The organism is Paraburkholderia sp. (genome assembly GCF_050742655.1).
Classification (GTDB): domain Bacteria; phylum Pseudomonadota; class Gammaproteobacteria; order Burkholderiales; family Burkholderiaceae; genus Paraburkholderia.
Genome location: NZ_JBOIGG010000003.1, coordinates 113,565 through 170,987 on the forward strand (window position 1 = coordinate 113,565; position 57,423 = coordinate 170,987).

Here is a 57,423-nt window from a genome sequence, read left to right on the forward strand (position 1 = left end):
ACTGCTCCCGCCCTGCAGGAACGTCACGGCATAGTCGTCCGGAAGATCGAGCAGCGCGCGCAGGTTCCGCTCCGCTTCGGCGAGCAGCGCGCGAAACCAGTCGGAGCGGTGGCTCATGCCGAGCACCGAGAGCCCCGTTTCGGGCAGTGCGACGATCGCATCGCGGGTTTGCCGCAGGACCGGTTCAGGCAATGCGCCCGGACCGCCGGAAAAATTGAGTGCGTTGGACATCGTCGCGCGTTGTGAGGGATGTCGAAAGAAATGCGTTAGCTATACGCAAGGTCGCCGTTCGTTCGTGCCCGGTGGCAAGGACCGTGCAGTCAGACTAGCAGCGTGTGCCGCGACGCAAAGAATCGATGAGAGCACGGAAGCGGCGTCAATTCGACGAAACAGCGCGGGTTCGGGAGATGCGCGTACGAATCTGCCGCTGCGTAGCCGGTGAGGCTTGCGGATTGCACGCGAGAGGCTTTCAACGGTCTTGTGCCGACGGGGCAGACTGTCTTTACCCGCAGGAAATGGCTGGGGACGTCCAGAGCACGATCATGCTCGTGCGAGCCGGTGTCGACCGCGCGGAAACGGGCCGGCGTGGTCGACGTGGTCAACGCGGTCAACAATTTCGCCCGCGCGTTGACGCCCGCGCAGTTCCTCAGCGTCGGGCACTTCTACGCAGATTCAGGCGATACAGCCGACGACGCAGTACGCGGACCAATCGTTCGCGCCCGCGCGCCACGCGTCGGCTGAAACTTCGGAGATTGTTACGCAGCGGCCGCCGTAAGTTGTACCGGCAGAAAATTCTGCAAGTACTCCTCGAATTCCGCCTTGACCTCCGGATGGCGCAACGCGAATTCTACGGTCGCTTTCAGATAGCCGAGCTTGCTGCCGCAGTCGAAGCGCGTGCCGAAATAGCGGTACGCCAGCACCTGTTCCTCGGCCAGCAGCGACTGCAGCGCGTCGGTGAGCTGCAGTTCGCCACCCGCACCCGGCTTCAACGCGCGGATGTGCTTGAAGATCGTCGGCATCAGCACGTAACGGCCCACCACGCCGAGATTCGACGGCGCCTTTTCAGGGGCCGGCTTTTCGACGATGCCCGACAGCTTGATCACGTCTTCTTCCCACTCGCGTCCATCGACGACACCGTATGAACGGCTGTCTTCGCGTGCGATCGTTTCGACGCCCACCACCGAGCTGTGATAGTGGTTGAACACGTCGACCAGCTGCTTCATCACCGGTTGCGTGCTGTGCAGCAGATCGTCCGCGAGGATCACCGCGAACGGGCTCTCGCCGACCAGTTTTTCGGCGCACAGCACCGCATGGCCAAGGCCGAGTGCGGTCGCCTGGCGCACATAGAAGCAGTCGACGTTTGCGGGCTTGATGCCGCGAACGAGTTCGAGCAACTGCTCCTTGCCGCGTGCCTCGAGTTCGGCTTCGATTTCGTACGACTTGTCGAAGTGATCTTCGATCGCGCGCTTGCTGCGCCCGGTCACGAAGATCATTTCGGTAATGCCCGCCTCGATCGCTTCTTCGACCGCATACTGGATCAGCGGCTTGTCGACGATGGGCAGCATCTCCTTCGGACTGGCCTTGGTGGCCGGCAGGAAGCGTGTTCCGAGGCCCGCCACGGGAAACACGGCTTTGGTGACTTTCAGCATGGTCTGCATTCCCACATCGGTTAATCAATCTTCTTGCGCCCGCCGTGGCGGGGGCACGCGTGCTGGAAACCGCTTCAAAAAGACTAGCGGAAAATTATTCGTTTTTCCGCCTGGAGTTCATCGGATCGTCTTGAATCGGACCATTCGATCCGCTGTTGTCGCATGATGAAATGAAGCCGGAAACAATTACGCGACCCGCCGGCAGCGAGATTAACGGATCGCGCAAATATTACGCATTAAATCCGCTGCGATATTCAAAGCAGTTATTCGTTCTCGTCGAACGGCGGCAGTTTGCCCGGGGTCATCCGGAAACGTCCGATCGGCTCGTTTCGGAGCGCTTCGCGGTAGGCGGACACCGCCACCAGAACCAGCAGGACAGCGATGCCTGCGAGCAGATGCATGTTCATGGCTTTACTCCTGTCAAAGGAACCCGAGACTCAAATTATCACGACAAAATCGACAAATAATTGTGTCGACCGCAGTTAGCTACTGCTGGGTAACGGAATTTACTAACTGTTTCACGGAATTCATTCAACTTTCATTTCCATCATTTCCTTCCGGAATGAATTTTTATTCATTTTTACGGTTTGCCGATGCTCTACGATGGCCATGTGAGCCGGCGCCCGCGGCATTGACCGCGCGCCGTACATAAGTAAATTCCGCAGCACGATTACGGAGCGCGCATGAGCCGCATGAGCAATACCGCCTTCGAGGCAACCGCTACTCCATTGACCTTCCAGACCCGCCCGCACGGCGAAGTCCGCGTGGACGCCGTGGGCAAGGACCACGTGATCGACACGATGCGCGGCTTCGCGGCGTTGCTGGTCGCGTACTTCCATTGCCGGCAGGTCGAATGGGTCGGCATGCAGAGCTTTCACGCAGCGATGGGCCACTCGCTCGATTTCAACGCAATCGTCGCGTACCTCACGTTTCCGATTGCATGGGGATCGGCGGGCGTGCCGGTCTTCTTCGTGATCAGCGGCTACTGCATCCATCGCGGCGCCGCACTGCGCATCGCGCAGAACCCCGGCTATCGGCTCAACGCGACGAATTTCTGGGCGCGCCGTTTCGCGCGCATCTACCCCGTGTTGCTGGCCGCACTGGTGCTGACGTTTGCGCTCGACTGGTTCAGCCTGCAACTGCCGCCCGTCAGCCACAAGGTGCGCGAGATCGGCGTGCAGGCGTTCCTCGTCAATCTCTTTTCGCTGCAAGGCGTGGCCGGCAAGACCTACGGATCGAACGGCGCACTGTGGACACTGTCGCTCGAAGTGCAGTTCTACGCGATCTATCCGCTGCTGTTCGCGCTGCGCCGACGCATCGGCATCGGTCCGGTGCTCGCGGCAGTCGCGCTCGTGAACGTCGTGTCCGCGTTCGTGCTCGAGCGTCATGACCTTCAGTTCTTCACGTCGTACTGGCTGTCGTGGACGCTCGGTGCATGGATCGCCGATGTAAAGGCGCACGCCGCGCCCACGAAGCAAACGCCCTCCGTGCTGCTCTACGTCGCGGCGGCGGTCTTTACGGCACTCGGCTGTATCGCGTTCCATTTCGGGCAGTACGGCGCTTTCCAGTTGTGGGCGTTGGGCTTCGCGTGCTATCTGTACCGCGCGCTCGACACGGTCCGCACGGCCGGCGGTATCGCGATGCGTGCGCTGTCGCGCGTCGGCGATTTCAGCTTTTCGCTGTACGTCGTGCATCTGCCAATCTTCGTGCTGCTGTCGTCGCTGCTGTTCCGTTCGTCACTGCAGATGACGATCTGGCCGACGTTCGGCTACATGCTGGTCGCGCTGGTCGTCGCGTATGCGTTCCATCGGCTGGTCGAACTGCCCGCGATGAAATGGTCCGCGAGTCTCAAGCCGCGCAATCGCAGCGCAGCTGCGTCCGGGAGTGCTGCCGCGCAGGTCTGATCGCCTGACCTCTCTGGCGCGGTCAGCGGTCCACGACGTTCTGCAGAATCCTCTCTACCGAAGCGACGTACGCGGCCGGCCCGAAGCGCTGCCGCGCATCGCGCTCGCCGTTCGCGACGAGCCGCTCGCACAGGCTTGCGTCGGCACGCAGTTCGGCGAGCATGTCGGCGAGGCCGTGTGCATCGCCCGGCGTGCACAGCATTCCGTTCACTCCATCCTCGACGATCTCGATCACACCGCCCGCACGTGCCGCGACAACCGGCCGGCGCGCCAGCATGCCTTCGACGATCACCCGGCCGAACGGCTCCGGCGTAATCGACGTGTGCACGACGATATCGACCGCGCGCATGCAGGCCGCGATGTCGTTCTGGAAGCCGAGAAAATGCACACGGTCGCCGATCCCGTGATTGACGACGAATGCGTGTAGCGAGGCTTCATACTCGTCCTCGCCGAACAGCGGCGCGCCTACCAGCACCGCATGCATGTGCGGATTGAGCACCACCGCTTCGAGCAGCACGTGCTGGCCTTTCCAGTGCGCGAGACGGCTGAACGAACCGACGAGGAAGCCTTCCTGCGGCAGATTCAGCAACGCGCGCAGCGTCGTTTGCGGCACGTCGGCAAGCGCATCGAACGGCGCTGCATCGATGCCGTTGAACACGACGTCGACGCGCCGGCTATCGAACTTCGTCAACTCGACGAACGCGCGCTTCGACGCGCCGGAATTCGCGATCACATGCGCGAGCCCGAGCTTCGCGCACCACTTGATGATTGCAAGCTGGCGCGAACCGAAATGCTCGGCGCTGACGATGTCGCGCAGATGCCAGACAGCGGGCTTACGCACGAGCCGCCCGACGAGTGCGCCGATCACCATCGCGCGCTGGGTGTTCGCGTAGATCACATCGGCGTTTCGTGCGCGGCGCATCACGTTGCGTACCAGTCCAACGAGATCCTTTGCAGCCCGCCATTTCGGCACACTGCCGCCCTGCTTGCGGACATGGCGTAGCGCGCCCGAATCGAACACGTTAACCGCGACGCCGGCCTGATCGAGCGCGGTGCGGAACGGACCATCGTCGAACAGCACGACTTCGACGCGCTCGCGCAGCGCCTTCACGATTTCGAGCAACGACAGTTCTGCACCGCCGAGCACGCCGCTTTGATCGACGGCCAGCACACGCGGTGCATTTTCCGAAGAAACTTTCGCAGGCACGTCACGCGGCGCAACGAATGCAGGCAACGTCGCACCTTGCAACGCAGGCACCGCGGCACGCACGTGCGCGAAAAAGCGCTCGCGGAAAAGCGGGGCGGAAAAACGTTCGGCGTTGCGCCGGCAGTCAGCAGCAACGAAGCGATGCGCACCGCTCGCGAACGCGTCGACGGCGCCGACGATCGACTCGATGCTCTGCTCGTCGAAGAAAAGACCGGTAGGTTGCGGCTGTGACGGGTCGCGCACGGTTTCGAGCGCCCCGCCCTTGCCGTAGGCGATCACCGGCGTGCCGCAGGCCTGCGCTTCGACCACCGAAATGCCGAAGTCCTCTTCGGCAGCGAAAACGAACGCCTTTGCGCGACGCATCCGGTCGTGCAGCACCGCGAACGGCTGGTAACCCATGATCTCGACGTTCGGGCCGGCCTTTGCGCGGATCTTCTGCATGTCGGGGCCGTCGCCGATCACGACGAGCTTGCGCTCCGGCATCTTCGCGAAAGCCTCGACGATCAGGTCGATCTTCTTGTACGGCACCATCCGCGATGCGGTCAGATAGAAATCGTCTTTCTGCTCGTTCAGCGTGAACGCATCGACGTCGACCGGCGGAAAGATCACGTCCGCTTCGCGCTGATACACCTTCTTGATGCGGCGCGCGATGAACGCCGAATTGGCGACGAACGAATCGACCGAATTCGACGTGCGGATATCCCAGTTGCGGATGTAATGCAGGATCAGGCGTGCGAGCGCCGACTTCGGACCGCTCGTCAGCTTCGACTGCTGCAGGTACTGATGCTGCAGATCCCACGCATAGCGGATCGGCGAATGCACATAGCTGATGTGCACCTGGTCGGGCCCGGTCAGCACGCCCTTCGCCACCGCATGACTGCTCGAGATCACGACGTCGTACGCGGACACGTCGAGCTGTTCGATTGCGAGCGGCATCAGCGGTAGCCATGCGCGGTAGCGCGTGCGCGCAAACGGCAGCTTCTGGATGAACGACGTCGTTACCGGTTTGCCGCGCACGAACGTGCGGTCGTCGAGAAAATCGACGAGGCTGAACAGGTCCGCGTCCGGAAAGCACGCGACGATCTGCTCGAGCACGCGCTCCGCACCCGCATAGGTGACGAGCCAGTCGTGCACGATCGCGACCCGGACGTTGCCGCGCGCGCCGCGTCGCGGCCTCGTTGTGCTTGCAGGCGTGACGGTCGGCGCGGTCGGTGCAGATACCGGATCGGCGAGCGCGCTGCGCGTGACAGGACGCAGTGCCGCCTGTTCGACGAGATCGTGGTTCATGCGCTTTTCCTCGGGTTCAATCGCACCAGCAGCGAGCGGGCGAGATCGCGTAGCGCCGGCGTCATCGTGATCGACCAGATGACGTTGGCGCCGACCACGAGCGCAACCGCAACGACGACGGCCGCGAGGCCGGACAGGAACGTGGAGAGCCACAGCGTGCCGAGCAGAAACACCAGATGCGCGAGCATGTCGAGCACGATCGGCCGTGCGCGGATCGCGGACAGCCACAGCAGCACGGCGTAATCGAACAGCGCGCGCGTAGCCACGACGATCGCCGCGCCGGTCAGTCCGAAGTGAGAGATGCCGAACCACAAGGCGCCGGCGAAAAACGGCAGCTCGAACAGACCGACCCGTGCAGTAGCGGCCGGCGTCACCTGCGACTGCACGAGAATGCGAGTCACGTTCGCCTGGCCGACGAGCCACACACCGACGATCAGGATGCGTCCCACTGGCCCCGCCGCGGTCGCGATCTCGTTGCCGACCCACAGATGCAGAAACGGTTCGAGCACGATGATCGCGACGAGCGCGACGGGCGTGAACACGCCGTTCAGGAATTCGAGCGACTGCCGTGTGATCACGTCCGCATGATCTCGGCCCACTGCGGACAGACGTGGAAACAGCGTGCGTGCAAGCGCGGTCGGCACGATGTTCAGACGCGTGACGAGGTTCTGCGGCACCGTGTAGTACGTGACGAAGCGCGCGCCGAGCGACGTGCCGAGCATCACGCGGTCGAGCGATTCGGCAATCATGTTCGTCACGCTCGTGATCAGCATCCAGCCGCCGAAGCTGAACAGCCCCTTCGCGACGCCGAGCTGCGGCGGCTCGATGCGGCGGATGCCGAGCACCTTCAGCGCGGAGCGGCCGAGTAACACCGCCGCGAGCAGCCGCGCGACGACCGCGGCCGCGAGCACGTATTGCAGCGTCGGCGCGAAATACCACGCGGCGCCGAGCGGCAGCAACTGGAACAGGAACGTGCCGATGGTCTGGTTCGTGTTGTAGACGCCGAAGCGTTCCGCGCCGTTGATCGCGCCGGCGAATACCCACGACACGTTGGCAATCGGCATCGCCACCGCGAGCCACGGCAGCGCCATGTAGACCTCGTGCTGCAGCTCGGGCGACACCTTCGTGAAATACGCGGTGTACAGGAACGCACCGAAGTAGATCATCAGGCCGCCCGCGATGCCGGTGGCGAGATTGAGCCACGTCGCGCTCCAGAACACGCGCGAACTCGCACTGGTGTCGTCGCTCGCGCGCGCCTTCGAGATGTGGTTTTGCGCGGCCATGCTCATGCCGAGATCGAGGATGCCGAAGTAGCCGATCAAGGTCCACACGAGGCTGATTACGCCATACCGCTCGACGCCGAGCAGCTTGATGTAGGCCGGCACCGTGACGAGCGACACGAACGTGGGTAGCACCAGTCCGAAGAAATTGATCGCTACGTTCTTGAGGATGCCTTTTTCCATCGATTCCCTTCCGGTTCGTTCATGCGCCGTGCGTAGCTACAGCTGCCGCATCGAGTAGAGCACGTAAAAAAGCGCTTTGGTGCGGTGCGGAAAACGAAAAAAAATCCCGCCGCGCGCGCGTTCAGGCCGGTTTCCAGCGATACATCATCACTTTGCCGCGCGCGTCTTCCTCGACGAAGATCAGGTACTCGCCGTCGCTGCGGCGGAACGCGCTGATGCCGTTCGGCACGTCGACCCAGCCGGACGCGCGACCCACTTCCGGTCCCGGCCGGATCACGCCGATTTCCTTGCCCGAATCGCGGTCGTACACATGCACCGCGCCGACCGCCTCGACCGTGAACACGTACTGCCCTTCGACGGTGATCCCGATCGTCGTCACGACAGGCTTCGCTTTCGTGTCCCACGGCAGCGTCACCGTATAGCGCGGCACCGGCTTGCCGGTCGACCAGTGGTCGTAGCGCACCAGCTGGCGGCCCACTTCCTTCCAGAAGCCCGGTTCGAACAGCAGATCGGCGGTATAGCCGGTCACGTACAGCGAATCGGTGGCCGGGTCGTAGACCGCGCGGCGCAGCAGGGTGAACGGCTGCGGCACCGGGTACGCGGTCACGTCCGCGTACGAGTAGATCGGGTTGCCGTGCGCATCCAGCCCGCCGAAGCGAAACCGGAACACGCCCTTCGAATCGCGTGCACGCCAGATGTCGCCGTTCGTATCGATCCACCAGCCCCAGCCGCCGACGAGCTTCATGCTCGTCGTGTTCTGCGTAAATTCGTTGGCGTCGAAACGACCGTCGCCGTTCGCGTCGCGCCAGATCCAGTCGCCGCCCGCAGGCGCGTTCGGAATGTTCGCGACGCCGCGTGGACGTCCCGCGATGAAGCCCGACGGAATCGCCGTCTCGCCTTCGCGCGCGGGATCGAAGCGATAGATCTTCAACTGGTCCGCGTACATGTCGGTCAGAAACAGGAACGTCCGTCCCTTCAACTTGCGGGCAACCGGCAGACCAGGCCACTGGCCGGTGTGGAACACCGGGTCCTGCGGATAGCGGAAGCGGTTCGACAGAAAACCCGCATAGCGCCAGTCCTGCCCCGCCGGCTTCGACAGATCGAGTTCGAAGCGTTTGTTGCCCGTATAGACGCTGTCCGGTCGCGACGGATCGATCCACGCGCCATCGACGAACAGCAGCCCTTCCACCTGCCACAGCCGCTTGCCGTCGGGCGCGTAACTTTCGAGCGTCGCACCGAGGCCCGCGCCGATCGGCGCAAAACGCGGCCCGATGCCGTTGGTCGACACGTACACATTGCCGCTCGCATCGACGCCGACACCGGTCAATCCGTTGAAGCGCTGCGGTCCCGGCTTGCCCGCGACGCCCGCGAAAATGCCGCCGCGTTCGCCGAGCGTGCCGGACAACGCATAGCGCCCGTTCGTCTTGCTGAAGAACAACACCTGCTGACGCGGCCCGTTGTCCGCGATCAGCACACGACCGCGTCCGTCGACGGCGATATCCACTGCAACCGTATCGGCGGGTAGCGGCAGCGTGTCGTCGAGACGCTTGCCGCTCGCACTGAAATGTGCGACATGCGGTACGGCATTGCTCGTCTTGCTCGACGTCAGGTCCGGGATCGGGTTCGACCCATCGCCGAGCGTGTCCGTCAACGCCCACACCGAACCATCCGGTGCAAGCGCGAGACGGCCCGGCTGCGGGACCGCCCACTCCGTTTTCTTCAGCATCGATTCGGCGTCGTACACCTCGATGCGATCGCGCGACGTGTTCGCCGCGTACAGCGTGGTGTCGCTTGCTGCAAGGCCGCCGATGTCGCCGGACGTCACCGTGCGTTTGCCGTTCGTATCGCTCGCCGCAGCAGGTGTTGGCGTCGGTACGTCGTTCACCGTCAGGAAGCTCGCCGCGAGTTTCGCGCGCGGGTCCGTCGGGTTCGCTGCTGGCTGGAACGGCGCGCTCTGCTTGATGTCGCCGATCTCGCGCCGCGAGATGCCGTACCACTGACGCCCCTTCTGAGGCCAGATGCCCTGCCCGACCAGATGCCCTTTCTCGTTGCCCACCGACACCGCGACGAACGCATAGCGCCGGTTCACCGCGACCGCGTTGCCGCCGCTGTTACCCCAGCCGTGCGTGCCGCCCGCGAAGCCGAGCATCTTGCCGTCCTGATAGACGCTCGCTTCGGCACCGCTCTCGTCCCATGGTGCATTCGTGTAGACCTTGCCGTTCGGCGCCACTGCGATGGCGGTAATGTCGATCTGTGTCCACGTGCCGTCGCCGAAACCGAACGTATTGCCGATCCACGAAGTTCGCGCATTCAGCGCGGTCTCGGCACACGCGACCGATGCGGCGACGAGACAGAGGCTCGAGAAGCTCGCGCAGACGAGCCGGGCAAACCTGGAACGCGGCAAACGGGGTTCTCCTGTAGCGAAGGTGGTGAGATCTCGTGGAAACACGCAGGCACGGCGGGACGCAGGACGAAACTCTCCTGATTGCGACCTACGATACGCGCAAGATCCGGCGCGAAGAAAATCTAAAATAATTCAAAAATATTCAAACGCTTACCAAATGCACACGATTCGCATGAAGAAATGAATCGAAATGAAACGATGCCCGATTGCGATGCCTGTGGCCGCCGCAGTCGATCGTTTTTACCGCCATACGCCACGCGGGTTTGCAGTTTTTGCAGATTCACGATATGGAATATGGAAATAATCATGGCCATTCATTTGATGACGTCGCGATGTCATTCAAAACATTCACACGTTTCATTACGGTTTTTTCGCAATTTCTTTTCCTTAGAATGGGTTTCGCTTCCGTGGACGCGTGGAGGATGTTCGTCGCGTGCATACACGACCCGCCGCGCTGCCCTGTTGCAGTGGCGCAGCAGCACCACCGGTTCCGGATTTCGCAGTCAACCCAGAATTTTCCAGGACGCTCCATGACAGCCAGCGCATTGCCTGCCGCGCCCTCTCACCGACATCGCATCGTGCAACTCGACGGCCTGCGCGCGATCGCCGTGCTTGCCGTGTTTGCGCAGCACGCGTTGAAAGCGCCGCTATGGATGGGTGTCGATCTGTTCTTCGTACTAAGCGGTTTTTTGATCACCGGCATCCTGCTCGAGCGCAAGGCACGCGGAGAGAGCTACTTCGGCTACTTCTATGCGCGTCGTGCGCGCCGCATCCTGCCGCCCTACGTGCTGCTGATGGTCGTATCGTCGCTGCTGTTCGGACTCGGCTGGGCGCAACACTGGCAGTGGTATGCGTTCTTCGCGACGAACATCGGCGATGCGCTGAACCAGAGCGGACACGACAGCCTGAACGTGCTGTGGTCGCTTGCCGTCGAAGAGCAGTTCTACATCTTCTGGCCGTTCGTGATCCTGCTCGTGCCGCGTCGCGCGCTCGGTTACGTCGCGCTCGCGCTGATCGTCGGCGTGCCGGTCCTGCGCGCGATAGCGACGCCGTGGTTCGACTCGTTCTGGCCGATCTACTACCTGACGCCGTTCCGGATGGATCTGCTCGCCGCGGGCGCACTGCTCGCGGTCGCGGTGCGCAAGGACCCGGATGCGCTCGAGCCGTTCAAACCGCTCGCCGTGCTTGGCGCGATTGCCGCGCTCGCGGTACTCGCCTGGCTGCATCTGCACTTCCCGCGCTTTCGCGCAGCCAACACACCGCTGTCGAATGCCGCGCTGTACAGCGTGTCACTCGTGCTGTGCACGTCGCTCGTCGTGATCGCGCTGCAAAGCAAGGGCATCGTCAAGCGCGTGCTGTGCAATCCGGTGCTCGTCTACATCGGTACGATCAGCTACACGATCTACCTGATTCACCTGACCGTGCTGTACGCGCTGTGGCCGCTGCATCATGGGCGTCTCGTCACGGCGGCACTCGCGCTCGCGATTACGCTCGTCTACGCCAGCATCAGCTGGTTCGCGTTTGAACGGCGGCTGATTCATGGGCCACGCCACGCATCGTCTGCACATCGCGCGACACGGCCAGCGGCTGGGCTAGCGGTCGAATCCACGCGCACCGATGCATCGAGGACGCGCGCATGAGGCGCGTCCCGGTGGACTGGGCCGTGACGCGTTGGGCTGCGATGCAGATGCGCCGCACTGCGTTCGGCGCGATGGCTGTGACGGTCGCGTTTGCAGCGATCGCGACTGCGACGCCGGGCGAAGCTGCTGGCGCGCCGCAGGTGCTGATCGAAGCGTACGGCGATTCGACGACGCTCGGCATCACATGCCGCAACGGCGGTTGCGGACCGCAGCCCGACAACGCGGTGACGTTTCTGCAGGACGAACTGCGCAGCGCATATGGCGACCGCGTCAGCGTGACGAATCTCGGCATCGGCGGAACGATGGCCACGCAACTGCGCGACGGCACCGGAAAGCGCGGCGGCCTGTCGTGGAGCGAACGCCTTGCCGCATCGCATGCGCAGATCGTGACGATCAACTACGGCATCAACGAAGTGATGCAGAACCTGACGCCTGAGCAGTTCTACGAAGCGGAAACCGAACTCGTCAAGACGGCGCGCGCGCAGGGCAAGCTGCCGGTGCTCGAGACATCGAACCCGATGCCCGATGGCCGCCGGAATGCGCGACTCGCCGAGATGGTTGCGATGACACGACGCGTGGCCGCCGAACAGCACGTGCCGCTCGTCGACCAGTTCGCGTACATCCTCACGTTGCCCGCGTGGCAAACGATGATGTCCGACGGCGCGCATCCGAAGCCCGATCTGTACAGGCTGAAAGCGCAGCAGGATTTTCGCGTGATCGACCCGCTCGTGAAGCGGCTGCTCGATGGCACGTCGTAGCGTTCAGAAGTGACGCGTAGCGACCGGCGCACTAGCACACAGATTTTTTATCACTAGACCGAAGGCATACCATGACCAACCAGCGCAAGGCGATCATCACCGGGGTATCCGGACAGGACGGCGCGTACCTGACGAAACTGCTGCTCAGCAAGGGCTATCAGGTGACGGGCACGTATCGCCGCACGAGTTCCGTCAATTTCTGGCGGATGGACGAACTCGGCGTGACCGGTCATCCGAATCTGCGGCTCGTCGAACACGATCTGACCGATCTTGGATCGACGTTGCGGCTGATCGAACAGGCGCAGGCCGACGAGCTGTACAACCTCGCGGCGCAGAGTTTCGTCGGCGTGTCGTTCGACCAGCCGGTGACGACCGCCGAAGTGACCGGCATTGGCGCGCTGAATCTGCTCGAGGGGATTCGCATCCTGAATCCGCGCATCCGTTATTACCAGGCATCGACGTCGGAGATGTTCGGCAAGGTGCAGGCTGTGCCGCAGCGCGAGGACACGCCGTTTTATCCGCGCAGCCCGTATGGTGTCGCGAAGTTGTTTGCGCACTGGACGACGATCAACTATCGCGAGTCGTATGGCATTTTCGGCGCGAGCGGCATTCTGTTCAATCACGAGTCGCCGTTGCGTGGACGCGAGTTCGTCACGCGCAAGATCACCGACACCGTCGCGAAGATCAAGCTCGGCAAGCAGGACGTGCTTGAGCTGGGCAACATGGACGCGAAGCGCGACTGGGGTTTTGCGCAGGAATATGTGGACGGGATGTGGCGCATGCTGCAGGCCGACGAACCGGACACTTACGTGCTCGCGACGAACCGTACGGAGACCGTGCGAGATTTCGTGCGGATGGCGTTTGCGGCGGCCGGTTATCAGCTGGAGTGGTCGGGCAAGGCGGAAAGCGAAACGGGTGTGGATGTCGCGACGGGCAAGGTGTTGGTGAGGGTTAATCCCCGGTTTTACCGGCCGGCTGAAGTCGAGTTGTTGATAGGATGCGCGGATAAGGCGCGAGATCGGCTCGGCTGGGTGCCTGAGACTACGCTTGAGCAGCTTTGCCAGATGATGGTGGCAGCCGACATCTCTCGGAACCAGAACGCGGAGACGTTTTAGGTTTTTCGTTTCTCTGACTTGGGTTTGGGTTTGATTTTGGTTTGCCCTGGCAGGCGGCTACGATTTGGCGCCTCGCGGCGCAGGCGTTGCTCCTTGCTGTTTGCCCTGGCAGGCGGCTGCGATTTCGCGCCTCGCGGCGCAAGCGTTGCCCCTGTGCGGGGCGGCACTTACTCTTCTTTGCCGCGGCAAAGAAGAGTAAGCAGAAGAAAGCCGCCGAGACGTTACCGGGTCCTTTCCGTGTGATACCGGGAATGGCCCTAGCCTAAGTGTCCGCCTCGTCCACACTGGGTAGTGGTCCGAGACGAGACCGTCTCCCGCGCCCCAAACCGGAGTGACAAAGCGCCCGCCCACCCCGCGGCGCACCGGTGTGCGCGCGGACGGGTCTGCGTGGGAAACCATCGGAGAAATCAGGGGAAAATGCGGCCGGCGTTATGCCCATCGGCGGCGAAGCTCGCCGGAGCGGATGACTGCTGTGTCACTACCGTGAGTGGTGCGAGGGCAGGTCTCGTCTCGGACCACTATGCTGTGTGAACGAGGTGCCCACTTAGGCGAGTGCCATTCCCGGCATCACACGGAAAGGACTCGGTAACGTCTCAGCGGCTTTCTTCTGCTTACTCTTCTTTGCCGCGGCAAAGAAGAGTAAGTGCCGCCCCGCACAGGGGCAACGCTTGCGCCGCGAGGCGCCAAAACGTAGCCACCTGCAAGGAAAAATCAACCCGGCGCGCCGACGCAGGCAAAAACCTACCCTACCGCGATAGCCTCTTCATAAACTTTTGCCACCCTCCCCGCAATAACCGAATTATCAAAATTCGCCCGCGCATACGCTTTGCATGCCTGAGCATCCGGCAACTTCAAAGACCCATTCAAAGCACGCATCAACCCATCCGCGATAGCGGCCGCACCCGTCTCCGGCAACACAAGATCCTGCGACAATCCAGCAACCGCTTCCGGCAACCCGCCAACCGGCGTCACCAGCACCGGCGTGCCAGAAGCCAGCGACTCCACCGTAATCAGTCCAAAACCCTCGAGCGCAACCGTCGGCACAACACTAATCGTCGCCGCCCGATACAGCGCAGCCAGATGATTGTCCGGCACAAAACCCAACAGCTTCACGTTGTCCGCGAGATCCGCTTCGTCGATCCGTGCCTGCAGTTCGCCTTCCAGTTTTCCCTTGCCCGCGATCAGCAGCAGCACGTCCGGCTCGCGACGCTTCAACTGCGCGATCGCATCGATCAGGTCTTCAAGTCCCATCCGGCGCACGAGGCGCCGCACCGCCAGCACGATCGGTCGGCCGAGCGGCAGTTGCAGCTTCAGACGCGCTTCGTTCTGCGACATCGGCAAGTCGAACTGGTCGACGTTCACGCAACCCGGCACCACACGAATGCGATCCTGCGGAATGCCGTAGCGCGTCGTCAGGATCTTGCCGAATGCCTCGGACAACACGATCAACCGCGACGAACGCGCATAGACGGTCTGCTCGAGATAGCGCTTCGCGCGCTGGCCCAGCGAATCGGCACCCTCGACGTGGCTCTCGTCAGCCCACGGTCCCTGGAAATGCGACACCTGCGGTATGCCGCGCGTCACGTCGAGTCCCGGAAACGTGTACAGCGCGAAGTGCGATGAGATCACGTCCGGCCGCTGCACGTGGATCTGCCGGCGCAGCGCACGGCGCGCGGCCATCAGACGCAACGGCAGCGACTGCGCAGCCGATCCGAAGCCTTCGATCGCACCGTCCGTGTCCGCGGCGACCCGCGCCGAACCCGCGACCACTCCACGCACCGCGACGCCGGCTGCCGGCAGCGCACCGACGAGCGAGTAGTACATCCGGTCGAGTCCGCCCGCCCGTTCGGGAAACCAGTGCATCCCGATCTGCAGCGACTTGATCGATCGCGTGTTCCCCGTGTCCGACCGATGCGTTGCGTTATTCGATTTCTCTATCGTGGCCTGCATCATTCGGCTCCTTTGTGGCCCGCGAGCACATTTGCCGCGAGCGGTTCGGCATCGGCCGTATCGGTGCTTCCTGCCGTGCGCCGGCGGTCTTTGCGCTGTCCGGCCAACTGGCGGTACAGCGCGATGTATTGCGCGGCCATCCGCGCCCAGCCGAAGCCGGTCGCGAGTTCGTGTGCGGCGATGCCCATCGCGCGGCGCGCATCGTCCGCGTCGGCGAGTCGCGCGATCGCTGCCGCAAGCGCGTGTGGGTCGTCCGGATCGTCGAGCACGATCCCGCATTCGGGTGTGATGATCTCGGCGCCGCCCGCCGTGCGAGCGGTGACGACCGGCAAGCCGGCGGCCATCGCTTCGAGCAGCGACAGGCTCATCGCTTCGTAGCGCGACGGAAACACGAACGCGTCGACGGAATGCATCAACACCGGCATTTCCTTCACGAGGCCAAGAAAATGCACGCGATCCGCGACACCGAGTGCACGCGCTTCGTCCGGATAAGGGCTGCCCGGCAGATAGCCAGCCACCGCGATATGCACGCGCGCCGGCAGATGGCGCAGCGCGTTGAGCACGGTGCCAAGGTTCTTGCGCGGCGTGCGCAGATCGCCGACGAACAGCAGCAGGAACGCATCGGCCGGCAGATCGAACTTCGCACGATCGCCATGCGCGGCGGCGAAGCCCTGCGTATCGACGCCGTTGTAGATCACGTCGAGCCGGTTGTCCGGCGTGAGCCCGATCGCGTCGATCTCGGTTGCCACCTTCTGCGACACGGCGGTGATCACGCGCGAGCGGCGGTACGCCCAGCCTTCGAGCCACGAGTTGACGCGTGTATAGACGGCCTGGTACGCGGACCACAGTCCCTTCGTCAGGCCGAACGGGTAATAGCGGCTCTTCAGCCAGCCGCTATGCACGAAGTGCGCAGTGTTGACGTCGGCGGCGGCCCACGTGATGAAGCCGTTCACGTGCAGCACGTCGTATTCGTCGCGATGACGCCGCAGCCACAGCGCGCTGCGCAGCGCGAATACCTGCTGGCGCAGCAGATTGGTCGGCCACCAGCGACCGATCTTCACGGGCACCCAGCGGACCAGCGGATGCGCGAGCAGATCCGGTGCAACGTGCGACGCGACGAGCGTCACGCCGATATTCTCGGCGAGCGCCGCGCACGCGATCTCGTGGTTGACGCGCCCCTGACCGTCGTTGTGCCGGACGACGTGCGTGACGATGGCGACTCTCAATCAGGTGCCTCCATGGAGTATGAGATTGCGTCTGCGGACGAGCTTCTGGTAGTGCGCCGCGGACAGGATCGAAAACGCGCTCATGAAGAGCAGCAGGCCGCCGGTACCGACGAGCGAATTGGTGAACACGAGCATCGCGAAGATCGCGATGCTGAGGCTCAGGCACGCCGACGCGAACTTGTCGTCGCGCAGCCGGAACGACGCGCGGATCGCGCGTGCAAGCAGCCACAGGATCCCCGACATGTACAGCAGCGTGCCGGGCCAGCCGAGCACGAACGGGATGTTCATCACGCCGCTGTCGAAGTTGCCGTATTTGCCGAGTTCGCCGCCGTCGTTCGACAGTTTCGTCGACGTGCCGGTCGCGCCGAGTCCTTCGCCGGACACGTCGGTGAACGCGGTCTTCGCGAACGACGCGTAGAACTCGTTGCGCGCCGCGTAGCTGGCGTCGTCGTTGAGGTTCGTGAGGCTCTGCAGCCGCGCCTGCATCCGGTCCGCGACCGGGCCGACCGCGAGCAGCGGTACCGACAGCCCCGCGAGCAGCACCGCGCTCGCGAGGATCCGGATACGGATGCGGTTGCTCGACTTCACGAGCTGGATCAGCAGCGCGATCACCCACCCACCCCACGTCGAACGCACGAGGCTCAGACAGAACGACAGGAAACCGAGCGCGCCAGCGATCCAGCGCACGCGATGCGTCGCCGCCATCACGTACACCATTGCGCCCATCATCGCGAACGCGAACGGTCCCGACGAGTTCATCGTGCTGAACACGCGCACGCCGTACGGCACCGGGTCGCCCTGCGAATTCATCTGCGAGCCGATCATCCACAGCGCGTCCCACTGCGGCATGATGAAAAACTGGATGAGGCCGTAGCCGCCCATCGCGAGCATGCCCCAGATGAACGTATTGACGATCGTGTCGCGGTACTCGGGGTACTGGCGGCTGTTCGCCATGATGTGAAAGCCGATCAGGATCGGATAGATCCAGTTCGCGAGGTCATAGGTCGCGGCGAGCGGTCCGCTCGCGACCACGCCGATCAGGAAGCCGTAAGTAAGGCCGAGCAGGATCAGCAGCACCGGCAGGCCGCGCCGTTGCGCGAGCACCGGGTAGTAGCGCAGCAACGACAGCGCGCTGATCATCGTCACCGCGAGCGGCGCGATCTGGATCAGGCTCGTCGGTGTGAAGCCGCCGCGCGTCCAGTCCGCGAGACGGCGCACTTCGGGACTCAGGAACCACAGCCACCACATGAAACCGATGTAGCGCACGGGGCTCTTGAAGTACAGCCACAGGCCCGTCAGGATCGCCAGCACCGGGAACGCGAGCGTGAGCACGGCGCCCTGATGCGCGACGATCAACGCGGCGGTGACGACCCACAGCAGCATCGGCGGCAGCCATTCCTGCGGGCTGCCGCTGGGTCGCGCCGCGCCGGCGGCTCGCATGAGCGTCGACATCGTCTACAGTCCTCCGCGGGCTTCGGTCGCCCCTTTGGTGGCAGCGGCTGCGGTTCTCGCACGTGTCGCCGGCTGCCGGCGCTGCAACAACTCCTGCGTGATCTGCACGTGCTGGCGCGCGAACTGCTGCGTCGTGAAGTCGCGCGACATCAGTTGCAATGACGCCGTCTGTGCCTGGCGCAACGCGTCGGCAGGATGCTTCGCAAGACGGTCGGCCGCGGCGCGTAGCGCGGCCGCGTCGAACGGCGGAATGTAGGCGGCGGCCTGCGGCGAGAAGTAATCCTCCAGCGTGCCGACCTGCGTGACGATCATCGGCTTGCCGACCGCGGCGGCCTCGAGCATCACGGTGATACCGGACGCGTGCGTGTTCGGCCGCAGCGGCACGACGACGACGTCCGCCCAGTCGTACAGTTCGTGTTGTTTGCGCAGCCCCGACGCGGGCGCGATCTCGACGTTCAGCGCGCGCAGCGACTTCGGGATGCGACGGCGCGTCGCGAGCCGCACCGCGAAACGCGGGTCGTTGCCGAATGCACCGATCAGCGTCTCCCAGTCGCGGTCGCGGTCGTTGCCGATCGCCGCGATTCGCAGCGGCGTATGCGGCTTCCACTCGGCCGGCGTCTGCACCGGGAAGTCCTGCGTGTTCAGTCCGTAGTAGACGTGAGTCGCATCGCGGCCGAAATACTGGCGAACCAGGTCGGCATTCTCGCTCGCTAGCGTCGTCAGCACGTCCGCGCGCGCGATCAGCTTGCGATACAGCCAGCGTCGCAGCGCGCCATAGTGCGGCCATTTGTCGAGTAGCCACACGCTTTGCGCGAGGAGCAGCGGCGGCGCCTTGCGCCGGCCCGCGAGCAGCAGCACGAGCGCGACCGACAGGTACTCCTGCTCGGTGTGCGTCCAGATCACGTCGGAGCGCAGGATTTCCGCGCGGTTGCGCAGCGTGTGAATCAGATCGAAGCCGAGCGTCGCTTTCAGCGCGCGGCGCAGCAGTCGCATCGGCGCGCGTTCGCGCGCGTCCTGCGAATAGGTCAACGCGAAATCGGCGGACTCGGCGTGGTGATAGCCGTACAGGCAGCCGATGTTCTCGCCTTTTCGGTAGTAGCGCGGATCGGCGCCGTAGAACAGGTGAACGTGAATGTTCGTCGTCATGCAGGGACTCCGGACCGTCAGTGCAGCGGTAAAGGGACGCGAGCGACACGTATCGACGGAACTGCGCGCTCGTCGATACGAGTCACCGTCACGGCGACGACAGTGCGCGCCGCGCTTCGTGCGCGCCGGTGCGCACCGCGCGCCAGCGCGACCATTGCGCGGGGCCGCGCTTCGACGTGAGCGCGAGCAACGCATGTGCGAAACCCGGATAAACGCGCGTGCCGACAAGTGCATACCACCACCACACGGCCTCGCGGCGTGCCGGCGGCAGCTGGTCGCGCAGGATCAGATGCAGGTTGTAGGCGGCGTTACGCACGGCGGCGAGCGTCTGCGCGTCGCGGCGATCGTCGTCGAAGCGTTCGGCCGGATAGTGGTCGACCGCAACGCGCGGGTCGTAGACGAGCTTCCAGCCGGCGTTCTTCACGCTCAGGCTGAACGCCATGTCGTTGTGCACCTGGGCGCCCGCGCCGCGCAGCCGCGAATCGAAGCGGATCGCGCCGATCGCGGCGCGTCGGTAGCTCATGTTGGCGCCTTTCAGCAGATCGACTTCGCGCGCTTCGCCGACGCCCAGATGATGGTTGCCGATGATCTTGCCCGACGGCGTCAGCTTGCCGACGAGCGAGCGCGAGCCGTCGAGGATGGCGCCTTTCTCGTGTACCCAGTCGCGGCCGCCGAGCGCGCCGAGCTGTGGGTCGAACGCGAATGCCGCGGCGATCCGTTGCAGCCAGTCGGGGTGCGGCGCGGCGTCGTCGTCGGTGATCGCGATCACGTCGCCGGTCGCGGTATCGAGCCCGCAGTTGAGCGCAGCCACCTGGCCGGGCTGCGTGACGGGTGCGACGCGCAGCGGCAGCGTGCCGGTCACCGACACATCGCGCAGGCAGGCATGGGTCGCGTCGTCGTCGGGCCGCGCGACCACGACGACTTCGTCGGGCGCGCGCAGTTGCCGTTGCAGCGCCGCGAGGCAGCGCGTGAGATCCGCGGGGCGGCGAAAGGTCGGAACCAGGACCGTCACTTTCATCGGATGTTCTCCAGGGCCAGGCATTGCGATAGAAGGACGTTGCGCATCACGTGCTCAGGTACTCCTGCACCGCCGCGTAGCTGCGGTCGTAGCCGCCGCGCGCACGCGCCGGCATCGCGTTGAAGATGCCGCCCTGCACGTGCACGCCGGCCACCTTCAGGCGCTTCAGCGCATCGCCGATCTCGCCTTCGTTATGCATGCCCGAGCGCATCACGAAGAACGTCGAGCCTGCGTAGCCGCCGATGATCGACGCATCGGTGACCGCGAGTACCGGCGGCGTATCGATCAGCACGACGTCGTAGCGCTTCGCGAGCCCTTCGAGGTATTGCGGCAGCCGCGGCGACATCAACAGCTCGGACGGGTTCGGCGGACGCCGGCCGCACGAGATGAAGTTCAGGCCCTCGACGTCGGTCGGACGGATCGCCTCTTCCAGCGAGATCTGCCCGGACAGCAATTCCGACAGGCCGTTTTCCTGCGGCCCGCCGATATGCCGTTCGAGCGCGCCGCGCCGCATGTCGCCGTCGATCATCAGCACGCGCTTGCCCGAATGCGCGAGCAGCACGCCGAGGTTGGCGGTCAGGAAGCTCTTGCCGACGCCTGGCATCGGGCCGGTCAGCACGATCACGCGGTTGCGCGCATCGAGCAGCGTGAACTGGATCGACGTGCGCAGGCTGCGCAGACTTTCGATGCAGACGTCCTTCGGCCGTGCCGTCGCAAGTATCACGCGCTGACGGTCGCCGCCGCGCTCGACCGCCTGTTCGAGCACAGCCTGCTGCGCGCTCATCGGCACGAGGCCGTACACCGGCAGATGGAATGCGCGTTCGATGTGTTCCGGATCGTCGATGCCCTTGAACATGTTCCGGCGCAGGAACACGAAGCCCGTGCCGACAATCAGCCCGAGGATCGTCGCCGCCGACACGATCAGCATCTTCTTCGGCTTGACCGGCGAACCGGGGCGCAGCGCAGCGTCGACGATGTGCACATTGCCGCCCGTCCCCGCCTTCTGCACCGACAGTTCCTGCACGCGGTTCAGCAGCAGCACGTAGATGTCTTCGGCGACCTTCGCGTCACGCTGCAGCTGCACGGCCTTCACTTCGGTCGCCGGCAGGTCGCGGAAGCGGTCGCTGTATTTCGTGCGCTGCGCTTCGAGTTCGGTGAGCTGTTCGCGCGCGGCCTTCAGCAACGGATGGTCTTCGCCGTAGCGCTGCTGGAGCCCGGCGATCTGCAGCCGCGTCGCGGAGATCTGCTGTTCGTACTGAACGCTGCCTTCGAGGTAGACCTTCGCTTCGTCGCTCGCGTTGATCGAGCCGGACTTGCTCTGGTACGCGGTAAGCGCGGCTTCCGCGCGTTCGAGATCGCTCTTCAGGCGCGGCTCCTCGCTCTTCAGGAAGTCGAGCATCTTGCTGGCGTCGGTCTGCTTCGTCGCGATGTGCTCGCGTAGGTACGACTGCGCGAGCGCGTTCGCGACCATCGCGGCGCGGGCCGGGTCACCGTTTTCGAGCGATATCTGGATCACGCCGGTTGCCTTGCCCTGCTCCGTTACCTGGATCGCCGACTGGAATGCGGTGATCGCATCGAGGTCGTTTGCACGCATCACGTTGAACTGCGTGCCGGGCCGCGCGACCAGCTTGTTCACGAGGATCGACACGCCGCCACCCTGCGCCTGCTGGCCGACCTCGCCCGTCAGCAGCACGGTACCGTTCGGTGCCTGCAACTGGTAGCGGTCGTTGCCGAGTGCGGTCATGGTCATCTTCTGGCCTTCGAGCGCCGGTGTGACTTCGACCGAATCGACGTCGGCCTCTTCGCCGCCCCATGCATACGAGCCGAGGCCGAACCACGGTCGCGCGGGCTGCCCCGGCGTCGCGAGGCGCGCGGCGAAACTGCCGATCAGCGGCAGCATCTTCGGCGATACCGAGAAATTCAGCTTGCACTGCTGGACCACCGGCGCCACGACGCCGCGGCTCTTGATGATTTCGATTTCCGCGTCGGTCGGCAGCGACGTCGAGCCGCTGGTGATCGCCGCGCCGGTCTGCGTCTGCGTAAGCGCCTGCGACGTGCTGTCGGACTGCTCGACGCGCACGTGTGCATCGGCGGAATAGACCGGCTTCGCGATGTAGCAGTAGAAGACGGCCATCGCGATGATGGTCGCGGCGATCGCGATCAGCCACCAGATGTCGTCGATGATGACCTGCAGCAGTTGACCGAGGACGACGTCTTCCTCTTCGGTCTTCGCCATCAGCGCGAGGTGCGGATTTGTTTGAGTGCTCATGATTCTGTCCCGTGTGGGTCGCCGCAGGCGCAGGCACCGGTCGGTGCGCGCGCCGTGCGGCGGTTCAGGGTCTAGCGTTTCAAGGTTTAGCGAGTCAACTGCTTCACGTAGAACATGGTTTCGATTGTCGGCAGCACCTGCTGCAGCACGCGGTTGAACGTCGCCGACGCTGCCGTGCCGACGTACACGACATCGAGCGGCTTCAGCTGGAACTGCGTGGACAGCATGATCGAGTCGGGCTGCGTCATGTCGAGCCGGTACACCTCGGGCTGCGTCGGCTTGTCCTTCATGCCGCGCATCACGTAGATCTGCCGCGGGTTCGCGTCGGTATCGAGAATGCCGCCTGCCTGCGCGAGCGCATCGGCGATCGTGAGGCGCCCCTTCAGCATGTTCATCGGCATCGGCGTCTTGACTTCGCCGAGCACGAACACGCGGCTGTCGGTGCGGTCCGGTACGTTGATGATGTCGCCACCCTGCAGCATGACGTTCTGCGAGGTGTCGCCGCGATCGAGCAGCCGGTTCGCGTCGAGCACGTACAGCTGGTTGTTGCGCGTGAGGCGCACGCGCTGCAGATCCGCATCGCCGGTCGTGCCGCCCGAGCGCGTGATCGCGTCGACGAGCGAGATCGGCACGTCGCTGATCGCGAGCGGCCCAGGCGTCTTCACTTCGCCGGTTACCTGCACTTTCTGTCCGCGGTACGACAGCACGCGCACGTCGACCTGCGGGTTCTTGATGTACGGCGTGAGGCCCGCGGCGAGTTGATCGCGCAGTTCGCCGACGGTTTTGCCCGCCGCGCGAATCCGGCCGACGAACGGGAAATAGATCGTGCCGTCGGACGCGACGGTCTGTCCGAATGGGTCAGCCTGGCCCGGCAGCGCGGTCGTGTACGGCTGCTGCATCACGCCGGCAACCGACTGCGTGGTGTTGCCGCCGGCGGACAGCGACGTGCCGTTCGGTGTCGTCAGTTCAGGGTGATCCCAGACGGTCACGCCAAGAATGTCCTGCGGCGAGATCCGGTACACGTAGTGCGACGGATCCGCGAAACGTGACTTCGGCAGCAGTTGCGGTGCCGCGGCAGCCTGCGCCTGCGAGAGCACGACATTCGCGTCGATCAGCGTTACCGGATAGGTTTCGGCGGGCGTCTGGCTCGGCGTTTCCTTCAGCCGCGATGTGTCGAGGTAATTGCCCGGCGCGGTCGCGCATGCCGACAGCAACGTCGTCAGCAGGGCCAGCAGCGTCGGTAAAGAAAGGAGCGAGAATTTACGCATCAGCATATTTTTTTTAGCCATCCCATGACCAGACGTTCGATGAAGACGAGGCTTTCGCGGTAATCGGATTCGTTGCAGCCGTGTGGGTCGGAGACGTCGGAGTCCTCCCACTTGCCGAGCGCGTGAACCTTGCCGCGCGCGGTCGGATCGAGCGTTTCGACGTCCTTGACCTGACGCCGCTCGGTGACGAGCACGAGATCGGCGCCGCGCACGATGCGCCGCGTGAGGCGCCGTGCGCGATGAAACCCGGCGGCGATGCCGCGCTCCGCGAGCAGGCGCTGCATCACCGGGTCGATGCTTTCGCCGTCGAACGCGCGCAGGCCCGCCGACTGGAACGCGATCGGCGCGGCGGAACTGTCCCGCTGACGGGCCTTGAACAGCGCCTCCGCGGCGGGCGACCGGCACACGTTCGCGTGGCAGACGATCAGGACATTGGCAAACATCGGCGATTCCTTGTACGGCCCGTTACAGCGCGGCCGTGGTGTGCGTGGACGGTGCGCGAGTTTCCTGGTGCAATGCACCCGCCGGCGTGGGTCGGCGACCGATCGCGTGATACTCGATGCCGAGTTCGGCGAGCGCATCCGGTTCGTACAGGTTGCGGCCGTCGAAAATCAGCGGGTTCTTCAGATGCCGTTTCAGTGCGTCGAAGTCGGGGCTCTTGAACACCTTCCATTCGGTGAGGATCACCAGTGCATCGGCGCCGTCCGCGACCTCCATCTCCTCGTTCGAGAACGTGAGACGTGCGTGCTGCTGCGGTGCGTGCTGCAGATCGAGCGAGAACACGCGCTTCGCTTCGTCGATCGCGACCGGGTCGTACGCCTTGACGGTGGCGCCGCGCGCGAGCAGCGCCGCGATCAGCGGACGGCTCGGCGCTTCACGCATGTCGTCGGTATTCGGTTTGAACGCGAGGCCCCAGACGCCGAACGTGCGGCCCGTCAGGTCGTCGCCGAGCCGCGCGACGATCTTGTGCGCGAGAATTTTCTTCTGCGTTTCGTTGACGGCCTCGACGGCCTGCAGGATGCGCAGCCCTTCGTCGTATTCGTCGGCCGTGCGGATCAGCGCCTGCACGTCCTTCGGAAAACACGAGCCACCGTAGCCGCAACCCGCGTACAGGAAGTCGTAGCCGATGCGCGGATCGGAGCCGATGCCGCGGCGCACCGCTTCGATGTCGGCGCCGACGCGATCGGCGAGATTCGCGAGCTCGTTCATGAACGAGATGCGCGTCGCGAGCATCGCGTTGGCCGCGTACTTGGTGAATTCGGCGGAGCGCACGTCCATGTACAGCGTGCGTTCGCGATTGCGGTTGAACGGCGCGTACACGCGCTTCATCACTTCGCGCGCCTTTTCGCCGGGCATGTCCTCATCGCAGCCGAGCACGATGCGGTCGGGACGCGTGAAGTCTTCGACGGCCGCGCCCTCCTTCAGGAACTCGGGATTCGACACGACCGAGAACAGATGTTGTTCTCCGCGCGCGGCAAGTTCTTCGGCGATCGCGGCATGCACACGCAGCGCGGTGCCGACCGGTACCGTCGACTTGTCGACGATCACCTTGAAGCCCTTCATGTGCCGGCCGATGTTGCGCGCGGCCGCGAGCACGTATTGCAGGTCGGCAGAACCGTCCTCGTCGGACGGCGTGCCGACCGCGATGAACTGGACGTCGCCATGCGCGACGGCAGCCTCGATGTCGGTCGAGAACTTGAGCCGGCCGGCCTTGCGGTTGCGCGCGATGATCTCCTGCAGACCCGGTTCGTGAATCGGAACGCCGCCGTTGTTCAGCACGTCGATCTTGCGCGGATCGACGTCGAGGCAGAACACATCGTTGCCGATGTCCGCCAGGCAGGCGCCCGTCACAAGTCCTACGTAGCCGCTACCGATGATCGTCAGGTTCATGAATTACACCTCGGAGATTGAACGTGTTCAAAACGAAAATGCCGGTACGCGACGCGCTGGACGCCGCGTACCCCGTGATCGATGCTGTCCGGCAAGCCGGTCAATAAGCGTTGCGACCGGCGAATCCCTTCCACAGCGTCAGCGCGACGATCTTGATGTCGAGCCAGAAGGTCCAGTGCTGCATGTAGTACAGATCGAGTTTCACGCGGCCCATCATCTTCTCGATGCGATCGGTTTCGCCGCGATAGCCGTTGATCTGCGCCCAGCCGGTGATACCCGGCTTGATCCGGTAGCGGTGCATGTAGCCCTTCACCAGATCCTTGTAGATGTCGTCGTGCTCGAGCGCATGCGGCCGCGGCCCGACCACCGACATCTCGCCCTTCAGCACGTTGATGAACTGCGGCAGCTCGTCGAGGCTCGTGCGTCGCAGGAACGCACCGACCGGCGTGATGCGCGGATCGTGGCGCGTCGCCTGGGTCACCTTGCCTGCCGTCTCCGCGTGAACCTTCATCGAGCGGAACTTGTAGATCTCGAACTGATGGCCGTCGATGCCCTTCCTCTTCTGCCGGAAGAACACGGGGCCCCGGGACGTCGTCTTCACCAGCAGCGCGATCACGAGCATCAGCGGTGCGAGCGCCGTCAACGCGCCGAGCGCGAACAGCCGGTCGAACACGCGCTTCGGCAACACCCGCAGATCGGTGATCGGCGACGCGGCGAGATTGATCGCGGGCACGCCGAGCAGGTCGACCATAGGCTGGCTGAACAGCGTCAGACTGCGCACATCCGGGATGAAGCGGATGTTCACGAAGTCGTTGCGAAGCTCCATCACGAAGCGATGAATCGTGCGCTCCTTCGAAATCGGCAGCGCGAGCCACAGTTCGCGGATCGCGCGGGTTCTCACGAGCCGGATCATTTCCGCGTAGTCGCGTTCCACCGGCACGCCTTCGATCGATTCGGCCGCGTCCGGGTCTTCGTGGTGGCTGCGCGGACTGTCCTCGTCGAACACCACGACCGGGCTGAAACCCGCCTCCGGCCGGCTGCGGATCTGCTCGATCAGAAACTTCCCGTACGGCGCGCCGCCGACGATCGCAACCGCCTTCTGGTTGAAACCTTCGCGGCGCAGGCCCTTCAACACCGTGTAGACGATCGCCTTCGTCGCGACCAGCAACACGACCGTTGCGAGCGCCCAGTAACCGAGCCACAGCCGCGACAGCAACTCCGCGCGATGCAGGCTGAAGCTCATCAGGATGCCGGTGCCTTCCACCATCACCCAGCCGCCCGTCACGCGCCACAGGAGGTCGTACAGCGGCTTGCCGCGCCACGACTGGTAGATACCCAGCGCCGGAAAGAACACGACGACCAGCAGGCAGTTGAACGCGAGCGTGACGCTCTGCATATCGTTCAGCCAGCCGAACTGTTCGCTATGGATCGCCGACGCGATCCACGCGCCTAGCGCCACCATGGCGATGTCGATGATTCTCGATAAAACGCTCAGCATGAGCCGCACCTCAGTTCGTCATTCAAGTTCCGTTACCTGTCTGCGTCGTACGGGAATCGTTGTCCGAATGAGTGAATACCCTTGTACAGGTATAAATAAAGCGGCATTAAAATTCGCGCTGCAAGGCCGCAAAATATCTCAAAATGTATCGGTAATCCTTGCTCCATTTTTGCTGAATTTTGTTCGGCAAGAGTTACCGTTTTCGGGTGCAAATGACGTGCCAGACGGGTATTTCACGTGTTTCGCATGTCGATCTGACGTATGAAATGGTGTGAGTTGCAAACGCTGCCACCCCTGATGGTGCGCTGCCGCAGATGTTGCAGAAAATTTCTGTGCTTTATTTGCTTTTTTATTTTCGTGTTTTTCGCATCGATTGAAATAAAAGCGTCGCGCGCTTACTCGTCCTCGCTATTTGCTTATTCCAGTCATTCGATAAAAATTCCCCGATATTTTATTGAATATTTACGACGTGATACAACTCGACGCATTGACCCAGCCTCGAGGAGTACACCATGACTGCTCCGGTTACGGCGCCCACCGCCGACACCCGGTTTTCGACCGCCGCGTCACAGAACGTCAAGCTGAAAGTGCATCCGGTGATTCTCGCCGGCGGCTCGGGCACCCGCCTGTGGCCGATGTCGCGCGAGCAATATCCGAAGCAGTTGATCGGTCTGCTCGGCGACGATTCGCTGCTTCAGTCCACCACGCACAGACTCGATGGCCTCGAAGCGGGCCACCCGCTCGCGGAGCGGCTCGTCGTCGTCAGCAACGAAGAACATCGCTTCACGACCGCCGAGCAATTGCGCACGAGCGGCAAGACGAGCCGGCTGATTCTCGAGCCGGTCGGCCGCGATACTGCGCCCGCGTTGACGGTGGCGGCGCTGTCGGTCGTCGCGGAAGACGGCGACGGCATCATGGTCGTGATGCCCGCGGATCACGCGGTAACCGACACCGCCGGTTTTCATGCGGCGGTCGCGGCAGGCGTGCAGTACGCGTCGAACGGACACATCGCGACGATGGGCATCGTGCCGACGCATGCGGAAACCGGCTACGGCTACATTCGCATCGGCGAGGCGCTTGAAGGAAATACGTCGGGCGTGTCGACTGTTGGTGCGCACCGGCTCGATCGCTTCGTCGAGAAGCCGCATCTCGAGCTCGCGCAGCGGTACGTTGCATCGAACGAATACTGGTGGAACAGCGGCATTTTCATCATGCGCGCGTCGACGTGGCTCGCCGCGATCGCCCACTTCCAGCCGGCAATTCACGAAGCGTGCAAGACCGCGTTCACTGGCGGCACGTCGGACGGCGACTTCTTCCGGCTGCAGCGCGACGCGTTCACTGCGTCGCCGTCGAATTCGATCGACTACGCGGTGATGGAGAAACTAGGCGGCGACACGTCGGTATGCACGGGCGTCGTCGTGCCGTTGCAGGCGGGTTGGTCGGACGTCGGCTCGTGGGACGCGATCTGGCAGATTCTGCCGAAAGACAGCAATGACAATGTGGGCCGCGGCCGCGTGATGTTCGAAGGCGCGGACTCGACGTTCGCGCATTCGGAAGGCCGGTTGATTGCGTGCGTCGGTACGCGCGACCTGGTGGTCGTCGAAACCGACGACGCGGTGCTCGTCGCGGACAAGGCGCACGTGCAGGACGTGAAGAAGATCGTCAGCCGGATCCGCAGTGAAGCGGGTTCCGAAGCGGTGAACCATCGCAAGGTCCACCGCCCCTGGGGCCACTACGATTCCGTCGACACGGGCGAACGCTTTCAGGTGAAACGCATCGTCGTGAAGCCGGGTGCGCGCCTGTCGCTGCAGATGCATCACCACCGCGCCGAACACTGGATCGTCGTGCGCGGCACGGCGCTCGTCACGCGCGGTGAAGAGCGCTTCATCGTCTCCGAAAACGAATCGGCCTACATCCCGCTCGGCGTCACTCATCGACTCGAGAATCCCGGCAAGATGCCGCTTGAAATCATCGAGGTGCAGTCCGGCTCGTATCTGGGCGAAGACGACATCGTGCGCTTCGAAGATACCTACGGACGGCAATGAGCCAGGTGCTGCTGCGGTAGTTTCTTCAGGACCTGCGGCGGCGTCTCCTGCCGTCCGCGGGATGCTGCTGTGCTCATCCCGCGTGGGAGACGAGTTCTGGGGCCTTCGGGAATCGATCGGCCGCGTTGTCTGCTGCGTCTTCGGTGATGGTCGTTGCGTTGGTCGGGTAGCGGCGCAGCGCGACCCTGCATGCGTTCGTGTACGCAGCGACGTGGGCGTTGGCCGGATGATTGACGACTTCCGGCACGGTGCGCACCGCAGGCAGCGTACGCGGAGCGTGCTGCACCGACGGCAATGAAGTGCGTTCGTCGTTTGCCGGTTCCATGCCTGTTACCGACTCCAGTGGCACGGCCGGCATCGCGGTGAGCGCGCCGTTCGCGTTCATGGCGTCCGCCACCGCTTCAGCTGCGCCCGGTACCGCGGCGAGCGTGTCGCAATGACGTTCGATCCAGTCGCCTGCCCACTCCAGCGCGAACTCGCGTGCCGCGTCGGCCTGCATGAAGCGCGGACCGATCAGCCCGGAACGTTCGACGCGGTGACCATCCTTCATGATCTCGGCCCATGCGCGGAACATCGCGTTCGGTACCTGCTCGACGGCGACATAGATCACATAGCCGCGCTGATCGGCGATCTGCATGCCGCGCGACGACATGTTCATCCATACCGGACGGTGCTCGCAATCGATTGCGCGCGAGCTCCCAATATGAGCACGATCTTCGCGCAGCTCTTCATCGGCCGATTCGTCCGCGGTATCGCCGGACAACTGCCGTGTGATATCGGCGATCGGGTCGAGCGAACGCCACACGTGCGCGCGATGCGCGACCGCTGACGTCGTCTGCCACGACTCGGGACTCTTCCAGAACACGCCGCGCATGCCGTCGTCGCGCTGTGCCGGTGTATGCGGCTGCGCCTCGGTGGCAGGCTTCGGGGTGGACACGGGAGCGCCCGGCTCGGGGACGTACGCGAAGGTACGGCCGCCCTGCGATAACAGGCGGACCATTTCGGTCAACGTACCGTTTTGCTGCCACTCTTCGAAGCGGCGCCGGCAGGTCGGCCCGGACGGATAACGGCCCGGTAGCTTCGACCAGGGTTCGCCGGTTGTGAGGATCCAGAGGACCGCATTCGCCACGATGCGCGGTTCGGCTCGGGGTCGACCCCGTCTGTTCAGACGGACGGCCGGCTCATCGGAAACGAGCGCGGAAAGCTGCACCCATTCGTCATTGCTTAGCTCATCGAAAAACATGCGTTTCTCCACGCAGCCTGGCCTGGCCGCGGCGAGGGGCAGTCGCGAATATCGATGCTGTCTGTATTCACGTAATGCCCCAGGTTGCACAATATGCTTATACGTTCTGGCCAGTTTGCGAAAATCAGCACAGCGTTAGTGCGGACTTTCCCAACGACGAAGCACAAAACGTGGTCTCACTCGTGCATGGGAGAATTTGTGCACGAAGCATACCACCACCAGGGTTTGCATGAATATGACAGAGACAAGTGTTACTGAAAGAAACAAACTTGTCCGTTTCACTGCGTTGCGCGGCGTTGATTAACGCGCGGCGATAGCAGCGAATCTGTCAGTTGAGGCGCCTGGAACGGCGGTTTTGCGGTGCATCTGATCTGCAACGGCCCGAATCCGGCGAGATTGCCGTTGGGCCGGTACAACGGTACTTATTAATGACTTCAGCAGTGTGTCCAACTGCGTTTTTCACACGCGCGACATGATCGTCTGGATGACTTCTTGTCGCATGCGGGTTGCATCATCGTTTGGATTCCTTGCGATTTCTGCGGGTGCATGTGTCGCGAAAAGTATAGGCGTTCCTGGGCGTTCTGTTAGTGGTGCGTAGTCAGCGTACCGGCGTCGCGGCCTCTTCTCCGACTACCGTCGTCCATGCACGCACGTGCCATCGCTTGACGAGTCCGGCACGGACATACGGATCGGCGTTCGCGAAGGCTTCCGCGACGGCGGGCGAGTCGCCGCTAAAGAGCAGCACCGCGCCGTCGACGGGATCGGCCAGCGCGCCGGCCAGCACGATCTCGCCGCGCGCCTCTGCTTCCCACGCGAGCTTCAGATGCTCCGCGCGATAGGTGCCGCGACGCTCGAGGTAGTCGTCAGCGAGTTCGTAGAACATCAGGTAGTGCATCGTCGGGTCTCCATGATCGGGGAGCGGCGCGACGTGGCCTATCCATTCCGCGCTACCGCTACAGGTTCGTCCCAGTGTAGACCGCGCCGGCGTAGGACGGGGAATACCCTGCCAGGCGCAGTGTCAACCAAACCAACTATTTAGCCGTTCTGGCAGACAGCTTTGCCATAATGGTCGTCGCGATGGGCTTGGGTTGCCCGACACGCCGGTCGCAACGACTACCAATAATTCTCAACACCGTGGGAGTGTCAAATGAAAATCCAATCCGCAATCGCTGCCCTCGTGCTCGGCGGTCTTCTGACCAGCGCGCCCGTCTTTGCCCAAAACACCCAGCAATCGAAGATGGCCACCTGCAACACCCAGGCGACCGGCAAGAAAGGCGACGACCGCAAGGCGTTCATGAAGAGCTGCCTGTCCGCATCCCCCGCTGCCGCAGCGTCCGGCCCGATGAGCCAGCAGGACAAGATGAAGATGTGCAACACCCAGGCGACCGGCAAGAAAGGCGACGACCGTAAGGCGTTCATGAAGACCTGCCTTAGCAACAAGGGCTGATTGCGGTTGCTCGAGACTTGAGACCAGGGCTTGAGATCAGTGCTCGAGACGGGCCCGCATGGCGGTGCGATTGCATCGTTATGCGGGCCCGTGTTTCGTCAGGAGTGGTCCGCTTCGCCACGGCGCCGGTTGCGTCGTGCACACCCGGCCGCTACCGGCACGATCCAGCCCGCATCGGCCTCGCCGCTTCTCGCGCCGCCGCCGTACCGGCCTGCCCGCCCCGGCTGGTTTTCTTCTATGATGGCTGCGGAGACGGCCCACCCCACATAAAACAATGCGCCATCGGGCCGCCGTCTTGTCGTTGATGCCAAAGCGCATTGAACGGAGGCAAGAATGGCATGGAGACAAAACCGCTGGTTCAGGCGATGGCTCATCGTCATCGTGTTCTGGGCGGTGCCGGTGTTGATCGTCGCGGTCCGCGAGATCCACGAAGAGATGAGCTATAACACCGTCGATCTCGAGAACGCGCTCACCACCTGGGAGTTCACCGATGCGCAGCGCGCCGCGGGCGCCCCCGCGCGTTGTCACGGCAAGCCGGACGACGCGCGCGCGGCCGGCTGTCCCGCCGACGTCCTCGCCGCGAACGCGCCGCGTCAGCAGGACGCGATCAATGAATATTCCGTCCGCCGCAGCACCCTCGCCGGCTACCTGTGGCACGCGTTCGTCGGCTACTGGGTAGTGCCGGCCGCGGTGCTGTTCGGCATCGGCCTTGTGATCGCCGGCATTCGCCGCGCACTGCGCCGGCCGCCGGTCAAGAGCGGTGCGCCGCATTGAGCGTGCGCCCTTGGGAGCGCTTTCAGGAGATCGGCCGCGCTTTTTTAGCCTTGATACAACGCTTTCAGGATTGTTTCAATTGGAGTGAGCAAGTCGTTTTCCCGGTAAAAACACCCGGTTTTGAGCGGTTTCGCAGCGGGTCAGACGCGGTGCTGAAAGCGGGTCGACTGACCACAAAATTGCGCACGACCGTTAGTTCTGTCACGGTTTTACGCCTCCCCGAAATCGGTCAAAGTTACGTCGTGCAATCTTTCTATCAGCCGCAAACGCCCGCCACATAAGGCTTTTCGCGATACGGGGCAGCGCGCTCTTTCTGCCTTCGTGTGTTATAACTAATGGATCAACCCGTCAAATCAGATCAGGTTGCCCTGGAACCACGATGGAGAAAAAACGATGCAAAGACGAAACTTCATTCTGAAGACGACCACCGCACTTGCTTTCGGAGGCCTTGCACTCGCGGGCTGTACCACGACGACCGGCGACCAGTCGTCGCCGTCCACTGACGCGTCGAAGCGGCAATCGATCAACGCCAGCGTCGACGGCACGATTTCCCGCCTCTACTCGACCATTCCGGGCTCCCGCGAACTGGTGTCGAAGGCGCGTGGCGTCCTCGTGTTCCCGTCCGTCATCCAGGCAGGCCTGATCGTTGGCGGGCAGTACGGCGAAGGCTCGCTGCGGGTCGGCGGCGGCACGGTCGGCTATTACAGCACCGCGTCGGGCTCGTTCGGCCTGCAGGCCGGCGCGCAGTCGAAGGCGATCATCTTCCTGTTCATGACGCAGGATGCGCTCGACAAATTCCGCAATTCAGATGGCTGGGCGGTCGGTGGCGACGCGTCGGTGGCGCTCGTGAAGATGGGCGCGAACGGCGCGATCGACAGCAACACCGCGACGGCTCCCGTCGAAGTGTTCGTGATGACGAACGCCGGCCTGATGGGCGACCTGTCGCTCGCGGGCACGAAGGTGTCGCGCCTGAAGATCTGACGCGGCGCCCGCTCCGGCGGCGGGCTGCCGGCATGCCCATGCGGATGGCGTGATCGCCCGTATGCCGGCGCGCACGAAGTCTCGCTGGAGATGGAAAGCAAAACGGCGCTGCCCGAGAAGGCAACGCCGTTTTTTCATGCCGGCCGGGAGCGGGTTCCCCGCTCCGCGCACATCGCGATTACGAGTTCGACGACGTATCGATCACCTTGAACCGCGAGCGCTTCTGCGCGCGAATCACCGACTGATAAGCCTCGACGTATTGCTGTGCCATCCGGTGCGACGTGAAGCGTTCCTCGAAGCGCTTCCGCACGCCATCGCGCGGCAGTTTGTTCAACCGGTTCACCGCGGCCACCGCGCCGATTTCGTCTTCGACGATAAACCCCGACACGCCGTCGTCGAGTACCTCCGGCACCGACCCGCGATTGAACGCGATCACCGGCGTGCCGCACGCCATCGATTCGATCATCACGAGGCCGAACGGCTCCGGCCAGTCGATCGGAAACAGCAGCGCATGCGCGCCCGACAGGAACGCGGCCTTCTGGTCGTCCGCGATCTCGCCGATGTACTCGACATACGGCAGGCTCAGCAATGGCTTGATGTCGCGCTCGAAGTACTCGCGGTCGGCGGCGTCGACCTTCGCGGCGATGCGGATCGGCATCCCGCAGCGGCCCGCGATGCGGATCGCGGTATCGACGCGCTTTTCCGGCGAGATCCGGCCGAGGAACGCGAGGTACTTCTGCTCGACCGGCTGCGGTGTGTACAGCGTCTCGGGTAGCCCGTGATAGACGGTCGTGAGCCACTTCGCCTGCGGCAGCGGATGGCGCTGCGCATTCGAGATCGAGATCACCGGCGCAGTGTTGAACGTGTCGAACACGGGCTGCTGTTCGGGCAGATCGAGCCGGCCATGCAGCGTCGTCACGAACGGTGTGTCCTGGCGCTTGAACACCGAAAACGAGTAGTAGTCCATGTGGAAATGCAGCACGTCGAACTCGTCGGCGCGGCGGCGCACGAGTTCCATCAGCAGCATGTGCGGCGCGACGCGGTCGCGAATGCCCGGATCGAGCCGCAGCGCACGCGGCCAGACGGCTTCGAGCTTCGCGCTGGTAACCGAGTCGCCACTCGCGAACAGCGTCACGTCGTGGCCGAGTTCGACGAGCGCTTCGGTGATGTAGGACACGACGCGTTCGGTCCCGCCATAGAGCTTCGGCGGCACCGATTCGGTCAGCGGGGCGATCTGGGCAATTCTCATTGGGCGTCTCCATGAATCCGGCGTCGCGGCCCGTGCGGCGCGGCTATAAATCGGGCAGCCGCACCATCGGACCGTCGCTTCGGCCGTCTGCTGACAGCGGCGTATGGCGCACGAGTATGACAGCGCCGCGACGGCCGGGCAATGCGGCTATACCACATCGGCAGAGGCGGCCAGCGCCGTATGCGACGCGACGGTATGAAGCGATTATTCTCGAACGCCCGTGAAAAAGCCCGGTCGATTGCATTTCCTGTGTGCTGTTACAGACAGGAAACATTCGCGTTCGCAGCAGGATCGCACTCAACGCGACGGCCATTTCCACGGCGGCATGTCGAAGTCGTCGGCATCGGCGATACGGGTTTCGCCGAAGTGTTTTTCGAGCACGATCGGCTGGCCGCCCGCTTCGCGCTCGAGCGCCGCGATGAGCCGCGTTGCATGCGACACGACCAGTAACTGCGAGTATTGCGACGCCTGCGCGATCAGCCGCGCGAGCGCCGGCAGCAGGTCCGGATGCAGACTCGTCTCCGGTTCGTTCAGCACCAGCAGTTGCGGTGGCCGCGGCGTCAGCAGCGCGGCGATTAGCAGCAGGTAGCGCAGCGTGCCATCGGACAGCTCCGCGCCGGAGAGCGGACGCAGTAGTCCGTGCTGATGCATTGTCACTTCGAAGCGGCCGCTGTGATTGACGATCTCGATGCGCGATCCGGGAAACGCATCGTCGATGGCAGCATCCAGCGCGGCCACATCGCCGATTTCGCGAATCGTCTGCAGCGCGGCAGCAAGATCGGTGCCGTCGTCACTGAGCACGGGTGTGTGCGTGCCGATCTGCGGCAACCGCACGGGCGCCTCCGCATCGGTGCGAAAGTGATCGTAGAAACGCCACGAGCGGATCTGCTCGCGCACCGCGATCATCTCCGGCGCGCTTCGCGGATCGGAGAACTCGGTCATCATGCTGTCGAAACTCGCGACGGGCTGCGCCACGGTCTGCCATTCGCCTTCCACGTCGCGGGCGCGCAGGACCGCGCCCTGCCGGTCCACCAGCAGCGCGGACGGGCGCAGCACCGGCCCGCTCCAGATGGATTCGCGCTTGATCACCGGGTCGAGCAAAAACTCCGATGTACCGGGTTTCACGATCGGCAGCCCGAGATCGATCGCATAGCCGAAGGAGTCACCGGCAAAGCCGAGCCGGACGCTCACGGGTTCGCTGCGGCGCGTGCTCTGCACCGGCTGCGCGCCGGTCAGCATCGCGCTGGAGAAGCGCTCGGGGCCGGCCCATAGCGTGGACTGCAGACCGCCCTCGCGCGCCAGCGACGGAATCACGCCGCCGCGCGCAGTCATCGCGAGCAGCCGCAGCGCGCGATACACGCTCGACTTGCCGCTGCCGTTTGGCCCGGTCACGATGTTGAGCTTGCCGAGCGGCACGATCAGATCGCGCAGCGAGCGGTAGCCGGCGATGGCGAGCGTCGTCAGCATGAGCACCCCTCGATCGCGAACATGAACGTGCGCGCGATCCCGGGCATCATCAACGCCCTCTGCGATCGGCGGCAACACCCGCGGGCACGCTGCGCAGATCGCGCAGGAACGAGTCGCGCCATTTGCCAAGATCGTTCTCGCGCAGCGCGTCCATGTTGATCCGGTAGCGCCGCTGACGTTCGGCAAGCGGCATCGACAACGCGATCTGCAGTGCTTCGCACGTGCCGAGCGCGTCGTGCGGATTGACGAGCAGCGAACCGGTCAATTCGGCGGCGGCACCTGCGAAGATCGACAGTACGAGCACGCCCGGATCGTCCGGATTCTGTGCGGCGACGTATTCCTTCGCGACCAGGTTCATGCCGTCGTGCAGCGGCGTCACGAAGCCGATCTGCGATTCGCGGAATAGCGACATCAATTTCCAGCGATCGTAGCGCTGGTTCAGGTAGCGGATCGGCGTGTAGTCGAGCCCTGAGTAACGACCGTTGATCCGCCCCGCCTCGCCTTCGAGCTCCTGGCGGATCTGCTGATACGTCTCGACGTCGGAGCGCGTCGGCGGCGCAATCTGTACGAGCGTTACGTTGCCGCGCCACTCCGGCGAGCGCTCCAGCAACTGTTCGAACGCGCGGAACCGTTCGACGAGCCCCTTCGAATAGTCGAGCCGGTCGACGCTCATGATCAGCTTGCGCCCCTCGAGGCTCTGCTTCAGGTCGAGCACGTGTTGACGGCTTTCATAGCGCTGCGCCTGTTCGGCGATTTCGTCGGGGAATATGCCGATCCGGTACACGCCGGTGCGCAGCGTGCGGCCAAATGCATCGACGTGCCCGTCGGGCGACACCGTGCCGCGGCCGTAGCGCGTCACGTAATCGTGAAACGCGAGCTGGTCGGTGGCGGTCTGGAAACCCAGCAGATCGAAGCAGCACAGCGACTTCACGAGTTCCTCGTGCGGCGGAATGCTGAACAGGATCTGCGGCGCCGGAAACGGGATGTGCAGGAAAAAACCGATGCGGTTGGTCACGCCTTCCGAGCGCAGCGCTTCGGCGAACGGAATCAGGTGATAGTCGTGGACCCAGATGATGTCGTCGGGTTCGAGCAGCTTGATCAGCTTGTGCGCGAGCCATGCGTTGACGCGCCGGTAGCCCGCGTATTCGTCGCGCTCGTAGCGCGCGAGGTCGTTGCGATAGTGGAAGACCGGCCACAGCGTCGCGTTCGAGAAGCCGCGGTAGTACTGGTCGTAGTCCTTGCGTGTGAGGCCGATCGTCGCGAACGTCACGCGGCCGTCCTGTTCGAGCGTCGGGCCTGCATGCGCGACCGTTTCGCTGACCACGTCGCCGCTCCAGCCGAACCATACGCCGCCCGTGTCTTTCAGCGCACCGAATACGCCGACCGCCAGGCCGCCTGCGGACCCTTTGGTTTCAGTCGGCGTGGCGACGCGGTTCGATACGACGATCAGTCGGCCCATGGACGCTCTCCTGCGGATTCGTTCGATGCGGTGCGCCGCGGGTGGCGCCTGTCACTTCGAGTCTGTTCCAGTCAGTTCGACCGTCCGCCCGCAGGATCGGTTGCACCGCCGGTCGTGCGCTCAGTTGTTCGATCCGTTGCCGCACGCGGTCCGCCCCGGCTTGCGACCGGATCGGCTGCCGTATGCGCCGCCGTGCTCGACGCGGGCGCGTGCGAAGGCAGCCAGTCGAGCGTGCCCGGTACGTTCTCCAGTTCCGCCGACACCTCGGCGCGCGCCCGCGGCAGATACTGCGGATAGTGCGTCTGCACGAACGTCAGCAGCCCTTCGCGCACGCGACAGCGCAGATCCCAGTTCAGCCCCGAATCCGCCGAGCTGACGAGCACCCGCAGTTGCAGCGCGCGATCGGTCGCGTCGGTGACCTGCAGCACCTGCACGCGGCGGTCCCATTCGGGCGCCGCTTCGACGAGGCGTCCGAGTTCTTCGCGCAGCGGCGCGAGCGGCATCCGGTAGTCGACGTACAGGAACACCGTGCCGATGATCTGCGAATCGTTGCGGGTCCAGTTCGCGAACGGGTTTTCGATGAACCACTGCAGCGGCACGATCAGCCGGCGCAAGTCCCACAGACGCACCGACACGTACGTGCCGGTGATCTCCTCGATGCGCCCCCACTCGCCCTGGATGACGACGACGTCGTCGAGACGAATGGGCTGCGACAGCGCGATCTGCAGCCCGGCGATCAGATTGCCGAGCACCGGCCGCGCGGCAATACCGGCGACCAGACCGGCAACGCCCGCCGACGCCAGCAGGCTTGCGCCGATCTGCCGGACGTTCGGAAACGTCATCAGCGCACCGCCGATCCCGACGATCACGATGACGACCATCACCGAGCGCGCAAGCACGCGCGCCTGCGTGTGGATTCGACGGGCCTGCAGGTTGTCGGCGGTATCGAGCGGATGGGCCTGGATAATCGCCTCGCCGATCGCCGCAGCCGAGCGCACCGACAGCCACGTCAGCACGCCGATCAGCGCGATCGCTGCGACGTCGCGCAGCGGACCGATCACGGGCAGCGCGTCGGGCGCTTCCCACCAGATGAACTCGAGCCCGAGGATCGCCAGCACCGCGAGTGCAGGTTGATTGATGTAGCGCAGGATCACCGTCATCAGCGGATACGGCCGCGCGATGCGCATCAGAATGCGCGCGCCGACGCGGTGCAGCGCGACGGCGAATGCAAGTACCAGCACGGACACGACGATCGCACCGGGCCACGTATGGAGCGGCGCGTCGGCGATGCGGGCGAGGTCGTCGGTGGTCAGCATGACAGGCGTTTTCTTCGTGAATGGCAAGGAAACGAGGCGGCCCGCGACGGGCGGGAATGGTGCTACGCGGGGACGACGGCAACGGTGATTCGATACGCCGTGGCACATCGGCGAGCCCGATGCGACGTGCCCGAAACCAGTGATCGGGCACATCGCGCAGCCCGCGTGCGCCGGCCGGTCAGACCGCGGTCAGCCGCCCGTCCTGCACGGGAACGCCTTGCCGAGGCCGAGCGAAATCGCAGTGCTCGCGTTGTAGCCGGCGACGTTCGGATTCTCCGCGATGTAGCGGCGCACCGCATCGGTCAGCTGTTGCGAGCGGGCCTCGGGCGGCAGGCAGAAGTACTGTCCGACGCGCGGCCCCGTCGTTCCGCCGATCGCATCGATCGTATTGAAGACACCGTCGGCCGCGCCTTCGATGTAGGCCGCGCACGCGCTTCGCGACGCCACGTCGGTCTTCGTGCACAGCTTGTTGAGGTCGCTCGCGGTAAACGCGGCTGCCGACAATGGGATGGCCAGCGCGCTCGCGCAAATCAAAACCCGCAGCATGGTGTTCCTTTCATGTGAGCAAGCGGTTGTCGGGCGGTCTCGTGCCGCGTCCGGCCGCGCGGCCGGCTGGACACCGGCGCGCTGCACCCGTTATTTTGCACTGTTTTGCGGGGCCGCCGGTGCCTGGTTCTGCATTTGCTGGAGGCGTGCGGTGAGCCCTGCGACAACGTCCGGCGCCTTGTAGTGCTTCGCGAAATCGAGCGCCGTAAGACCGATCTGACTCTTCACCGTGAGGTCGGCGCCGTTGTCGAGCAAGAGCTTTACCGTCGACACGTGGTTACCGCGCGCGGCCATCATCAGCGGCGTCGTGCCGTTTGGAGAACCAGCGTCGACATAGGCCGAATGGTCGAGCAGCACCTTCACGATGTCGTCGTTGCCGTTCGAGGCCGCATAGTGCAGCGGCGCCCAGCCCTTCTTGTTGACTTCGGCGTCCTTCGAGATCAGCAGGTTGACCAGTTCGAGGTCGTCGTTCAGCGCGGCCAGCATCATCGCGTTTTCGCCGGCCTTGTCCTGGATCTCGATGTCGGCCTTCGGATTGGCGATCAGCGCCGCCGCGACCTTGTCGGATTTTTCGCGGGCGGCGAGCACGAGCAGCGGCATACCCTGATCGTCGGTCATGTTCGGGTTCATGCCGTTCGCCAGTTGCTTGTTCACTTCCTTCACGTCGTCGAACTTCACGGCTTTGATCATCGTGTCCGCAGGCGCAGCGTGCGCCGGCAGCGCGCCGAGCGCCGCGCACGCGAGACCACCGGCGAGCGCGAGGTGGACGGTACGTGCCGCGAATCGACCCAGGCGGCCCAGGCGGCCCGACGCGGAAAGCATGGAGATTGAAAGCATCGGAACGGGATGGGACGTTGACATCTGGCTGGAATAGTTTCGCATATTTTACTTTAGGTTTATTCCCTATCCTGTTGAATATTAAATAATAAAAATCCGCTAACCGGGTTGCGGAATCTTGAAGAGCCGGAAGAAATTCCGCGTCGTCGCGGCGCCGAGGTCCGCTTCCGGCATCTCGCGCTGCTGCGCGATGAAGCGTCCGACATGGCTAACGTACGCAGGTTCATTCGGCTTGCCGCGATACGGCACCGGTGCGAGGTACGGCGAGTCGGTTTCGATCAGCAGCCGGTCGAGCGGCACGCGGCGCGCGACGTCCTGCACATCGGTCGCGCTCTTGAACGTGACGATGCCCGACAGCGAGATGTGGAAGTTCTGCGCGAGCGCCCGCTCGGCCACCGGCCACGCCTCCGTGAAGCAGTGCATCACGCCGCCCGGCACGCTCGCGTGCTCCTCGTCCATGATCCGCAGCGTGTCGTCCGCCGACGCGCGCGTATGGACGATCAGCGGCTTGCCGGTCGCGTGGGCGGCGCGGATGTGCGTGCGAAAGCGTTCGCGCTGCCATTCCATGTCGGCGATCGAGCGGCCTTCTAGCCGGTAGTAGTCGAGCCCGGTCTCGCCGATCGCGACGACCTTCGGATGTTGCGCCAGCTCGACCAGCTCCGCGACGTCCGGTTCGCGCGCGTCCTCGTGGTCCGGATGCACGCCGACCGACGCGTACACGTTCTCGTACGTCCGCGCGATGTCGAGCACCGACGGCAGCGTCTCGAGATCCACTGACACGCACAGCGCGTGCGTGACCGCGTGGCTGCGCATGTTGTCGAGCACCTGCGGCAGGCGCTCGGCGAGTCCTTCGAAGTTGATGTGGCAGTGCGAGTCGACGAACATGATGGTGTCCTGCGGTGAACCGGATGGGCAATAGTCTGAAAGCAGTGGCCAGGATCAGGCCGGGAGGCGTCGCCCGAGGATCACGAGATCGCGTTCCACGCCGTCCAGCACGGCGACGCGCGGCAGCGTGCCCCACACGTCGAAGCCGAAGCCGCGGAACAGGCGCAGGCTCGGTTCATTGTGGCCGAAGATGAAGCCTAGCACCGTGTCGATGCCAAGCCTGGGCGCGGCTGCCAGCGATTCAGCGAGCAACTGCCGTCCAAGCCCTTTACCGCGTGCAGCCTCGTCCAGATAGATGCTGACCTCGGCGGTGCGCCGGTACGCCGGACGGCCGTAGAAATCCGAGAAGCTCAGCCATGCGATCACCGCCCCGTCCTGCTCGACGACCCACAGCGGCCGCGTGTCCGGGCCATGCTCGTGAAACCACTCGATGCGGCTGTCGACGCTCACCGGTTCGAGATCGGCGGTCACGCTGCGCGACGGCACCGTGGAGTTGTAGATGGCGACGATCGCGGGCAGGTCGTCGAGGGTCGCGTCGCGGTAGGAAAAGCTCATGGTCGCAGATGAAGTCAATGAAAGAGATATTCCATCACGGCCTGCGCCCATTGCTCCGGCCGCAGACCGCAAGCCGCTCAGCCGAACAACGCCCGATAGCCGAGGAACAGCTCCTCGAACACCAGCCGCGCGTTGAGCGGATGATTCTCGACCGCACGCTGACGTGTCACAGTGCGCATGAAGCGCGCGAACGCGCTCGCGTCGACCTGCGCGGCGCAGCGCGCGAGCGCGGCGGACGCATCGGGAAAGTAACGCGGCGTGCCTGCTGTGCGCTGCGCCAGCAGGTCGTACAGCCAGCGCTGCAGCCAGCCCAGCACGAGCGGCACCGGCAGCTTCTGCAGCGCCTCGCCACACGCGAACGCGTCGCAGTCGGCGCCAGCGGCCAGTTGCCCAAGCGTCCAGTCGCGCAGCACGCGATTGTCGTCAGCGGCGAGCGCCAGTGCGGCGAGTGGTGCACCGCCGGCCTGCGCGAGCAGTGCCGGCGCATCGTCGATACCTTGCTCTGCAAGCCACGCGGCGGCCACCGCGGGTGCCGGTGTCGCGAGCGGCCATTGGCGGCAGCGACTGATGATGGTCGGCAGCAGCCGGTCGATCCGCGCGGAAACCATCAGGAACACAACGCCGGACGGTGGTTCTTCGAGCGTCTTCAGCAGTGCGTTGGCCGCCGCGACGTTCAGCGCCTCGGCCGGGTACAGCACCACCACGCGGGCGCCGCCGCGATGCGAACCGACGCCGCAAAAGTCCAGCAGCGCACGGACCTGCTCGATGCGGATTTCCTTGCTCGGCGCGCGGCTCTTCTTGGCGTCGTCGGCATCGGCGCGGTCGGCCTTGCCATTCGTCTCGGCCTTGTCGTCGGCGCTCGCGACGAAACCGGATTCGGCCGCCAGCGCTTCCGGCAGCACGATCCGGTAATCCGGATGATTGCCCTGGACGAACCACGTGCACGCGGCGCACGCGCCGCACGGCTCGCCGTTATCGCGCGGCGATTCGCACAGCATGCCCTGCGCGAGATGCTGCGCAAGGCGCAGCTTGCCGATGCCCGCCTGACCGTGCAGCAGCAGCGCATGCGGCCAGTGCGCGCGCAGTTGCTGAAGCTTGTTCCAGTCGTCGATCTGCCACGGGTAAATCATCGTTTATCTTTTAAATCAGTGGGTTGAGCGTCATTCTTCGTGTATAGGCCGAGCTATTCCAGCACCATTGAATTTTCTTTATATCATCGAAAAATCAAAGGGTTGAGACGATTTTCTCCAGTTGATTCTGAATGGCGGCGATGCTCTGCGTCGAATCGACGATCGCGAAACGGTACGGCGCCTCTTCCGCGCGCCGCAGGTATTCGGCCCGCGTTCGGGTGAAAAACGCATCCGACTCGCTTTCGAAGCGGTCCGGGTCGCGCGCGCTGCTGCGTCGCTCGCTCGCGGTAGCCGGCGGCACGTCGAACAGGATGGTCAGGTCCGGCTGAAAACCGCCCTGCACCCAGCGCTCGAGCGTCTCGAGCTTGTCGCGCGGCAGGCCGCGACCGCCGCCCTGATACGCGAACGTCGCGTCGCTGAAACGGTCGGACAGCACCCAGTCGCCGCGCGTCAACGCCGGCTCGATCACTTCGGCCAGATGCTGGCGACGGGCGGCGAACATCAGCAACGCTTCCGTTTCGAGATCCATCGACCGGTGTAGCAGGATCTCGCGCAACGCCTCGCCGAGCGCGGTGCCGCCCGGCTCGCGCGTCATGACGACGCCGGGGCCGGTCGTGCCGACCTTCGCCTCGAGGCGCTCGCGAAACCACGCGAGGTGCGTCGTCTTGCCCGCGCCGTCGATGCCTTCGAACGTGATGAATTTGCCCCGCGCCATCATTGACCTCGGATGTACTTGTCGACGGCCTTGTTGTGATCGCCGAGCGTGTCAGAAAAAATGCTGCTGCCGTCGCCGCGCGACACGAAATAGAGTGCCGCGGTCTGCGCCGGATTCAGCGCCGCCTGCAGCGACGCGGTTCCGGGCAGCGAGATCGGCGTGGGCGGCAGGCCGGTACGGGTGTACGTATTGTAAGGAGTGTCCGTCTGCAGGTCGCGCTTGTGCAAACGGCCGGTGTAGCTGTCGCCCATGCCGTAGATCACGGTCGGGTCGGTCTGCAGCGGCATACCGATGCGCAGCCGGTTCGCGAACACCGCGGCGACCAGTGAGCGGTCGGATGCCTTGCCGGTTTCCTTTTCGACGATCGACGCCATCGTCAGCGCCTCGTACGGGGTCTTGTACGGCAGCCCCTGAGCGCGCGCAGCCCACGCTTCGTCGATGCGCAGTTTCATCAGCCGGTACGCACGACGGTACACGTCGAGATCGCTGGTGTTCTTGTCGAACAGATAGGTATCCGGAAAGAACAGTCCTTCGCCGTTGCCGGTCGACGTTTCGGGCGCGCCGATCGCCTTCAGCAGATCGGCGTCGGTCATGCCGGCCGAATCGTGGCGCAGCGCCGGGTTCATGTCGAGTTCCGAGCGCATCCGCCGGAAGGTCCAGCCCTCGATGATCGTCGCCACGTATTCGTTGACGTCGCCGCGCGCGATCTTCTGCAATACGTCGTACGGCGTGATGCCGTTCTTGAATTCGTAGTTACCGGATTTCAGCTGGCTCTGCAGGCCGAGCAGCCGGGTCATCAGCACGAACAGCTCGGACTCGACCGGCACGCCGCCGCGGTTCAGTTGCAGCGTGACGCTTCGCAGACTGCTGCGCGGCTTGATCGTAACGTCCAGGTCCGGGGGAGAAAGCACCAGCGGCGTCGTAGCCCAGTGATACCCGCCGCCGGTTGCGGCAGCGGCCAGCACGACGAGCGCCGTGCCGACGATGAGACATTTCTTCAGGAGGGACATGCGAAACATGGCTGGGTTGGACCTCATATAATACTTGCTTGCCTCAGCTAAAGTCAGAATTGACTGTTCCGCAAATCCATGACTGCCCCGCTCGCTTCCGTTGGCACCCCGGCCATCGTCTCCTCCGCGCTACCCCTGCCGTCGCGCCCCGCCGACGCCCAGTTCGATGCCGTGCGCACGCGCGGCGCGTACGCGCTGCTCGACCAGTTCGGTGTGATCGACACGACCGGCGACGACGCGGCCTCGTTCCTGCACGCGCAACTCACCAACGACACCGAGCATCTCGATGGCGCAGGCGCGCGCCTCGCCGGCTACTGCTCGGCGAAGGGCCGGCTGCTCGCATCGTTCCTCGTCTGGCGCAGCGGCGACGCGATCCGCCTGCTGCTGTCGAAGGACGTACAGGCCGCGGTGCAGAAGCGGCTGTCGATGTTCGTACTGCGCGCGAAAGCGAAGCTCGTCGATGCGACCGGCGAACTGCTCGCCGTGGGTCTCGCGGGCGACGTGCGCGCCGCACTATCGTCGGTGTTCGATGCGCTTCCCGATGGCGTGCACGTGAAGGTCGACGGTCCGGCCGGCTCGCTGATCCGCGTGCCCGATGCCGAAGGACGGCTGCGCTACCTGTGGGTCGGACCGAAGGCCGAGGTCGAGGCGCGTCTGCCCGCGTTCGAAGGCAAGCTCGAGCAGGTGTCGCCAGCCGTCTGGGACTGGCTCGACATCCGCGCCGGCGAGCCGCGCATCACGCAGCCGGTCGTCGAGCAATTCGTCCCGCAGATGGTTAACTTCGACGTGCTCGGCGGCGTGAATTTCCGTAAGGGCTGCTATCCGGGACAGGAGATCGTCGCGCGCAGCCAGTATCGCGGCACGATCAAGCGACGCACCGCGCTCGCGAACATCGCGGCGGACCTCGCCGCGGTCGCACCCGGCACCGAACTGTTCCATTCGAACGATCCTGGCCAGCCGTGCGGGATGGTCGTCAATGCCGCGTGGGCGCCGGCGGGTGGCGTCGACGTGCTGGTCGAGATCAAGCTCGCCGCGCTCGAGGCCGGTTCGGTGCACGTTGCCGCCGCCGACGGCCCGGCGCTGTCGTTCCTCCCGCTGCCGTACGCGCTGCCGACCGAAGTCTGACGGGCGTGTCTGAACCCGCGGTTCAATCTGTTGTCGTGCGGACACCGTTCGTGCACGTGAGGAGGCTCCGCCGATGTGCCTGATCGTATTCGACTGGCGGCCCGATGCCGACGCCAATGACGGCGGCGCGCTCTTCACGCTCGCCGCGAACCGCGACGAATTCTTCCGCCGCACTGCCGATCCGCTGCAATGGTGGGCCGACGCGCCGACGTTGCTGGCGGGTCGCGATCTGGTCGGCGGCGGTACGTGGCTTGGAATGACGCGCGACGGCCGCTTCGCCGCGCTGACCAACTACCGCGCGCCGCACGAGATGCGCGCCGATGCGCCCACGCGCGGCGCGCTCGTCAGCAACTATCTGACGGGTGCTGCAGAGGCGCCGCTCGACTATCTGAACGACGTCGCGCGCACCGGCGATCTGTACAACGGCTTCAACCTGCTGGTCGGCGACTGGACCCGGCGTGAGCTTGCGTGGTACTGCAATCGTGGGGACGTCGAGCCGGCGCTGCTGCCACCGGGCGCGCACGGTATCTCGAACGCTGTGCTCGACACGCCGTGGCCGAAGCTCGTACGCAAGCGCGCCGAACTCGACGCGCTGCTCGTCAACGAATCCGCTGCGCCGCTCGACCGGCTGATCGACCTGATGCGTGACCCGCGCATCGCACGCGACGACACGTTACCGGCCACCGGGATTCCGCTCGAACGCGAGCGGGCATTGTCGGCGGCGTTTATCGAGACGCCGGAGTACGGCACACGCGGCACGACAGCGTTGCGGGTCGTCGTGCAACCCGGCGAGCCGAACACGCGGATTAGTGTGAGCGTCGCCGAGCGCAGCGACGACGACGGTTCGCATCGGGTCGTTCGTCCCGGCAATTTCGAGCGACGCTTCGCGTTCGACGTCGAGCGCTAATGCTCGCCGCGGCCCGCAAACGCTTCGCGCAATGCACCCGCCGCATCCGCATGCGCGCCGGCGACCTCAGGCACATAGCCGCCCATCTTGAAGAACTCGTGGGTCATCCCGTGATAGCGCACGTGCACGACCGCGTTGCCCGCGGTTTGTAGCTTCTCCGCGTACGCCGCGCCTTCGTCGGCGAGCGGATCGTACTCGGCGGTCGCGATCCATGCAGGCGCGACGCCGCGAAAATCCGGCTCACCGCGCGTGCCGTCGAGCGGCGCAAACCGCCAGTCGTCGCGATCGCTCGCGTCGCGCACGTACTGCCCGAAGAACCACTGGATGGTTTCGGCCGTCAGCAGATGGCCTTCTGCGAACCGCGTGTGAGAACCGGTCTGCTGATATGCGGTCGTCCCCGGATAGATCAGCAGTTGCAGCGCGAGCGCGATGCCCGCGTCGCGCGCGAGTACTGCGCAGACGGTCGCGAGCGTGCCGCCCGCACTGTCGCCCGCCACCGCGAGCCGTGCCGGGTCGATGCCATATAGCGCGGCGTTCGTATACAGCCAGGAGAGCGCATCGAACGCATCGTCGACGGCGGTCGGAAAGCGGTATTCAGGCGCGAGCCGGTAATCGACCGACAGCACCGCACAGCCCGCATCTCGCGCGAACATCCGGCACAGCGCGTCATGCGTGTCGACGCTGCCGACCGTGAAGCCGCCGCCATGAAAATAGACGAGCGCGGGCAACGGTTCAGCCCAGCTTGGCTCGGACGGTTGATAGAGCCGCGCGCGAATCGTCGTGCCGTCGCGCACCGGCACGGAGAGGTCTTCGATCGCATGCGTCGGCGCGCTCGCGATCTCGAGGATCGGTGCGCTCTTCTCGTACGACGCACGGGCCTGCTGCACAGTCAGCGTCGGATAGGTGGGACGCGCGGCGCGCGCGACCATGTCGAGTATCTGGGCGATCTTCGGATTCAGCGGCATCGGCGTTCAGTGCGGCATAGGCGCGCCGCACGATGAAGAAGGGAAGCGGAAAAACAGCGCCGTATGATGCCATGAGACCGGATAAAAGCACCCCCACTACACCGAAGTCTTCACGTCCGGCTTCAGCGACATCGGATCGGTCGGGTCGCGCAGCTGCTCGATGTCCTCGTGACGTAGCCTGACCGTCGCCATGATCGGCGGATGCGTGACGATGTAAAAGCGCCGCGCGCGGATCGCGTCGAACGTGAGGTCCGCGACGTCGGCGGCGCTCAGCTTGCCCGACTGCACCGCGCGATGCAGCTGCTTGCCCGCGGTGATCTGCGAATGCGTGGGCGCGGCGTCGTTGCGCAGTGCATCGGGACGACTGCGCTCCGCGTCGGCGATACCGGTCGGCACGAACGCCGGACACAGCAGCGAGCAGCCGACTGGACCGCCCGTGAGCTTCAGGTCGTGATACAGCGTCTCGGTCAGCGACACGACCGCATGCTTCGACGCGTTGTAGACGCCCATCGCGGGCGGCGACAGTAACCCGGCGACCGACGCCGTGTTGACGATGTGCGCGGGTTCGTCCTGTCGCAGCATGATCGGCGTGAAGGTCCGCACACCGTGCGCGACGCCCATCACGTTGACGCCGAACACCCACGCCCAGTCGTTCGCGCTGCTTTCCCAGACGAATCCGCCCGAGCCCACGCCCGCGTTGTTGAACAGCAGATGGACCTTGCCGAACGCATCGAGTGCGGCGAGCGCGAGCGCCTCGACCTGGGTCGCATCGGAGACATCGGTCGGCACACCGATCGCATCGGCGCCGGCTGCACGCAGCGCGTCGACGGTTTGCGCGAGCGCGGCCGCGTCGACGTCGGCGAGCACGAGCTTCATGCCGAGCGACGCAGCCTTCTCTGCGAACGCGCGGCCGAAACCGCTTGCTGCGCCGGTGATTACGGCGACTTTGTTGTTGAATTCGAACATCGTGTCTCCCATTGATGCAAGCCGCACGCGTCGCAAAGATCGGCTTGCGTCAGATCAGCTTGACCAGTTGCTTCCCGAAGTTAAGCCCCTTCAGCAAACCCAAAAACGCCTCGGGCGCAGCATCGAGCCCTTGCGCAATCGTCTCGCGATAATGCAGCTTCCTCTGCGCGACCAGCGTGCCCAGCTGCTTCAGCGCCTCGGGCCACACGTCCATGTGCTCGGCGACGATGAAGCCCTGCACGAGCAGACGCTGCGTGAGCATCAGCGCCGGGTGCTTCAGCGGCAGCGGCTCGCCGTCGTAGTTCGCGATCATCCCGCACAGCGCGATGCGGCCAAACGAGTTCATCCGCGCGAGCACGGCGTCGAGCACCGCACCGCCGACGTTCTCGAAGTAGCCATCGACGCCATTGGGCGTGACAGCTTTCAGGTCCTGATAGAGATTGCCCGCCTTGTAGTCGACGCACGCATCGAAGCCGAGCGTGTCGACCACATAGCGGCACTTGTCGGCACCGCCCGCGATACCGACCGCGTGGCAGCCGGCGAGCTTCGCCAACTGGCCGACCACACTGCCGACCGCGCCGCTCGCCGCGCTGACGACCACCGTTTCGCCGGCCTTCGGCGCGATGATCCGGTTCACTCCGTACCACGCGGTGACGCCCGGCATGCCGACAGAGCCGAGGTAGACCGACAGCGGCACGTGCGTATCGTCGACCTTGTACAGATTCGTGCCGTTCGACGTGCCGTATTCCTGCCAGCCGAACATGCCGACCACTTTATCGCCGGCCGAGAATTTCGGGTTCTTCGATTCGACGACCTCGCCGACCGTACCGCCGATCATCACCTCGTTCAGCGGCTGCGGCGGCGCGTACGACTTGCTGTCGTTCATACGGCCGCGCATGTACGGATCGAGCGACAGATAGTGGTTGCGCACGCGCAGTTCGCCATCGGCGAGCGGTGCGAGCGGCGTTTGAACGAGCTTGAAGTTATCGGTCGTCGCGGCGCCTTGCGGGCGCGAAACGAGCAGGACCTGCCGGTTGATCTGGGTCATGGCGGGCGTCTCCGTTGATTGATTGTGTAGTCGGGTCACAAATAAAAAGGAACGTACCGCGCGGCCGTCAGCCGTCGCTCGGTCCGGGTGTCGCGGATGGGTCGCTGCGCAGCCGCTGATGCACGACGTCCCGGCCTACCGCGAGCCGCCGCATGTACTTGAACGTGCCGAGCGCCTTCGCGACGAAGTGGCCTTCGCTGTCGCGGATCTCGCCTTCGCAATAGGCCATCGTCGTCGAGCGGTGCAGTACGCGCGCATACGCGCGCAGTTCGCCGCGACCCGGTTGCATGAAATTCACTTTCATCTCGACCGTGACGACGCCGACGCCGTCAGCCGCGAGACTGCGGGCCGCCATCGCGAGCGCGACGTCGGCGAGCGTCATCGTCACGCCGCCGTGCGCCACGTCCCACGTATTCAGATGATCGTGCACGAGCGGCAGCACGACTTCGCTCGAGCCGTCGACCGCGCGGACGAGCCGCACACCGAGATGATCGACGAACGGGCTCTCGATCGCGGGCGGCGACGTGCGCTTATCGTCGCCTGCAGATGATGACGAAGGGGTATCAGTCATTGCCGCAGATCACACTTCGAAGTCGACGGCCTGACGCGCTTCGCGCACCGCGCCGACGAATCCTTTTAGCGCTTCGTGCGTGGGGTGCACCTGATACGCATCGAGCGCGGCCTTGTCGGCAAAATCGGAAATCAGCACGACGTCGTAGCTCGATTCGAGACCGGGCGTCGCCACGCCGACTTCGAGATGAAGGATGCCGGGCACGATGTCGCGACAACCTTCGAGCTTTTCCTTCAGCTTGAGCGCGTTCTGTTCGCGCGTTGCGCCTTCGGCGTTGTCCTTCAGCTTCCACATCACGATATGACGGATCACGGTATGACCTTTGCTCAGGTTTCAGAAAAGACACGGAGGCTAACGAGCATACCCGATCGCGACGGTGTTTTCATCGAGCATCGCCTCGACCGCGACGCGTCATGGAGCCGCTCGCGCCATCGTCGCGGCGAGCGCACCGAGCGTCGCAATCGCGTCGTCGGTCGCATCGAGATCGGCGGCCGGGCAGCTCAGTCGCACGAAGTGGTCGAAGCGGCCCGCGTTCGAGAAAACGGAGCCCGGCATCACGCGAATTCCGACCGCCAGCGCCGCATCGAACAGCGCCTCCGACGACACCGTTCGCGGCAGTTCGATCCAGAAGTACAGCCCGCCGCGCGGCGGCGTGAAGCGCGTCCCGTGCGGAAACGACAATGCAACGGCCTGGGCCATCCGGTCGCGCTGCACGGCGAGACGCTCGCGTAGCCGCCGCAGATGCCGCTCGTGCGCGCCGGTCTTGAGAAAGCTCGCGAGGACGGCCTGCGACAGCGGCTCGTTGGGCCGCGTCTGAGCGAATTTCAGCATCGCGACCCGCGAATGCCAGCGGCCGCCGTTCATCCACCCGACCCGCATGCCGGGCGCGAGCGTCTTGTTGTACGACGTGCAGTAGATCACCGTGCCATCGGTATCCCACGCCTTCAACGGCTTCAGCGGGGCGGCGCGCTGCCCGGGCAGCGGATCGACCAGCTCGCGATACGGGTCGTCCTCGATCAGCGCAACGCCCGTCTGCGCGCACTGCACGACGAGCCGCGCCTTGTCCGCATCGGGCATCACGCTGCCGAGCGGATTCTGCAGATGTGGCACAACGACGACCGCCTTGATGTCGCGATGCGTCTGCAGCGCGAATTCGAGGGCCTCGACAACGAGGCCGGTCGTCGGACTCGCCGGGATTTCGAGCGCGCGCAGACCGAGACTCTCGAGCACCTGCAGCAAGCCGAAGAAACACGGCGATTCGACTGCGACCGTATCACCGGGCTGCGTGACCGCGCGCAGCGCGAGGTTGATCGCCTCGATGCCGCCGTGCGTGACGATGATCTCGTCGGCGGTCGTTTCGATGCCCGCTTCGAGCGCGCGCCGCGCGACGATCGCACGCAGGTCGGGGTCGCCGCGGTCGTGGCCCGGTGTCGTCAGCAGCGACGGCCGGTGACGCAGCACGCGCAGCGCCGTCTTCTGCAGAGCGGCAGTCGGATAAAGGTCCGGCGCGGCCGTAGCGCCGCCGAGATTCAGTGCATCCGGAAACCGCTGATACCGCGCGACGATCGACGACACCGCCGTATGAATACCGACGAACTGCGCGTCGCCGGGCACGCTGTCCGAACCGGGTTCGAGCGCGGCGGGCAGTGTCGCGGCGGGTTGCTGACGCACGTAGTAGCCGGCTCGCGGCCGCGCGTGAATCAGCGCCGCGCGTTCGAGCGCGCGATAACTCTCGGTCGCGGTCGACAGGCTCACACTATGCCGCTGCATGAATGCGCGCATCGACGGCATGCGATCGCCCGGCCGCAGGATCCCGCTGTCGATCGCGCGACGGTACTGGTCGGCCAGTTGTTGATAGAGCGGCGCGTCGGACTGCACCGCCATATGAATCGAAGTCTTGTCGGTCATGGATCGATGGTGCGGAAGGACGACCCTGCACGACAGATACACGTCGCCTGTTTTCCGACCGGTACAGCACCTTGTCGGGCCGCGCTGCACCGGTGCAGATCGACCGCCGTTGTGGCTGTTTTGCGCGATGGGGTCACCCTAAGCTGGGGGCATCCTGTTCCCATCGACGAGGCCCCTTCATGTCCGCGAGACCGTTTTCCGATCGCTCCCATTCCATCGCTTCCCCGAGGCCGCCTGCACGATGGCAACTCGAACGCGGGCAGATCGCGATGCACGACGTCGCGGCACACACGTCGATCGTCGCGGTGACCGGCGATATCGATCTGACGTTTCGCGATCATGCGCTCGCGTGGCTCGGCGCCGACATGCCGATCGTCCGCGTAACGGTGCGCGAGGGAGAACGCTACCGGATCGAACAGCGCGGCGCGATCTGGCTCACCGCGACGACGCACGCAAACGGACCTTGTGTCGTTCATGCGGAATCCGCGCGAACCGCGTACGCACAGCCTCCCACGACGTGGGTGCGGGTGTGGTTCGCGAATCTGCGCAGTCGCATGAGGCGCTGGACGTAAAGACGTCGATGTGAACTCGGGCAGGCGGCTCATCGGCATGGTCACGGACGCGATGCCGCCACGACGAACTCATCGAGCAACGCCATATCGACGGGCTTTGAAGGAGACGGACAATCGGACTCGCTCATGGAAGCGGGCATCGGCGTGATGGTGGAACGGCGCGGAATGAGCGAAGCATACACCGGCCGCTTCATTGCGCAGGCCTGCCCGGGTGGTCGCGTTCGGGTGCTTGCCAGGGATCTCGCACAGGGCGCAAACCGGGGGTGCGTACAATGATCGGCCGCCCTGCGTTTTCAGGAGATGTGCCCCGATGCTGTCCGTCCACACCTTGTTTCGTGCACGTCGCGTGCGTACCTTCGCCGCCGTCGCATTCGCTGCACTGGCCATCTCGACGTTCAGCGGCTGCGCCGGCATGCTGGGCCGCGATCCGCTGCGGGTTGCCGTCGCGGGCATCGAACCGCTGCAGGGCCAGGGCCTGGAAATGCGCTTCGACGTGAAGCTGCGTGTGCAGAATCCGAACGACACACCGATCGACTACGACGGCATTTCACTCGACCTCGCGCTGAACGGCAAACCGTTCGCGAGCGGCGTCAGCGACCAGCGCGGCGTCGTGCCGCGCTTCGGCGAAACGACGCTGAGCGTGCCGGTCACGGTGTCGGCATTTTCGGCGGTGAGGCAGGCGTTCGCGTTCGCCGGCCAGGCACAGAGCGGCGAATTTCCGTACGAACTGCAGGGGCGCCTCGCAGGCGGCCTGCTCGGCGGAACCCGCTTCACCGACCACGGCACGTTGTCGCTGCCCGCACTCGGTGCCGGGTACTGATAACGACAACCGAGCCCGCAACTCACCCCCCGCAGCCGGGACGCTCAGACGATTTCGAACAACCCCGCCGCGCCCTGGCCACCGCCGATGCACATCGTCACGACGACGAACTTCGCGCCGCGCCGTTTGCCTTCGATCAGCGCATGGCCGGTCAGCCGCGCGCCGGACACGCCGTACGGATGCCCGACCGCGATCGCTCCGCCGTTCACGTTCAGACGCTCGTTCGGGATGCCGAGCTTGTCGCGGCAGTACAGCACCTGCACCGCGAACGCTTCGTTCAGTTCCCACAGGCCGATGTCCTCGACCTTCAGACCCGCCCGCTTCAACAGCTTCGGCACCGCGAACACCGGGCCGATGCCCATCTCGTCGGGCTCGCAGCCTGCGACCGCGAAGCCGCGGAAGATGCCGAGCGGCTGCAGCCCTTCGCGTTCCGCGACGGTCGCGTTCATCACGACGCATGCCGACGCACCATCGGAAAACTGGCTCGCGTTGCCCGCGGTAATCACGCCGCCGGGCAGCGCGGTGCGGATCTTCGATACGCCTTCAAGCGTCGTGTCCGCGCGAATGCCCTCGTCCGAATCGATCGTTACTTCCTTCGTGAAGAGTCGGCCGCTCGCCTTGTCCGCGACGCCGGCAAGCACCGTCATCGGCACGATCTCATCGTTGAACCTGCCGGCTTCGCGTGCGGCCGCCGCACGCTGCTGCGACTGCACGCCGTATTCGTCCTGACGCTCCTTCGCGATCGAATAGCGTTTCGCGACGGTCTCGGCGGTCTGCAGCATCGGCCAGTAGACCTCGGGCTTGTTCTGGTTCAGCCAGCCATCGGCGAGCATGTGGCGGTTCATCTCGTTCTGTACGCACGAGATCGACTCGACACCGCCCGCGACATACACGTCGCCCTCGCCCGCGATCACGCGCTGCGCGGCGAGCGCGATGGTCTGCAGCCCCGACGAGCAGAAGCGGTTCACCGTCATGCCCGGCACGCTGACCGGCAGACCCGCGCGCAGCGCGATCTGCCGCGCGATGTTCGCGCCGGTCGCGCCTTCCGGATTCGCGCAGCCCATGATCACGTCCTCGACGCGTGCCGGGTCGATCTTCGCGCGTTCGACCGCGGCCTGCGTGACGTGACCGCCGAGCGTCGCGCCGTGCGTCATGTTGAAAGCGCCGCGCCACGATTTGGCGAGACCCGTGCGGGCAGTCGATACGATTACGGCGTCAGTCATGGTGTGATGTCTCCTGTGTCGACCGCAGTTGGCGCTTCAGCGCTTACTGCGGTCCCATGTAAGGCGGTTGATACTTTCGCTTTCGATGATGTCTGGAAATAAGGTTCGGGGTTCGCCGCGCGTTCAGCGCAGCGCGTCAGCCGCCTGCACACGCGCAACGCCTGCCGCTTTCAGCTCGCGCCATGCCGCATCGAGCGAGCCGTTGAGATCGATTGCGCGCGACGCGTCTTCGATCAGCGCGACGTCGAAACCGGCCGCGCGCGCATCGAGCGCGGACCAGCCGACGCAGTAGTCGGTCGCGAGCCCGCAGCACCACACGCGCTTCGCGCCGACGTCGCGCAGGTAACCGGCGAGGCCCGTCGGCGTCGTACGGTCCGCTTCGAGAAATGCGGAGTAACTGTCGACCTCCGCGCGCAGACCCTTGCGGATCACGAGCCGCGCGTGCGGCACGTCGAGTTCGGGATGGAATGCGGCGCCCGGCGTGTCCTGCACGCAGTGCACCGGCCACAGCACCTGGTTGCCGTACGGCAGCGCGATCGTCTCGAACGGCTGACGCCCGGGATGATTCGCAGCGAACGAGCGGTGCGCGGCCGGATGCCAGTCCTGCGTCAATACGACGTGACTGAATTCATGCGCGAGCCGGTTCACGACCGGCACGATCTCGTCGCCGCGCGCGACGGCAAGCGCCCCGCCCGGCATGAAATCGTTCTGCACGTCGACGACGAGCAGCACTTCGTCGGCATCCTTCATCGCTTCACCTCGTTCGCTCGCGCGTGACTGGTTCGTGGCAACTCAGCCGTTGAAGCCGCGACCCTGCGCGGCCAGTTCGGGGATGCTCGCCGCGATCTGCCATCCGTCGCCGTTCGGCTGCGCCGCGTAGCGCCGGATCGCGCGCTCGACGTTGTACAGCCCGACCGTGTCTGCATAGAGCATCGGGCCGCCGCGCCACAGCGGAAAACCGTAGCCGGTCAGATAGACCATGTCGATGTCCGACGCCTTCGACGCGATGCCTTCTTCGAGGATCTTCGCGCCTTCGTTGGCGAGCGCGAACACGAGACGCTCGACGATCTCATCGTCGGCGATCTTGCGGCGTGTGGCGCCGACCTCTTTCGCGTACGCGACGATCATGTCGTCGACGAGTTGCGACGGATGCGCGGTGCGGTCCCCGGCCTTGTAGTCGTACCACCCGCCGCTGGTCTTTTGACCGAAGCGGCCGATCTCGCACAGACGGTCGGCGATCTTCGAGTAATGCAGATCCGGATGTTCCTGATAACGGCGCTTGCGGATTGCCCAGCCGATGTCGTTGCCGGCGAGATCGCTCATCCGGAACGGGCCCATCGCGAAGCCGAATTTCTCGATCGCGCGATCGACCTGCGCGGGCAACGCGCCCTCTTCGAGCATGAAGAGCGCCTGACGGATGTACTGCTCGATCATCCGGTTGCCGATAAAGCCGTCGCACACGCCGGACACCACCGCCGTCTTGCGGATCCTCTTCGCGACCTGCATCACGGTGGCCAGCACGTCTTTCGCGGTGTCCTTGCCGCGCACGACTTCGAGCAGCTTCATCACGTTGGCCGGGCTGAAGAAGTGCATGCCGACCACGTCCTGAGGACGCTTCGTGAACGCGGCGATCTTGTCCAGATCGAGCGTCGACGTGTTGGACGCGAGGATCGCGCCGGGCTTTGCGACTTCGTCGAGCCGCTTGAACACCTGCTCTTTCACGCTGAGTTCTTCGAACACGGCTTCGACGATCAGGTCGGCGTCTTTCAGGTCGTCGTAGGACAGCGTCGGGCGGATCAGCGCCATCCGCTCTTCGAGCGCCTCGGGCTTCAGCTTGCCCTTCTTCACCGTGCCTTCGTAGTTCTTGCGGATCGTCGCAAGGCCGCGATCGAGCGCGTCCTGTTTCGTTTCGAGCAGCGTCACCGCGAGCCCCGCGTTGACGAAATTCATCGCGATCCCGCCACCCATCGTGCCCGCGCCGATCACGCCGACCCGGCGGATCTCGCGCACCGGCGTATCGGACGGCACATCGGGAATCTTGCTCGCTGCACGCTCGCCGAAGAACGCATGACGCAGCGCGCGGCTTTCCGGCGTCTGCACGAGCGCGATGAAGCATTCGCGCTCGAACGCGAGGCCCTTGTCGAAGCCGTTCTTCACGCCCGCCTCGACCGCGTCGATGCACTTGTGCGGCGCCGGGAAATTCTTCGCGATGGTCGCGACGCTGTTGCGCGCGAACTGGATGAAGCCTTCCGCGTTCGGATGCTCGATCTTGCGATCGCGCACGCGCGGATGCGGGCCGCTCTGCCCGCCGACCTTGCTTGCGAACGCGAGGGCCGCTTCGGCGAGATCGCCCTGCACGATTTCGTCGAACAGACCGCTGCCGGCGAGTTTCTCCGACAGGACCGGCGCGCCGGACACGATCATGTTGAGGGCCGCTTCGAGGCCGATCGCGCGCGGCAGGCGTTGCGTGCCGCCGGCGCCAGGCAGGATGCCGAGCTTCACTTCGGGCAGCGCG

General features: G+C 64.6%; 50 protein-coding genes (2 of these 50 running past the window's edge). 12 read left to right on the plus strand and 38 right to left on the minus strand.

The features are described 5' to 3' along the window. The 3 genes from ACREXZ_RS05690 to ACREXZ_RS05700 all read right to left on the minus strand — a co-directional run. Nucleotides 1-231, minus strand: partial view of a phosphoserine transaminase gene (locus tag ACREXZ_RS05690; protein WP_431763071.1) — the 5' portion only. 861 nt of this gene lie to the left of the window's left edge; 231 of the gene's 1,092 nt are visible here — the first part of the coding sequence; its start codon is at nucleotides 229-231; its stop codon lies beyond the left edge, outside the window. Nucleotides 232-755: 524 nt separating this feature from the next. Further along, nucleotides 756-1,649: a UTP--glucose-1-phosphate uridylyltransferase GalU gene (gene galU / locus ACREXZ_RS05695; RefSeq protein ID WP_431763072.1), complete on the minus strand. Its 894-nt coding sequence runs from the start codon at nucleotides 1,647-1,649 to the stop codon at nucleotides 756-758. A gap of 263 nt (nucleotides 1,650-1,912) precedes the next feature. Beyond that, the gene (locus tag ACREXZ_RS05700) at nucleotides 1,913-2,056 is read right to left on the minus strand and encodes a hypothetical protein (protein ID WP_431763073.1); all 144 of its coding nucleotides are present in this window, start codon (nucleotides 2,054-2,056) and stop codon (nucleotides 1,913-1,915) included. A gap of 285 nt (nucleotides 2,057-2,341) precedes the next feature. Between ACREXZ_RS05700 and ACREXZ_RS05705 the strand changes: the two genes are divergently transcribed. Continuing rightward, entirely contained in the window at nucleotides 2,342-3,553 is a 1,212-nt protein-coding gene (locus tag ACREXZ_RS05705; RefSeq protein ID WP_431763350.1) for an acyltransferase family protein, read from the plus strand. A gap of 22 nt (nucleotides 3,554-3,575) precedes the next feature. Here ACREXZ_RS05705 and ACREXZ_RS05710 read toward each other — a convergent pair whose 3' ends face one another. The 3 genes from ACREXZ_RS05710 to ACREXZ_RS05720 form a co-directional block, all read right to left on the minus strand. Next, nucleotides 3,576-6,047, minus strand: a complete 2,472-nt coding sequence (locus tag ACREXZ_RS05710; RefSeq protein WP_431763074.1) for a glycosyltransferase family 4 protein — start codon at nucleotides 6,045-6,047, stop codon at nucleotides 3,576-3,578. Further along, entirely contained in the window at nucleotides 6,044-7,510 is a 1,467-nt protein-coding gene (locus tag ACREXZ_RS05715) for a flippase (RefSeq protein ID WP_431763075.1), read from the minus strand. The genes ACREXZ_RS05710 and ACREXZ_RS05715 overlap by 4 nt, the downstream gene beginning before the upstream one ends. Nucleotides 7,511-7,631: 121 nt before the next feature. Further along, on the minus strand, nucleotides 7,632-9,914 hold the full coding sequence (locus ACREXZ_RS05720; protein WP_431763076.1) for a hypothetical protein: 2,283 nt from the start codon (nucleotides 9,912-9,914) through the stop codon (nucleotides 7,632-7,634). Nucleotides 9,915-10,444: 530 nt separating this feature from the next. Here ACREXZ_RS05720 and ACREXZ_RS05725 point away from each other — a divergent pair. The 3 genes from ACREXZ_RS05725 to gmd all read left to right on the plus strand — a co-directional run bounded on the left by ACREXZ_RS05725 (nucleotide 10,445) and on the right by gmd (nucleotide 13,427). Then, complete coding sequence (locus tag ACREXZ_RS05725; RefSeq protein WP_431763077.1) at nucleotides 10,445-11,554, plus strand: acyltransferase family protein; 1,110 nt, start codon at nucleotides 10,445-10,447, stop codon at nucleotides 11,552-11,554. 71 nt (nucleotides 11,555-11,625) lie between these two features. Next, nucleotides 11,626-12,312 (plus strand): SGNH/GDSL hydrolase family protein, encoded by a 687-nt coding sequence (locus tag ACREXZ_RS05730; RefSeq protein WP_431763351.1) that lies wholly within the window; start codon nucleotides 11,626-11,628, stop codon nucleotides 12,310-12,312. A gap of 71 nt (nucleotides 12,313-12,383) precedes the next feature. Further along, nucleotides 12,384-13,427, plus strand: coding sequence for a GDP-mannose 4,6-dehydratase (gene gmd / locus ACREXZ_RS05735; protein WP_431763078.1), 1,044 nt, complete (start codon nucleotides 12,384-12,386; stop codon nucleotides 13,425-13,427). 741 nt (nucleotides 13,428-14,168) lie between these two features. On the opposite strand, the gene ACREXZ_RS05740 is transcribed toward gmd, so the two are convergent. From ACREXZ_RS05740 to ACREXZ_RS05785, 10 genes are all read right to left on the minus strand, one after another. Continuing rightward, nucleotides 14,169-15,290 (minus strand): glycosyltransferase family 4 protein, encoded by a 1,122-nt coding sequence (locus tag ACREXZ_RS05740; RefSeq protein WP_431763352.1) that lies wholly within the window; start codon nucleotides 15,288-15,290, stop codon nucleotides 14,169-14,171. An 86-nt stretch (nucleotides 15,291-15,376) separates the two neighbouring features. Then, complete coding sequence (locus ACREXZ_RS05745; protein ID WP_431763079.1) at nucleotides 15,377-16,603, minus strand: glycosyltransferase family 4 protein; 1,227 nt, start codon at nucleotides 16,601-16,603, stop codon at nucleotides 15,377-15,379. Next, complete coding sequence (locus tag ACREXZ_RS05750) at nucleotides 16,604-18,055, minus strand: glucose-6-phosphate isomerase (protein WP_431763080.1); 1,452 nt, start codon at nucleotides 18,053-18,055, stop codon at nucleotides 16,604-16,606. Nucleotides 18,056-18,058: 3 nt separating this feature from the next. Continuing rightward, a complete protein-coding gene (locus tag ACREXZ_RS05755; protein ID WP_431763081.1) occupies nucleotides 18,059-19,201 on the minus strand; it encodes a glycosyltransferase in 1,143 nt (380 codons plus the stop codon). An 88-nt stretch (nucleotides 19,202-19,289) separates the two neighbouring features. Further along, nucleotides 19,290-20,219, minus strand: coding sequence for a glycosyltransferase family 2 protein (locus tag ACREXZ_RS05760; RefSeq protein ID WP_431763082.1), 930 nt, complete (start codon nucleotides 20,217-20,219; stop codon nucleotides 19,290-19,292). A gap of 46 nt (nucleotides 20,220-20,265) precedes the next feature. Further along, nucleotides 20,266-22,488: a polysaccharide biosynthesis tyrosine autokinase gene (locus ACREXZ_RS05765; protein ID WP_431763083.1), complete on the minus strand. Its 2,223-nt coding sequence runs from the start codon at nucleotides 22,486-22,488 to the stop codon at nucleotides 20,266-20,268. Nucleotides 22,489-22,574: 86 nt separating this feature from the next. After that, nucleotides 22,575-23,762, minus strand: a complete 1,188-nt coding sequence (locus ACREXZ_RS05770; RefSeq protein WP_431763353.1) for a polysaccharide biosynthesis/export family protein — start codon at nucleotides 23,760-23,762, stop codon at nucleotides 22,575-22,577. Then, nucleotides 23,756-24,199, minus strand: coding sequence for a low molecular weight phosphotyrosine protein phosphatase (locus ACREXZ_RS05775; protein WP_431763084.1), 444 nt, complete (start codon nucleotides 24,197-24,199; stop codon nucleotides 23,756-23,758). Before ACREXZ_RS05775 ends, ACREXZ_RS05770 begins: the two co-directional genes overlap by 7 nt. 22 nt (nucleotides 24,200-24,221) lie before the next feature. After that, nucleotides 24,222-25,646 (minus strand): UDP-glucose dehydrogenase family protein, encoded by a 1,425-nt coding sequence (locus ACREXZ_RS05780; RefSeq protein ID WP_431763085.1) that lies wholly within the window; start codon nucleotides 25,644-25,646, stop codon nucleotides 24,222-24,224. A 100-nt stretch (nucleotides 25,647-25,746) separates the two neighbouring features. Next, nucleotides 25,747-27,144, minus strand: a complete 1,398-nt coding sequence (locus ACREXZ_RS05785) for an undecaprenyl-phosphate glucose phosphotransferase (protein ID WP_431763086.1) — start codon at nucleotides 27,142-27,144, stop codon at nucleotides 25,747-25,749. A gap of 512 nt (nucleotides 27,145-27,656) precedes the next feature. Between ACREXZ_RS05785 and ACREXZ_RS05790 the strand changes: the two genes are divergently transcribed. Further along, nucleotides 27,657-29,189, plus strand: coding sequence for a mannose-1-phosphate guanylyltransferase/mannose-6-phosphate isomerase (locus tag ACREXZ_RS05790; protein ID WP_431763087.1), 1,533 nt, complete (start codon nucleotides 27,657-27,659; stop codon nucleotides 29,187-29,189). A gap of 73 nt (nucleotides 29,190-29,262) precedes the next feature. Here the strand turns inward: ACREXZ_RS05790 and ACREXZ_RS05795 are convergent, their stop codons facing one another. Both ACREXZ_RS05795 and ACREXZ_RS05800 read right to left on the minus strand, forming a co-directional pair. Further along, nucleotides 29,263-30,432 (minus strand): transposase, encoded by a 1,170-nt coding sequence (locus ACREXZ_RS05795; RefSeq protein ID WP_431763088.1) that lies wholly within the window; start codon nucleotides 30,430-30,432, stop codon nucleotides 29,263-29,265. Between the two features lie 598 nt (nucleotides 30,433-31,030). After that, nucleotides 31,031-31,327: a YciI-like protein gene (locus ACREXZ_RS05800; RefSeq protein WP_431763089.1), complete on the minus strand. Its 297-nt coding sequence runs from the start codon at nucleotides 31,325-31,327 to the stop codon at nucleotides 31,031-31,033. Nucleotides 31,328-31,579: 252 nt separating this feature from the next. Between ACREXZ_RS05800 and ACREXZ_RS05805 the strand changes: the two genes are divergently transcribed. The 3 genes from ACREXZ_RS05805 (at nucleotide 31,580) to ACREXZ_RS05815 (ending at nucleotide 33,634) form a co-directional block, all read left to right on the plus strand. Then, a complete protein-coding gene (locus ACREXZ_RS05805; protein WP_431763090.1) occupies nucleotides 31,580-31,879 on the plus strand; it encodes a PsiF family protein in 300 nt (99 codons plus the stop codon). A 333-nt stretch (nucleotides 31,880-32,212) separates the two neighbouring features. Continuing rightward, nucleotides 32,213-32,653 (plus strand): hypothetical protein, encoded by a 441-nt coding sequence (locus tag ACREXZ_RS05810; RefSeq protein ID WP_431763091.1) that lies wholly within the window; start codon nucleotides 32,213-32,215, stop codon nucleotides 32,651-32,653. Between the two features lie 393 nt (nucleotides 32,654-33,046). After that, nucleotides 33,047-33,634, plus strand: a complete 588-nt coding sequence (locus ACREXZ_RS05815) for a BPSL1445 family SYLF domain-containing lipoprotein (RefSeq protein WP_431763092.1) — start codon at nucleotides 33,047-33,049, stop codon at nucleotides 33,632-33,634. 178 nt (nucleotides 33,635-33,812) lie between these two features. On the opposite strand, the gene ACREXZ_RS05820 is transcribed toward ACREXZ_RS05815, so the two are convergent. The 11 genes from ACREXZ_RS05820 to mltG all read right to left on the minus strand — a co-directional run bounded on the left by ACREXZ_RS05820 (nucleotide 33,813) and on the right by mltG (nucleotide 44,803). Further along, nucleotides 33,813-34,883: a glycosyltransferase family 4 protein gene (locus ACREXZ_RS05820; RefSeq protein WP_431763093.1), complete on the minus strand. Its 1,071-nt coding sequence runs from the start codon at nucleotides 34,881-34,883 to the stop codon at nucleotides 33,813-33,815. A 297-nt stretch (nucleotides 34,884-35,180) separates the two neighbouring features. After that, entirely contained in the window at nucleotides 35,181-36,350 is a 1,170-nt protein-coding gene (locus tag ACREXZ_RS05825; RefSeq protein ID WP_431763094.1) for an AAA family ATPase, read from the minus strand. Between the two features lie 49 nt (nucleotides 36,351-36,399). After that, nucleotides 36,400-37,809: an alpha,alpha-trehalose-phosphate synthase (UDP-forming) gene (gene otsA / locus ACREXZ_RS05830; RefSeq protein ID WP_431763095.1), complete on the minus strand. Its 1,410-nt coding sequence runs from the start codon at nucleotides 37,807-37,809 to the stop codon at nucleotides 36,400-36,402. Nucleotides 37,810-37,880: 71 nt separating this feature from the next. Then, nucleotides 37,881-39,125: a mechanosensitive ion channel family protein gene (locus tag ACREXZ_RS05835; protein ID WP_431763096.1), complete on the minus strand. Its 1,245-nt coding sequence runs from the start codon at nucleotides 39,123-39,125 to the stop codon at nucleotides 37,881-37,883. 189 nt (nucleotides 39,126-39,314) lie between these two features. Then, complete coding sequence (locus ACREXZ_RS05840; protein WP_431763097.1) at nucleotides 39,315-39,671, minus strand: Rap1a/Tai family immunity protein; 357 nt, start codon at nucleotides 39,669-39,671, stop codon at nucleotides 39,315-39,317. A gap of 90 nt (nucleotides 39,672-39,761) precedes the next feature. Next, entirely contained in the window at nucleotides 39,762-40,493 is a 732-nt protein-coding gene (locus ACREXZ_RS05845; RefSeq protein ID WP_431763354.1) for an ankyrin repeat domain-containing protein, read from the minus strand. A gap of 114 nt (nucleotides 40,494-40,607) precedes the next feature. Next, nucleotides 40,608-41,393, minus strand: a complete 786-nt coding sequence (locus tag ACREXZ_RS05850) for a TatD family hydrolase (RefSeq protein ID WP_431763098.1) — start codon at nucleotides 41,391-41,393, stop codon at nucleotides 40,608-40,610. A 54-nt stretch (nucleotides 41,394-41,447) separates the two neighbouring features. Further along, complete coding sequence (locus ACREXZ_RS05855; protein ID WP_431763099.1) at nucleotides 41,448-41,948, minus strand: N-acetyltransferase family protein; 501 nt, start codon at nucleotides 41,946-41,948, stop codon at nucleotides 41,448-41,450. Nucleotides 41,949-42,025: 77 nt separating this feature from the next. Beyond that, nucleotides 42,026-43,078: a DNA polymerase III subunit delta' gene (locus tag ACREXZ_RS05860; protein WP_431763100.1), complete on the minus strand. Its 1,053-nt coding sequence runs from the start codon at nucleotides 43,076-43,078 to the stop codon at nucleotides 42,026-42,028. Nucleotides 43,079-43,172: 94 nt separating this feature from the next. Further along, on the minus strand, nucleotides 43,173-43,793 hold the full coding sequence (gene tmk, locus ACREXZ_RS05865; RefSeq protein WP_431763101.1) for a dTMP kinase: 621 nt from the start codon (nucleotides 43,791-43,793) through the stop codon (nucleotides 43,173-43,175). Then, a complete protein-coding gene (gene mltG / locus ACREXZ_RS05870; protein ID WP_431763102.1) occupies nucleotides 43,793-44,803 on the minus strand; it encodes an endolytic transglycosylase MltG in 1,011 nt (336 codons plus the stop codon). Before mltG ends, tmk begins: the two co-directional genes overlap by 1 nt. A 78-nt stretch (nucleotides 44,804-44,881) precedes the next feature. Here mltG and ACREXZ_RS05875 point away from each other — a divergent pair, with 78 nt between their 5' ends. Further along, entirely contained in the window at nucleotides 44,882-45,928 is a 1,047-nt protein-coding gene (locus tag ACREXZ_RS05875; RefSeq protein WP_431763103.1) for a YgfZ/GcvT domain-containing protein, read from the plus strand. A 73-nt stretch (nucleotides 45,929-46,001) separates the two neighbouring features. Further along, on the plus strand, nucleotides 46,002-46,835 hold the full coding sequence (locus tag ACREXZ_RS05880) for an NRDE family protein (RefSeq protein WP_431763104.1): 834 nt from the start codon (nucleotides 46,002-46,004) through the stop codon (nucleotides 46,833-46,835). Here ACREXZ_RS05880 and ACREXZ_RS05885 read toward each other — a convergent pair. The 6 genes from ACREXZ_RS05885 to ACREXZ_RS05910 form a co-directional block, all read right to left on the minus strand. Beyond that, nucleotides 46,832-47,800: an alpha/beta hydrolase gene (locus ACREXZ_RS05885; RefSeq protein WP_431763105.1), complete on the minus strand. Its 969-nt coding sequence runs from the start codon at nucleotides 47,798-47,800 to the stop codon at nucleotides 46,832-46,834. The genes ACREXZ_RS05880 and ACREXZ_RS05885 overlap by 4 nt on opposite strands. Before the next feature lie 96 nt (nucleotides 47,801-47,896). Further along, a complete protein-coding gene (locus ACREXZ_RS05890) occupies nucleotides 47,897-48,766 on the minus strand; it encodes an SDR family oxidoreductase (RefSeq protein WP_431763106.1) in 870 nt (289 codons plus the stop codon). A gap of 49 nt (nucleotides 48,767-48,815) precedes the next feature. Beyond that, nucleotides 48,816-49,814 (minus strand): NADP-dependent oxidoreductase, encoded by a 999-nt coding sequence (locus tag ACREXZ_RS05895; protein ID WP_431763107.1) that lies wholly within the window; start codon nucleotides 49,812-49,814, stop codon nucleotides 48,816-48,818. A 67-nt stretch (nucleotides 49,815-49,881) separates the two neighbouring features. Further along, complete coding sequence (locus ACREXZ_RS05900; RefSeq protein ID WP_431763108.1) at nucleotides 49,882-50,385, minus strand: PaaI family thioesterase; 504 nt, start codon at nucleotides 50,383-50,385, stop codon at nucleotides 49,882-49,884. 9 nt (nucleotides 50,386-50,394) lie between these two features. Continuing rightward, nucleotides 50,395-50,697 (minus strand): Dabb family protein, encoded by a 303-nt coding sequence (locus tag ACREXZ_RS05905; RefSeq protein WP_431763109.1) that lies wholly within the window; start codon nucleotides 50,695-50,697, stop codon nucleotides 50,395-50,397. Between the two features lie 99 nt (nucleotides 50,698-50,796). Next, nucleotides 50,797-52,293: a PLP-dependent aminotransferase family protein gene (locus tag ACREXZ_RS05910; RefSeq protein WP_431763110.1), complete on the minus strand. Its 1,497-nt coding sequence runs from the start codon at nucleotides 52,291-52,293 to the stop codon at nucleotides 50,797-50,799. A 179-nt stretch (nucleotides 52,294-52,472) separates the two neighbouring features. Between ACREXZ_RS05910 and ACREXZ_RS05915 the strand changes: the two genes are divergently transcribed. Next, nucleotides 52,473-52,865 (plus strand): hypothetical protein, encoded by a 393-nt coding sequence (locus ACREXZ_RS05915; RefSeq protein WP_431763111.1) that lies wholly within the window; start codon nucleotides 52,473-52,475, stop codon nucleotides 52,863-52,865. 310 nt (nucleotides 52,866-53,175) lie between these two features. Further along, entirely contained in the window at nucleotides 53,176-53,685 is a 510-nt protein-coding gene (locus ACREXZ_RS05920) for an LEA type 2 family protein (RefSeq protein WP_431763112.1), read from the plus strand. A 44-nt stretch (nucleotides 53,686-53,729) separates the two neighbouring features. Here the strand turns inward: ACREXZ_RS05920 and ACREXZ_RS05925 are convergent, their stop codons facing one another. The 3 genes from ACREXZ_RS05925 to ACREXZ_RS05935 form a co-directional block, all read right to left on the minus strand. After that, nucleotides 53,730-54,908 (minus strand): acetyl-CoA C-acyltransferase, encoded by a 1,179-nt coding sequence (locus tag ACREXZ_RS05925; protein WP_431763113.1) that lies wholly within the window; start codon nucleotides 54,906-54,908, stop codon nucleotides 53,730-53,732. A gap of 123 nt (nucleotides 54,909-55,031) precedes the next feature. Beyond that, complete coding sequence (gene pncA, locus ACREXZ_RS05930; protein ID WP_431763114.1) at nucleotides 55,032-55,658, minus strand: bifunctional nicotinamidase/pyrazinamidase; 627 nt, start codon at nucleotides 55,656-55,658, stop codon at nucleotides 55,032-55,034. Between the two features lie 42 nt (nucleotides 55,659-55,700). Beyond that, nucleotides 55,701-57,423, minus strand: the 3' portion of a protein-coding gene (locus ACREXZ_RS05935) for a 3-hydroxyacyl-CoA dehydrogenase NAD-binding domain-containing protein (RefSeq protein WP_431763115.1). It continues 362 nt past the right edge of the window; the window shows 1,723 of its 2,085 coding nt (coding positions 363-2,085); its start codon lies off the right edge, out of view; the stop codon is at nucleotides 55,701-55,703.

Coding starts and splice junctions, on each gene's coding strand:
- galU (WP_431763072.1), bottom strand. CDS start 1,649: ATGCTGAAAGTCACCAAAGCCGTGTTTCCCGTGGCGGGCCTCGGAACA.
- ACREXZ_RS05700 (WP_431763073.1), bottom strand. CDS start 2,056: ATGAACATGCATCTGCTCGCAGGCATCGCTGTCCTGCTGGTTCTGGTG.
- ACREXZ_RS05705 (WP_431763350.1), top strand. CDS start 2,342: ATGAGCAATACCGCCTTCGAGGCAACCGCTACTCCATTGACCTTCCAG.
- ACREXZ_RS05710 (WP_431763074.1), bottom strand. CDS start 6,047: ATGAACCACGATCTCGTCGAACAGGCGGCACTGCGTCCTGTCACGCGC.
- ACREXZ_RS05715 (WP_431763075.1), bottom strand. CDS start 7,510: ATGGAAAAAGGCATCCTCAAGAACGTAGCGATCAATTTCTTCGGACTG.
- ACREXZ_RS05725 (WP_431763077.1), top strand. CDS start 10,445: ATGACAGCCAGCGCATTGCCTGCCGCGCCCTCTCACCGACATCGCATC.
- ACREXZ_RS05730 (WP_431763351.1), top strand. CDS start 11,626: ATGGCTGTGACGGTCGCGTTTGCAGCGATCGCGACTGCGACGCCGGGC.
- gmd (WP_431763078.1), top strand. CDS start 12,384: ATGACCAACCAGCGCAAGGCGATCATCACCGGGGTATCCGGACAGGAC.
- ACREXZ_RS05740 (WP_431763352.1), bottom strand. CDS start 15,290: ATGCACTGGTTTCCCGAACGGGCGGGCGGACTCGACCGGATGTACTAC.
- ACREXZ_RS05750 (WP_431763080.1), bottom strand. CDS start 18,055: ATGTCGACGCTCATGCGAGCCGCCGGCGCGGCGCGACCCAGCGGCAGC.
- ACREXZ_RS05755 (WP_431763081.1), bottom strand. CDS start 19,201: ATGACGACGAACATTCACGTTCACCTGTTCTACGGCGCCGATCCGCGC.
- ACREXZ_RS05760 (WP_431763082.1), bottom strand. CDS start 20,219: ATGAAAGTGACGGTCCTGGTTCCGACCTTTCGCCGCCCCGCGGATCTC.
- ACREXZ_RS05765 (WP_431763083.1), bottom strand. CDS start 22,488: ATGAGCACTCAAACAAATCCGCACCTCGCGCTGATGGCGAAGACCGAA.
- ACREXZ_RS05770 (WP_431763353.1), bottom strand. CDS start 23,762: ATGCTGATGCGTAAATTCTCGCTCCTTTCTTTACCGACGCTGCTGGCC.
- ACREXZ_RS05775 (WP_431763084.1), bottom strand. CDS start 24,199: ATGTTTGCCAATGTCCTGATCGTCTGCCACGCGAACGTGTGCCGGTCG.
- ACREXZ_RS05780 (WP_431763085.1), bottom strand. CDS start 25,646: ATGAACCTGACGATCATCGGTAGCGGCTACGTAGGACTTGTGACGGGC.
- ACREXZ_RS05785 (WP_431763086.1), bottom strand. CDS start 27,144: ATGCTGAGCGTTTTATCGAGAATCATCGACATCGCCATGGTGGCGCTA.
- ACREXZ_RS05790 (WP_431763087.1), top strand. CDS start 27,657: ATGACTGCTCCGGTTACGGCGCCCACCGCCGACACCCGGTTTTCGACC.
- ACREXZ_RS05795 (WP_431763088.1), bottom strand. CDS start 30,432: ATGTTTTTCGATGAGCTAAGCAATGACGAATGGGTGCAGCTTTCCGCG.
- ACREXZ_RS05800 (WP_431763089.1), bottom strand. CDS start 31,327: ATGCACTACCTGATGTTCTACGAACTCGCTGACGACTACCTCGAGCGT.
- ACREXZ_RS05805 (WP_431763090.1), top strand. CDS start 31,580: ATGAAAATCCAATCCGCAATCGCTGCCCTCGTGCTCGGCGGTCTTCTG.
- ACREXZ_RS05810 (WP_431763091.1), top strand. CDS start 32,213: ATGGCATGGAGACAAAACCGCTGGTTCAGGCGATGGCTCATCGTCATC.
- ACREXZ_RS05815 (WP_431763092.1), top strand. CDS start 33,047: ATGCAAAGACGAAACTTCATTCTGAAGACGACCACCGCACTTGCTTTC.
- ACREXZ_RS05820 (WP_431763093.1), bottom strand. CDS start 34,883: ATGAGAATTGCCCAGATCGCCCCGCTGACCGAATCGGTGCCGCCGAAG.
- ACREXZ_RS05825 (WP_431763094.1), bottom strand. CDS start 36,350: ATGCTGACGACGCTCGCCATCGCCGGCTACCGCTCGCTGCGCGATCTG.
- otsA (WP_431763095.1), bottom strand. CDS start 37,809: ATGGGCCGACTGATCGTCGTATCGAACCGCGTCGCCACGCCGACTGAA.
- ACREXZ_RS05835 (WP_431763096.1), bottom strand. CDS start 39,125: ATGCTGACCACCGACGACCTCGCCCGCATCGCCGACGCGCCGCTCCAT.
- ACREXZ_RS05840 (WP_431763097.1), bottom strand. CDS start 39,671: ATGCTGCGGGTTTTGATTTGCGCGAGCGCGCTGGCCATCCCATTGTCG.
- ACREXZ_RS05845 (WP_431763354.1), bottom strand. CDS start 40,493: ATGCTTTCCGCGTCGGGCCGCCTGGGCCGCCTGGGTCGATTCGCGGCA.
- ACREXZ_RS05850 (WP_431763098.1), bottom strand. CDS start 41,393: ATGTTCGTCGACTCGCACTGCCACATCAACTTCGAAGGACTCGCCGAG.
- ACREXZ_RS05855 (WP_431763099.1), bottom strand. CDS start 41,948: ATGAGCTTTTCCTACCGCGACGCGACCCTCGACGACCTGCCCGCGATC.
- ACREXZ_RS05860 (WP_431763100.1), bottom strand. CDS start 43,078: ATGATTTACCCGTGGCAGATCGACGACTGGAACAAGCTTCAGCAACTG.
- tmk (WP_431763101.1), bottom strand. CDS start 43,793: ATGGCGCGGGGCAAATTCATCACGTTCGAAGGCATCGACGGCGCGGGC.
- mltG (WP_431763102.1), bottom strand. CDS start 44,803: ATGTCCCTCCTGAAGAAATGTCTCATCGTCGGCACGGCGCTCGTCGTG.
- ACREXZ_RS05875 (WP_431763103.1), top strand. CDS start 44,882: ATGACTGCCCCGCTCGCTTCCGTTGGCACCCCGGCCATCGTCTCCTCC.
- ACREXZ_RS05880 (WP_431763104.1), top strand. CDS start 46,002: ATGTGCCTGATCGTATTCGACTGGCGGCCCGATGCCGACGCCAATGAC.
- ACREXZ_RS05885 (WP_431763105.1), bottom strand. CDS start 47,800: ATGCCGCTGAATCCGAAGATCGCCCAGATACTCGACATGGTCGCGCGC.
- ACREXZ_RS05890 (WP_431763106.1), bottom strand. CDS start 48,766: ATGTTCGAATTCAACAACAAAGTCGCCGTAATCACCGGCGCAGCAAGC.
- ACREXZ_RS05895 (WP_431763107.1), bottom strand. CDS start 49,814: ATGACCCAGATCAACCGGCAGGTCCTGCTCGTTTCGCGCCCGCAAGGC.
- ACREXZ_RS05900 (WP_431763108.1), bottom strand. CDS start 50,385: ATGACTGATACCCCTTCGTCATCATCTGCAGGCGACGATAAGCGCACG.
- ACREXZ_RS05910 (WP_431763110.1), bottom strand. CDS start 52,293: ATGACCGACAAGACTTCGATTCATATGGCGGTGCAGTCCGACGCGCCG.
- ACREXZ_RS05915 (WP_431763111.1), top strand. CDS start 52,473: ATGTCCGCGAGACCGTTTTCCGATCGCTCCCATTCCATCGCTTCCCCG.
- ACREXZ_RS05920 (WP_431763112.1), top strand. CDS start 53,176: ATGCTGTCCGTCCACACCTTGTTTCGTGCACGTCGCGTGCGTACCTTC.
- ACREXZ_RS05925 (WP_431763113.1), bottom strand. CDS start 54,908: ATGACTGACGCCGTAATCGTATCGACTGCCCGCACGGGTCTCGCCAAA.
- pncA (WP_431763114.1), bottom strand. CDS start 55,658: ATGAAGGATGCCGACGAAGTGCTGCTCGTCGTCGACGTGCAGAACGAT.